General features: G+C 39.4%; 62 protein-coding genes and 2 pseudogenes (1 of these 64 running past the window's edge). 21 read left to right on the top strand and 43 right to left on the bottom strand.

From position 1 onward, the window contains the following. Positions 1-96 precede the first annotated feature (96 nt). From V7122_RS00005 to V7122_RS00060, 12 genes are all read right to left on the bottom strand, one after another. The gene (locus V7122_RS00005; RefSeq protein WP_335353693.1) at positions 97-954 is read right to left on the bottom strand and encodes an FAD binding domain-containing protein; all 858 of its coding nucleotides are present in this window, start codon (positions 952-954) and stop codon (positions 97-99) included. 1 nt (position 955) lies between these two features. Beyond that, complete coding sequence (locus V7122_RS00010) at positions 956-3,301, bottom strand: xanthine dehydrogenase family protein molybdopterin-binding subunit (protein ID WP_335353694.1); 2,346 nt, start codon at positions 3,299-3,301, stop codon at positions 956-958. After that, entirely contained in the window at positions 3,301-3,813 is a 513-nt protein-coding gene (locus V7122_RS00015) for a (2Fe-2S)-binding protein (protein ID WP_335345917.1), read from the bottom strand. The genes V7122_RS00010 and V7122_RS00015 overlap by 1 nt, the downstream gene beginning before the upstream one ends. Before the next feature lie 70 nt (positions 3,814-3,883). Further along, positions 3,884-4,330, bottom strand: coding sequence for a CoxG family protein (locus tag V7122_RS00020; RefSeq protein ID WP_335353695.1), 447 nt, complete (start codon positions 4,328-4,330; stop codon positions 3,884-3,886). 128 nt (positions 4,331-4,458) lie between these two features. Then, positions 4,459-5,223: a LamB/YcsF family protein gene (locus V7122_RS00025; protein WP_335353696.1), complete on the bottom strand. Its 765-nt coding sequence runs from the start codon at positions 5,221-5,223 to the stop codon at positions 4,459-4,461. A gap of 4 nt (positions 5,224-5,227) precedes the next feature. After that, the gene (locus tag V7122_RS00030) at positions 5,228-6,583 is read right to left on the bottom strand and encodes an acetyl-CoA carboxylase biotin carboxylase subunit (RefSeq protein WP_335525301.1); all 1,356 of its coding nucleotides are present in this window, start codon (positions 6,581-6,583) and stop codon (positions 5,228-5,230) included. A gap of 29 nt (positions 6,584-6,612) precedes the next feature. Beyond that, entirely contained in the window at positions 6,613-6,861 is a 249-nt protein-coding gene (locus tag V7122_RS00035; RefSeq protein WP_335345921.1) for an acetyl-CoA carboxylase, read from the bottom strand. After that, positions 6,854-7,852 (bottom strand): biotin-dependent carboxyltransferase family protein, encoded by a 999-nt coding sequence (locus V7122_RS00040; protein WP_335353698.1) that lies wholly within the window; start codon positions 7,850-7,852, stop codon positions 6,854-6,856. The genes V7122_RS00035 and V7122_RS00040 overlap by 8 nt, the downstream gene beginning before the upstream one ends. Then, entirely contained in the window at positions 7,849-8,718 is an 870-nt protein-coding gene (locus V7122_RS00045) for a 5-oxoprolinase subunit B family protein (RefSeq protein WP_335525302.1), read from the bottom strand. Before V7122_RS00045 ends, V7122_RS00040 begins: the two co-directional genes overlap by 4 nt. A 564-nt stretch (positions 8,719-9,282) precedes the next feature. After that, entirely contained in the window at positions 9,283-10,704 is a 1,422-nt protein-coding gene (locus V7122_RS00050; RefSeq protein WP_335353700.1) for an aldehyde dehydrogenase family protein, read from the bottom strand. Between the two features lie 67 nt (positions 10,705-10,771). Continuing rightward, the gene (locus V7122_RS00055) at positions 10,772-12,103 is read right to left on the bottom strand and encodes an aminotransferase family protein (RefSeq protein ID WP_335353701.1); all 1,332 of its coding nucleotides are present in this window, start codon (positions 12,101-12,103) and stop codon (positions 10,772-10,774) included. A gap of 253 nt (positions 12,104-12,356) precedes the next feature. Continuing rightward, the gene (locus V7122_RS00060) at positions 12,357-12,488 is read right to left on the bottom strand and encodes a hypothetical protein (protein ID WP_335353702.1); all 132 of its coding nucleotides are present in this window, start codon (positions 12,486-12,488) and stop codon (positions 12,357-12,359) included. 334 nt (positions 12,489-12,822) lie between these two features. Here V7122_RS00060 and V7122_RS00065 point away from each other — a divergent pair, with 334 nt between their 5' ends. Then, on the top strand, positions 12,823-13,329 hold the full coding sequence (locus tag V7122_RS00065) for a DoxX family protein (RefSeq protein ID WP_335353703.1): 507 nt from the start codon (positions 12,823-12,825) through the stop codon (positions 13,327-13,329). A gap of 683 nt (positions 13,330-14,012) precedes the next feature. On the opposite strand, the gene V7122_RS00070 is transcribed toward V7122_RS00065, so the two are convergent. From V7122_RS00070 to V7122_RS00105, 8 genes and pseudogenes are all read right to left on the bottom strand, one after another. Then, a complete protein-coding gene (locus tag V7122_RS00070; RefSeq protein ID WP_335354604.1) occupies positions 14,013-14,681 on the bottom strand; it encodes a 3D domain-containing protein in 669 nt (222 codons plus the stop codon). Between the two features lie 466 nt (positions 14,682-15,147). Next, positions 15,148-15,240, bottom strand: coding sequence for a putative holin-like toxin (locus V7122_RS00075; RefSeq protein ID WP_335354603.1), 93 nt, complete (start codon positions 15,238-15,240; stop codon positions 15,148-15,150). Between the two features lie 197 nt (positions 15,241-15,437). Beyond that, positions 15,438-15,788 (bottom strand): hypothetical protein, encoded by a 351-nt coding sequence (locus tag V7122_RS00080; protein WP_335354602.1) that lies wholly within the window; start codon positions 15,786-15,788, stop codon positions 15,438-15,440. Positions 15,789-16,066: 278 nt separating this feature from the next. Continuing rightward, positions 16,067-17,018: pseudogene (gene ftsZ, locus V7122_RS00085) on the bottom strand (cell division protein FtsZ); the annotation flags it as partial. Between the two features lie 301 nt (positions 17,019-17,319). Beyond that, positions 17,320-17,465 (bottom strand): annotated as a pseudogene (locus V7122_RS00090) (IS5/IS1182 family transposase); the annotation flags it as partial. A 125-nt stretch (positions 17,466-17,590) separates the two neighbouring features. Then, a complete protein-coding gene (locus V7122_RS00095; protein WP_335353829.1) occupies positions 17,591-18,550 on the bottom strand; it encodes a DUF4097 family beta strand repeat-containing protein in 960 nt (319 codons plus the stop codon). Next, positions 18,551-19,150 (bottom strand): DUF1700 domain-containing protein, encoded by a 600-nt coding sequence (locus V7122_RS00100; protein ID WP_335353828.1) that lies wholly within the window; start codon positions 19,148-19,150, stop codon positions 18,551-18,553. Then, complete coding sequence (locus V7122_RS00105; protein WP_066290971.1) at positions 19,143-19,463, bottom strand: PadR family transcriptional regulator; 321 nt, start codon at positions 19,461-19,463, stop codon at positions 19,143-19,145. The genes V7122_RS00100 and V7122_RS00105 overlap by 8 nt, the downstream gene beginning before the upstream one ends. 406 nt (positions 19,464-19,869) lie before the next feature. Between V7122_RS00105 and V7122_RS00110 the strand changes: the two genes are divergently transcribed. The 8 genes from V7122_RS00110 (at position 19,870) to V7122_RS00145 (ending at position 25,432) form a co-directional block, all read left to right on the top strand. Then, positions 19,870-20,172, top strand: a complete 303-nt coding sequence (locus tag V7122_RS00110) for an urease subunit gamma (protein WP_315666234.1) — start codon at positions 19,870-19,872, stop codon at positions 20,170-20,172. 16 nt (positions 20,173-20,188) lie between these two features. Next, entirely contained in the window at positions 20,189-20,512 is a 324-nt protein-coding gene (gene ureB / locus V7122_RS00115; RefSeq protein ID WP_335343797.1) for an urease subunit beta, read from the top strand. Further along, a complete protein-coding gene (gene ureC, locus V7122_RS00120) occupies positions 20,509-22,221 on the top strand; it encodes an urease subunit alpha (protein WP_335343796.1) in 1,713 nt (570 codons plus the stop codon). Before ureB ends, ureC begins: the two co-directional genes overlap by 4 nt. A gap of 10 nt (positions 22,222-22,231) precedes the next feature. Continuing rightward, entirely contained in the window at positions 22,232-22,687 is a 456-nt protein-coding gene (gene ureE, locus V7122_RS00125; RefSeq protein ID WP_335343795.1) for an urease accessory protein UreE, read from the top strand. After that, positions 22,680-23,366 (top strand): urease accessory protein UreF, encoded by a 687-nt coding sequence (locus V7122_RS00130; protein ID WP_335343813.1) that lies wholly within the window; start codon positions 22,680-22,682, stop codon positions 23,364-23,366. The genes ureE and V7122_RS00130 overlap by 8 nt, the downstream gene beginning before the upstream one ends. A gap of 32 nt (positions 23,367-23,398) precedes the next feature. Next, the gene (gene ureG, locus V7122_RS00135; protein ID WP_335343794.1) at positions 23,399-24,010 is read left to right on the top strand and encodes an urease accessory protein UreG; all 612 of its coding nucleotides are present in this window, start codon (positions 23,399-23,401) and stop codon (positions 24,008-24,010) included. Position 24,011: 1 nt separating this feature from the next. Beyond that, positions 24,012-24,836 carry an urease accessory protein UreD gene (locus V7122_RS00140; protein WP_335343793.1) on the top strand — a complete coding sequence of 275 codons (825 nt, stop codon included), beginning with the start codon at positions 24,012-24,014 and terminating at the stop codon, positions 24,834-24,836. 134 nt (positions 24,837-24,970) lie between these two features. Beyond that, positions 24,971-25,432: a hypothetical protein gene (locus V7122_RS00145; protein ID WP_335343792.1), complete on the top strand. Its 462-nt coding sequence runs from the start codon at positions 24,971-24,973 to the stop codon at positions 25,430-25,432. A gap of 51 nt (positions 25,433-25,483) precedes the next feature. On the opposite strand, the gene V7122_RS00150 is transcribed toward V7122_RS00145, so the two are convergent. From V7122_RS00150 to V7122_RS00165, 4 genes are read right to left on the bottom strand one after another with little or no spacing between them, the layout of a single operon-like run. Then, positions 25,484-27,049 (bottom strand): ABC transporter substrate-binding protein, encoded by a 1,566-nt coding sequence (locus V7122_RS00150; RefSeq protein WP_335525306.1) that lies wholly within the window; start codon positions 27,047-27,049, stop codon positions 25,484-25,486. After that, complete coding sequence (locus tag V7122_RS00155; protein ID WP_335353826.1) at positions 27,042-28,640, bottom strand: ABC transporter ATP-binding protein; 1,599 nt, start codon at positions 28,638-28,640, stop codon at positions 27,042-27,044. Before V7122_RS00155 ends, V7122_RS00150 begins: the two co-directional genes overlap by 8 nt. Continuing rightward, positions 28,633-29,469, bottom strand: coding sequence for an ABC transporter permease (locus tag V7122_RS00160; protein WP_335353825.1), 837 nt, complete (start codon positions 29,467-29,469; stop codon positions 28,633-28,635). The genes V7122_RS00155 and V7122_RS00160 overlap by 8 nt, the downstream gene beginning before the upstream one ends. Beyond that, on the bottom strand, positions 29,466-30,434 hold the full coding sequence (locus V7122_RS00165) for an ABC transporter permease (RefSeq protein ID WP_335343788.1): 969 nt from the start codon (positions 30,432-30,434) through the stop codon (positions 29,466-29,468). The genes V7122_RS00160 and V7122_RS00165 overlap by 4 nt, the downstream gene beginning before the upstream one ends. 245 nt (positions 30,435-30,679) lie before the next feature. On the opposite strand from V7122_RS00165, the gene V7122_RS00170 reads away from it, so the two are divergent. Beyond that, on the top strand, positions 30,680-30,982 hold the full coding sequence (locus V7122_RS00170) for a hypothetical protein (protein WP_335343787.1): 303 nt from the start codon (positions 30,680-30,682) through the stop codon (positions 30,980-30,982). Here V7122_RS00170 and V7122_RS00175 read toward each other — a convergent pair. Then, positions 30,933-31,166 carry an HAAS signaling domain-containing protein gene (locus tag V7122_RS00175; RefSeq protein WP_335353823.1) on the bottom strand — a complete coding sequence of 78 codons (234 nt, stop codon included), beginning with the start codon at positions 31,164-31,166 and terminating at the stop codon, positions 30,933-30,935. The two genes, V7122_RS00170 and V7122_RS00175, sit on opposite strands and share 50 nt — an antisense overlap. A 233-nt stretch (positions 31,167-31,399) precedes the next feature. Here V7122_RS00175 and V7122_RS00180 point away from each other — a divergent pair, with 233 nt between their 5' ends. The 3 genes from V7122_RS00180 (at position 31,400) to V7122_RS00190 (ending at position 32,634) form a co-directional block, all read left to right on the top strand. Continuing rightward, positions 31,400-32,119, top strand: a complete 720-nt coding sequence (locus V7122_RS00180) for a DUF421 domain-containing protein (protein ID WP_335483777.1) — start codon at positions 31,400-31,402, stop codon at positions 32,117-32,119. Between the two features lie 120 nt (positions 32,120-32,239). Further along, complete coding sequence (locus V7122_RS00185; RefSeq protein WP_335353821.1) at positions 32,240-32,437, top strand: hypothetical protein; 198 nt, start codon at positions 32,240-32,242, stop codon at positions 32,435-32,437. Then, positions 32,437-32,634, top strand: coding sequence for a YwbE family protein (locus V7122_RS00190; protein ID WP_335353820.1), 198 nt, complete (start codon positions 32,437-32,439; stop codon positions 32,632-32,634). The genes V7122_RS00185 and V7122_RS00190 overlap by 1 nt, the downstream gene beginning before the upstream one ends. Positions 32,635-32,673: 39 nt before the next feature. Here V7122_RS00190 and V7122_RS00195 read toward each other — a convergent pair whose 3' ends face one another. The 3 genes from V7122_RS00195 to V7122_RS00205 are packed head-to-tail and all read right to left on the bottom strand — an operon-like array spanning position 32,674 to position 34,804. Next, a complete protein-coding gene (locus tag V7122_RS00195) occupies positions 32,674-33,039 on the bottom strand; it encodes a VOC family protein (protein WP_335353819.1) in 366 nt (121 codons plus the stop codon). After that, the gene (locus tag V7122_RS00200) at positions 33,039-34,073 is read right to left on the bottom strand and encodes an S-adenosylmethionine:tRNA ribosyltransferase-isomerase (protein ID WP_335353818.1); all 1,035 of its coding nucleotides are present in this window, start codon (positions 34,071-34,073) and stop codon (positions 33,039-33,041) included. Before V7122_RS00200 ends, V7122_RS00195 begins: the two co-directional genes overlap by 1 nt. Beyond that, on the bottom strand, positions 34,070-34,804 hold the full coding sequence (locus V7122_RS00205) for an SDR family NAD(P)-dependent oxidoreductase (RefSeq protein WP_335525309.1): 735 nt from the start codon (positions 34,802-34,804) through the stop codon (positions 34,070-34,072). The genes V7122_RS00200 and V7122_RS00205 overlap by 4 nt, the downstream gene beginning before the upstream one ends. 201 nt (positions 34,805-35,005) lie before the next feature. Here V7122_RS00205 and V7122_RS00210 point away from each other — a divergent pair, with 201 nt between their 5' ends. Next, the gene (locus V7122_RS00210; RefSeq protein ID WP_335346930.1) at positions 35,006-36,220 is read left to right on the top strand and encodes a translocation protein TolB; all 1,215 of its coding nucleotides are present in this window, start codon (positions 35,006-35,008) and stop codon (positions 36,218-36,220) included. A 251-nt stretch (positions 36,221-36,471) separates the two neighbouring features. Then, the gene (locus V7122_RS00215) at positions 36,472-36,738 is read left to right on the top strand and encodes a Parvovirus coat protein VP1-like protein (RefSeq protein ID WP_335346931.1); all 267 of its coding nucleotides are present in this window, start codon (positions 36,472-36,474) and stop codon (positions 36,736-36,738) included. Between the two features lie 335 nt (positions 36,739-37,073). Here V7122_RS00215 and V7122_RS00220 read toward each other — a convergent pair whose 3' ends face one another. The 6 genes from V7122_RS00220 to V7122_RS00245 all read right to left on the bottom strand — a co-directional run bounded on the left by V7122_RS00220 (position 37,074) and on the right by V7122_RS00245 (position 42,403). Further along, on the bottom strand, positions 37,074-37,538 hold the full coding sequence (locus V7122_RS00220; RefSeq protein ID WP_335353816.1) for a cupin domain-containing protein: 465 nt from the start codon (positions 37,536-37,538) through the stop codon (positions 37,074-37,076). Positions 37,539-37,720: 182 nt separating this feature from the next. Next, positions 37,721-38,173, bottom strand: a complete 453-nt coding sequence (locus V7122_RS00225; protein ID WP_335344606.1) for a GNAT family N-acetyltransferase — start codon at positions 38,171-38,173, stop codon at positions 37,721-37,723. A gap of 60 nt (positions 38,174-38,233) precedes the next feature. Further along, entirely contained in the window at positions 38,234-39,166 is a 933-nt protein-coding gene (locus tag V7122_RS00230) for an SDR family NAD(P)-dependent oxidoreductase (protein WP_335344605.1), read from the bottom strand. 58 nt (positions 39,167-39,224) lie between these two features. Continuing rightward, positions 39,225-39,803: a TetR/AcrR family transcriptional regulator gene (locus V7122_RS00235; protein WP_335525310.1), complete on the bottom strand. Its 579-nt coding sequence runs from the start codon at positions 39,801-39,803 to the stop codon at positions 39,225-39,227. Between the two features lie 191 nt (positions 39,804-39,994). Further along, entirely contained in the window at positions 39,995-41,326 is a 1,332-nt protein-coding gene (locus V7122_RS00240; RefSeq protein WP_335353815.1) for an allantoinase, read from the bottom strand. Between the two features lie 279 nt (positions 41,327-41,605). Further along, positions 41,606-42,403, bottom strand: a complete 798-nt coding sequence (locus tag V7122_RS00245; RefSeq protein ID WP_335347783.1) for a hypothetical protein — start codon at positions 42,401-42,403, stop codon at positions 41,606-41,608. A gap of 208 nt (positions 42,404-42,611) precedes the next feature. Between V7122_RS00245 and V7122_RS00250 the strand changes: the two genes are divergently transcribed. Together V7122_RS00250 and V7122_RS00255 are read left to right on the top strand one after the other, a co-directional pair. Next, the gene (locus tag V7122_RS00250) at positions 42,612-43,817 is read left to right on the top strand and encodes a quaternary amine ABC transporter ATP-binding protein (protein ID WP_335353814.1); all 1,206 of its coding nucleotides are present in this window, start codon (positions 42,612-42,614) and stop codon (positions 43,815-43,817) included. A gap of 2 nt (positions 43,818-43,819) precedes the next feature. Then, complete coding sequence (locus V7122_RS00255; RefSeq protein WP_335347781.1) at positions 43,820-45,541, top strand: glycine betaine ABC transporter substrate-binding protein; 1,722 nt, start codon at positions 43,820-43,822, stop codon at positions 45,539-45,541. Between the two features lie 248 nt (positions 45,542-45,789). On the opposite strand, the gene V7122_RS00260 is transcribed toward V7122_RS00255, so the two are convergent. The 3 genes from V7122_RS00260 to V7122_RS00270 form a co-directional block, all read right to left on the bottom strand. Next, positions 45,790-47,916: a heavy metal translocating P-type ATPase gene (locus V7122_RS00260; RefSeq protein WP_335347780.1), complete on the bottom strand. Its 2,127-nt coding sequence runs from the start codon at positions 47,914-47,916 to the stop codon at positions 45,790-45,792. Then, positions 47,894-48,286, bottom strand: coding sequence for an ArsR/SmtB family transcription factor (locus tag V7122_RS00265; protein WP_335347779.1), 393 nt, complete (start codon positions 48,284-48,286; stop codon positions 47,894-47,896). The genes V7122_RS00260 and V7122_RS00265 overlap by 23 nt, the downstream gene beginning before the upstream one ends. A gap of 310 nt (positions 48,287-48,596) precedes the next feature. Beyond that, the gene (locus tag V7122_RS00270) at positions 48,597-49,598 is read right to left on the bottom strand and encodes a cation diffusion facilitator family transporter (RefSeq protein WP_335347778.1); all 1,002 of its coding nucleotides are present in this window, start codon (positions 49,596-49,598) and stop codon (positions 48,597-48,599) included. Positions 49,599-49,779: 181 nt separating this feature from the next. Between V7122_RS00270 and V7122_RS00275 the strand changes: the two genes are divergently transcribed. Together V7122_RS00275 and V7122_RS00280 are read left to right on the top strand one after the other, a co-directional pair. Then, on the top strand, positions 49,780-50,115 hold the full coding sequence (locus V7122_RS00275; RefSeq protein WP_335347777.1) for a L,D-transpeptidase: 336 nt from the start codon (positions 49,780-49,782) through the stop codon (positions 50,113-50,115). A gap of 52 nt (positions 50,116-50,167) precedes the next feature. Further along, a complete protein-coding gene (locus V7122_RS00280; RefSeq protein WP_335525313.1) occupies positions 50,168-50,698 on the top strand; it encodes a GNAT family N-acetyltransferase in 531 nt (176 codons plus the stop codon). A 134-nt stretch (positions 50,699-50,832) separates the two neighbouring features. On the opposite strand, the gene V7122_RS00285 is transcribed toward V7122_RS00280, so the two are convergent. From V7122_RS00285 to V7122_RS00300, 4 genes are all read right to left on the bottom strand, one after another. Beyond that, on the bottom strand, positions 50,833-51,372 hold the full coding sequence (locus V7122_RS00285; RefSeq protein ID WP_335346449.1) for a DUF1572 family protein: 540 nt from the start codon (positions 51,370-51,372) through the stop codon (positions 50,833-50,835). 304 nt (positions 51,373-51,676) lie between these two features. Continuing rightward, complete coding sequence (locus tag V7122_RS00290; RefSeq protein ID WP_335525315.1) at positions 51,677-52,126, bottom strand: hypothetical protein; 450 nt, start codon at positions 52,124-52,126, stop codon at positions 51,677-51,679. A gap of 65 nt (positions 52,127-52,191) precedes the next feature. Continuing rightward, a complete protein-coding gene (locus V7122_RS00295; protein WP_335353813.1) occupies positions 52,192-52,863 on the bottom strand; it encodes an oxidoreductase in 672 nt (223 codons plus the stop codon). 489 nt (positions 52,864-53,352) lie between these two features. Continuing rightward, entirely contained in the window at positions 53,353-54,033 is a 681-nt protein-coding gene (locus V7122_RS00300; protein ID WP_335346446.1) for a DUF2306 domain-containing protein, read from the bottom strand. Between the two features lie 271 nt (positions 54,034-54,304). On the opposite strand from V7122_RS00300, the gene V7122_RS00305 reads away from it, so the two are divergent. Then, on the top strand, positions 54,305-55,273 hold the full coding sequence (locus V7122_RS00305; protein ID WP_335346445.1) for an NAD(P)-dependent alcohol dehydrogenase: 969 nt from the start codon (positions 54,305-54,307) through the stop codon (positions 55,271-55,273). A gap of 117 nt (positions 55,274-55,390) precedes the next feature. Here the strand turns inward: V7122_RS00305 and V7122_RS00310 are convergent, their stop codons facing one another. Then, positions 55,391-55,948: a histidine phosphatase family protein gene (locus V7122_RS00310; RefSeq protein ID WP_335346444.1), complete on the bottom strand. Its 558-nt coding sequence runs from the start codon at positions 55,946-55,948 to the stop codon at positions 55,391-55,393. Between the two features lie 342 nt (positions 55,949-56,290). On the opposite strand from V7122_RS00310, the gene V7122_RS00315 reads away from it, so the two are divergent. Next, positions 56,291-57,133, top strand: coding sequence for a carbonic anhydrase (locus V7122_RS00315; protein ID WP_335346443.1), 843 nt, complete (start codon positions 56,291-56,293; stop codon positions 57,131-57,133). Between the two features lie 140 nt (positions 57,134-57,273). Here the strand turns inward: V7122_RS00315 and V7122_RS00320 are convergent, their stop codons facing one another. Continuing rightward, positions 57,274-57,671: the 3' portion of an SRPBCC family protein gene (locus tag V7122_RS00320; protein WP_335346442.1), read on the bottom strand. It continues 61 nt past the right edge of the window; the window shows 398 of its 459 coding nt (coding positions 62-459); the start codon falls outside the window, past its right edge; the stop codon is at positions 57,274-57,276.

Raw genomic sequence — 57,671 nt, forward strand, 5'->3', positions numbered from 1 at the left:
GGCGATTTTCTTCATTGCGTGCGCCATTAGCCCACTGCGAATTTCTATCAATTTTTATTTGCTTCAAAACAACATTTTTTCTATAAAAATATCCTTTTAATAAAAGACAGAATGCAAAGCTCTTTCCGTATAAACCTTGCACAGGTTTCTTCTATATTCCTCAGAAGTGTATAGATCGCTCGCCATTTCCCCTTCATCGGCTGCCAATTGTGCAGCTTCTTTAATCACAGATTCAGACAAGGTTTGGCCTAGAAGCTTATCTTCTACAGAGGTCGCACGGTATGGAACATCCCCGACACCTGTAATGGCGATTTTAATGTAATCAATAACATCATTTTCCCCAACCCCAGCAACAACGGCGACTCCGATGACAGGATAACCAGATGCCGGGTGGAAAAATTTAAGATAGGTTGATTTCGTATGCTTAGGCGGAATGGCGAATGAAACGCTCGTTAACACACTATTTTCAGGGAGCATCGTTATCAGCGGTCCTACTATAAAGCTATCAATATTCATCTTTTCAGGGCCATCTTCTCCATGAAAAGCAATTTCCGCATCAAGGACGTAAGCGGCGGCCGGTAAATCTGCAGCTGGATCTGCATGGGCGATATTTCCGCCAATCGTTCCTCGGTTGCGCACCTGCAAATCGCCAATTTGACGAACAGTTTCAGATAATACAGGAATATGTTCTTTTACAATTGGATCATTCGCAACTTGGAAATGGGTCGTGAGTGCACCAATAACGATGCGATCTCCATCCTTTTGAACCCCTTTTAGCTCGGCAATGCGGCTAATATCAATCAGAGCGCCTGGCTCCGATAATCTGAATTTCAAAAGTGGAACTAAGCTATGTCCTCCAGCAATCAGCTTTCCTTCACCGTTACATTGCTGTAACTGTTGAATAGCCTCATCAATAGAATTTACGCGCACATAATCAAATTTAGAAGGTATCAACTTACTTGCCCTCACTTTCTGAAATGGCTCTCCACACCTTTTCAGGTGTAAGCGGCATTTCAATATCTTTTATCCCGTATTGCTCTAGCGCATCCATAACTGCGTTCATGATCGCTGGGGTTGATGCGGTCGTTCCTGTTTCTCCGATTCCTTTTGCACCAAGTGGGTTAACTGGGGATAAGGTTTCTGTAAAAGCCGTTTCGATCTTAGGGAAAAAGCGAGCTTTTGGCAGTACATAATCCATGAATGTACCGGTTAATAGCTGACCATCTTCGTTATAAACTGCTCCCTCCCAAAGTGCCTGGCCAATCCCCTGAGCGATACCGCCGTGCACTTGGCCTTCTGCTGTTAATGGGTTGATTACGCGACCAACATCATCAACTGCTATATATCGTTTGATTTCAATTTGTCCAGTAGCCTTATCAATTTCAACAACCGCAATATGTGTGCCAAACGGATACACAAAGTTTTCCGGGTCGAAAAAGGCCTGAGCTTCTAAGGATGGTTCTAATCCTTCCGGCAAATTCCATGCCATATTGGCTGATTTGGCTATTTCCTGGAATGTGCGTACAAAGCCTGGTTGGCCATTCACTGAGAAGATTCCATTTTTAAATGTAATGTCTTCTACAGAAGCTTCAAGCTCATGGGCAGCAATTTTCTTTGCCTTTTCAATGACACGGTCTGTCGCAAAGGAAACTGCAGCGCCCCCTACGGCTACTGAACGGGATCCATATGTTCCCCACCCCATCGAGATTGACTTTGTGTCGCTAAACACGAGTTCAATGTCATCCATCGGAATGCCAAGCTTTTCTGATACTACTTGCCCAAAGGTTGTTGCATGGCCTTGTCCGTGTGGAGAGGTTCCTGAGTAGACCGTCACCTTTCCAGATGGATGGACTCGAACGGTTGAATTTTCCCAAACTCCCCCTTGGAATCCAATAGCGCCTGCGACCTTAGATGGGCCAAATCCGCATAATTCCACATAGGTGGAGAACCCAATGCCAACAAGTTTTCCTTGCTTGCGTAATTCCTTCTGTTCATCCCGGAACTTATTATAATCAAGAATCTCAAGAGCCTTTACCAGCGGCTTTTCATAATCCCCGCTGTCATATACTAAACCTTGTGCATTTGTAAAAGGAAACTCTTCTTTTTGGACAAAATTCTTCCTTCTAAGCTCTAAAGGATCCATCCCGATCTCTTTTGCGAATAACTCAATTGCACGCTCAATTTGATACGTCGATTCCGGCTTACCTGCCCCACGATAGGCATCAGTTGGTGTTGTATTCGTATAAACGCCGAACGTTTCACATGATGCATGAGGGATTTTATAAGCCCCGGTAATCATTAATCCAAAATCAATCGTTGAAACTCCTGGACCCATTGTCGATAAATATGCGCCGACGTTATGGGTATTTTTCACTCGAATGGCACTTAGCGTTCCATCCCTTTTCCCATATAACTCGACATCAAGGACTTCATCACGTCCATAGTTAGAGGCGGTAAAGTGCTCATTTCTTTCCTCAATCCATTTCACCGGCCGCCCTAAATCCCGTGCTGCATAGCCAACAAGCGCTTCATCAGGATAGACGCCGATTTTTCCGCCAAATCCGCCCCCCATATCTGGAGCAATTACTTGTAATTTGGCTTCTGAGATTCCAAGCACTTCGCTTAAAACCATCCGATGAATATGAGGATTTTGGGAAGTGCACCAAAGTGTCAAGTCACCGCTTCCTGGATTATACTGGCCAATAGCTGCACGTGTTTCAATCGGACTCGGCGCTACCCGCTGTACATAAAAGCTTTGCTTAATAGATACCTCGGCATTTTCACAAACCTCTTCAGGCACTGCTCCCGCTTTCCAATGGAACGCAATATTGTTTTCAATATCGTCATGAACAAGTGGAGCATTGTCTTGCATCGATTTCTTCTGCCCTACAGCAGGAGCAAGAGTTTCGTACTCTACATCAATTAAGTACATAGCATCTCTAACAGCATAGCGGCCTTCTCCAATGACCAGTGCAACACCATCCCCAACATATCGAACACGATCGATCGCTAGTGGATATTGTGGAGCTTCCTTCAGGTCGCATCCCGGGACTAGCCATGAGGAAGGGATACGGCCAATTTTGCCTTCAAGATCTTTCCCGGTATAAATCGCGACAACCCCTGGTGCCTTTAATGCTTCCACCACATTAATGCTTTTGATCATGGCATGTGCATGCGGGCTCCGCAAAATAGCGGCATGCAGCATTCCTGGGAGTACAATGTCATCTGAAAAACTACCATTACCTGTAATCAGCTTAGGATCTTCTTTCCTCTTCAGCCGAGCACCAACAACCTTTGTCATTATGAGCGCTCCTCTCCTACTAATTGAACTTCCGATTCTCTCATTAGCTGTGCTGCATGCTTGACTGCCTCAACAATAAATTGATAGCCAGTACAGCGGCAAATAACCCCTTCAAGGCCTTCGCGAATTTCCTCATCAGTTGGATTTGGATTTTGCTTCAGCAAACCAACCGCTGCAATCATAACCCCTGGTGTACAATAGCCGCATTGCAGTCCATGCTTTTCCCAAAAGCTTTGCTGGATTGGATGTAAATTACCTACTTGCCCAAGACCTTCTACCGTTGTAATTTCGGATCCATCCGCTTGAACAGCCAACATCGTACATGATTTCACTACTTCTCCATCCACCATAACCGAACATGCGCCACACTGACTCGTATCACAGCCAATATGTGTCCCAGTTAAACCAAGATCATCACGAATATAGTGAACAAGCAGCGTTCGCGGCTCTACATCCGCGCATTTTTCTTTTCCGTTGATTTTCACCTTTACATTTACATTTTCGATTGCCATCCACTGCACCTCCCAATTTGTACCTTTAATTACATTAACCTTGGCTCGCTTCAGTAATAATAAAGTTACGTTAGACGAGCTGTTTCGCCTCTTTATCTATATCTTTAAAAAATTGACCAATGACGACCTTCGCTACTCCACTCATGACTCTCTGGCCAACCGAAGCGAGAATACCTGTCAATTTCACATCTGCCTTACATTCAAGTACAGTTCCTTCTTCTGTTTCAATCAAAGCCATTTCAGCATCCGCATCAATTTCACCTGGCTTGCCCTTCCCGGTAACAAGCAGACGGTAAAATTCAGGCTCCTTTTGATCAACCTGCCGGACATCCCCTGTAAAAACTCCCTTTACAGGACCAATACTAATGCCTAGCTCAGACTCAAAAACATTGTCCTCCACCTCAACAAATGACTTACATCCTGGTAACGACCTTTTCAACACCTCCTTATCTTGTATCGTTCGCCATAGCACTTCTCTTGGGATACCCTTGAAAGTATATGTATGCTCAATTTTCAAAGCGACCTCTCCTTATAACAGTTTTGACATCTTGATGTTTATTTTTAAAATTCGAATAATTCCGTTTAAAACCTTGCCTATCACAGCCTTATCCCTTCCTATATAGGAAGGGAGCGATGACCACTTATTTAAATTATTTTCCTAATCGGAACAATCTCCACTCCGCTCGCTTTTAAGGCCTCAACAATTTTCTTGGCTAAAATAGGAGCACCCGGTGTATCTCCGTGAATGCAAATGGTTTCAGCTTTAATCGGAGTATCCTTATCATCATGAGTGATAACCCGTTCCTCTTTCACCATTCGGACAACCCGTTGCGCCATGGCCTCATAATCGGTGATTGCCGACCCTTTCCTCGTCAAAACAATCGAACCGCTTTCAGTATGCTCACGATCCGAATAAGCTTCTTTCGCAACAGGAACGCCCATTTTAATTGCTTCCTCAAACAATTCGGACTGATTAAGAGCGAAAATAATCATTTCCGGATCGATATCGTGAAGCGTCTCTAAAATGGCACGCGCTAATGCCTTATCCTCCGCCGCTTTCATAAATAAAGCTCCATGCGGTTTACAATGTTGGATATTCACTTTTGCTGCAGCACAGAATTCTCTTAAAGCCCCAACCTGGTACATGACATAATCTTTAATTTCTGATGGTGTACAAGTCATGTAGCGTCGGCCAAAGCCCAATAAATCAGGGAATCCTGGATGCGCTCCAATGCCAACATCATATTTCTTCGCCAGCTCTATCGTCTTCCTCATTACATGTGGATCTCCAGCATGAAAGCCGCATGCGATGTTGGCAGAGGTAATATACTGCATCATTTCTTCATCATTGCCTAATTCATAAAGGCCAAAGCTTTCCCCCATATCACAGTTCAAATCTACTTTATACATTGGATCACCTCTCAACTAATTGACCTAAATTTTCTGATAGGAATTGAGTCGTATAATCTCCATTCATAAATTGGCCGTTTTTCATTACCTTTTGGAGGAGAAGCAGATTTGTTTTTACTCCCTGAATATCCATTTCTTCAAGCACCTTTTGCATTTTGCTAATCGCCTCATCACGTGATGAGCCGTGAACGATGATTTTTCCAAGCATCGGATCATAAAAAGGGGTAACCGTACTTCCGTTAATGAAACCGAAATCATACCTCACATTGTCCTCTGGCAGTTCCATACTCGAAATAACCCCAGGGCTTGGGAAGAAAGTGAACGGATCCTCCGCATAAAGCCTGCATTCAATTGCATGACCTGTTTTCGCGATCTCATCCTGTGTATAAGATAATCTCTCTTTAGCAGCAATCTTCAGCTGAAGCTCAACTAAATCCAATCCTGTAATTTCCTCTGTAACCGGATGTTCGACCTGCAAACGGGTATTCATTTCAAGGAAATAGAAGTTTTTATTTTCGTCAAAAATAAACTCCATTGTGCCGACATTTGTATAATCGATTTGCTTTACACCACGTATGGCCGCTTCCAACAGCTCTTTTCTAAGGGCTTCATCTAAAAACGGTGAAGGACTTTCCTCTATTACCTTTTGGTTTCGTCGTTGGACGGAACATTCTCTTTCAAATAAATGCAGAACATTTCCAAAAGCATCTGCAACAATTTGCACCTCAATATGACGAGGCTTTGAAATCCACTTCTCTAAAAAGACGGTGCCATCATTAAAAAATGAATTTGCTTTCTGCTTTGTCGAATCAAACACCTTTTGTAACTCGTCTTCATTATGCACGAGCTGCATCCCGATACCGCCGCCGCCCGCACTCGCTTTTAACATAAGCGGATAGCCAAGATCGTCTGCAATCTGAATGGCTTCCTCTATAGAATCAATGCTCTTATCCGTGCCCGGCACAACGCTTACGCCTGCTTTTTGCATTTGAATTCGTGCTTCAAGCTTGCTCCCCATAAGGCGAATCGTTTCTGCGGAAGGACCGATAAAAACAATATTTTCCTCCTCACAGCGGCGAACAAATTCCGGATTTTCCGATAAAAATCCATAGCCTGGATGAATTGCATCCGCTTTCGTTTCTTTTGCTACCTGAATAACTTTTTCTACATTAAGATAGCTTTTTTTCGCTTGGGCTGGACCGATGCAAACAGCCTCAGTAGCCTCACTAACATGAGGCGCCTCTGCATCAGCCTCGGAATAGACTGCAACTGTATCGATGCCAAGCCTCTTACAGGTGCGAATAATTCTCCTCGCAATTTCCCCTCTGTTTGCAATCAGCACCTTTTTAAAATAAGCCATCCGCTTTTTCCCTCCTCTTCAGAAAAAATTTACTGTTCAATGATGACTGCTATTTCCTGGCCTGCATCGAGAAGGTCCTCGTCCTCAACAAAGAATTGTGCTAGAACTCCCTCATTCTCTGCTTTTATTTCATAAAAGTTTTTCATGACTTCCACAAGGCCGATCACATCGCCCACTTTTACAGGGGCTCCTTCTTTTATATACACATCCTTATCTGGAGCTGGTTTACGATAGAAAACTCCTGGGATTGGTGTTAGTACTGTTTTTTGTTCAGCCATTTTTTAACCCTCCTACTTGAGCTAATACTTGCTGCTTCATTTGATTGATTTTATCCTGATAATCTTTGCGGATCTCAAGTGCTTCGTGGATATCAACAGCCACAAACCGAACTTTTTCATTTGTTTTGATTTGGGCCATTTTATTTAAATCTGTACTAATAATGGTACAAATCGTTGCGTATCCTCCACCTGTCACGGCATCGTTTAAGAGAGCGATCGGCTCTACCCCATCAGGCACCTGAATGGATCCAATCGGATAGCCTAAATCAACAACATTCGATGGATTGCTTCCAGCTCCAAATGGCTGTTCACGTTCAACGAAATTTAAGCGCTCCCCTTTAAATCGATAGCCAACACGGTTCGCTTCCGGTGTTACTGTCCATTCTATTGAGAAAAACCTTTCTTTACTTTCCTCTGTTAATCGATAACTGCATAATCCTAAAACAACACGGACGTCATTTGTTTTAGAAAAAGCAGGGATCAGTTCATCACTAATACGGGTTCCGGTAGCGATTTCTGTTTCGTTATCGCTGCCAATCGTTAATTCATCACCTGCTTGAAGAGCCCGCCCCTCAAAGCCACCTATGCCACACAGTGTATAGGTAGAGCGTGATTCCATGATCAGAGGCACATCAATTCCTCCAGCTACAGCTAAATACACACGTGCACCTTGTTTAATAAAATCGAATGAAAGCACATCTCCAGCCTTCACTTCAAGCGTTTCCCACATCGAAACAGGCTCACCATTGATTTTCGGCGGCATCTCACCGCCCGTAATGGCAACGGTTGCATTCTGCTGAAATTCTAAGACTGGCCCCATATAAGTGATTTCAAGAACAGCGGCATTTTCCTTGTTTCCAACAAGTAAATTGCTCGCAAAGTAAGAGTATTTATCCATGGCCCCTGATGGAGGCATTCCCACTTCATAATGGCCAATTCTGCCAGAATCTTGAACAGTCGTTTGAAGCCCAGGGTTAATTACTTTAATCATGCATACAACCTCCTTAACACGGAATCTGAAAATGCTTTCGGATTTTCGAGTACCTCTTGAGGCTTAAACGTAATTTCCTTTGTTAAATAGCGGAAATCCCCACTTTCCACTTCTTTTCGAATGTCCTCGTATTCCTCCATCGTAATGCTTCGATATCTGAAAACATCCCCCTGTCTAGGGAAGGTCATAGAATCTTTAAAATCATGCAATCGCTGTTCTTTTTCATAAATTGGTGCCGCAGCCGTCCCAAATAGCTGGTATCCACCCGCTCCTTGTACAGGGTATATAACGGCAAAGGCTCCGCCAAATCCAAATGCTCTCTCTGGTGTATACGTTCTAGGGCGAACATATTTAGGTGCTTCGATTTGCTGTTCTCGAGGCACCATTTGATAGCACCATGGCAATCCCGGAACAAACCCAATCATCGAAACAAGATACGGGCTATCGGTAATCGATTTAATGAGTTCTTCTTTAGATTGAAAACCATTTGTGCGGGCTACATATTCGAGGTCAGTTGCTGTCGGATCCTGATGCCGGTCCCTGAAACGCATTAACGCCTCATGTGTCCAAGGGTCTTCGAATAAGATCGGAACATCAACTGCACGAGCTGTAATTTCAAAGTTTTCTAATGAAACATTCTGTTCTAGTTCTTTCAATTTTGAAATTAATTCATCTGGGTGAATGATATCAGGATTAAAACGAATCATATAAGATGCATTGGAAGGACAAATATCTAGAATTCCTGGCAGCTTTTCCTCTCTCAACGTCTTTGTAATCGCCATGGCCTGAAAATTTGTTTCCAAACTCATCGCTTCAGATAATTCCACAAAAATAAACTCATCACCGCCATATTCATAACGGGTCAATGGACTTCACCTCACTGAAAGTATTTATCTACTAATATTGCAAATTCCATGCCAAGATAATATTTATCTATTTTTCTGATTATTTGTTTGAAGGTCATGAAAAGCGCAGTTAAATCTTTCAAAATTGAAACATTGTTTTGCGATATTGAAAGATTGTGTTAAGCCAATTTTCGAATAGAGATTAGTGATTGGGAGCTGGCGATATATCCGAAAACTTGCGGGTATCCAATTGAAGGTCGCGGATATATTCGAAAACTGGCGGATATTCAACCGAAAGCGGCGGATATATCCGAAAACTGGCGGATATCCAACCCAAAGTCGCGGATATATTCGAAAACTGGCGGATATCCATCGAAAGTCGCGGATATATTCGAAAACTGGCGGATATCTTTCGAAAGTCGCGGATATATTCCTTAACTGGCAGACTTATTTGCGAAAGTGACCTTAATATTTGCGAAGGCTGCCGATATTTTCTCTTTCCTACCGATAAAATCTAGAAAACTCATTTATCTAAACAAAAAGGACTGCATCATCTTTTATCAAAAAGATTTGCAGTCCTTTTTCTTAATTTCTATTAAAAACGACTAGTTTCTGTTCCGTCATTTCTTCGATTGCATATTTTATACCTTCCCGGCCGACTCCGCTTTCTTTAACCCCGCCGTATGGCATATGATCCACACGGAAAGTTGGGATATCATTGATCATAACTCCTCCAACATGCAGCTGCTGTGCTGCGGTTAAGGCGGTATGGACATTGTCTGTATAGATTCCAGCTTGAAGCCCATATCGAGAATCATTTACAAGCTCAATCGCCTCATCAACAGATTTCACTTTATTTATCAGCACAATTGGCGCAAATACTTCCTGACAGGATATCTTTAGAGAAGGATCGGCATCTAATAGAACGGTCGGCAATAATATATTCCCCTCAGATGTCCCTCCTACAACCACCTTCGCTTCCTGCTGTTTCGCCTCCTCCAGCCAATCAAGTGTCCGCTGCACATCTTTTGCTGTAATTAAGGCGGAAACATCTGTCGCCGGATCAAGCGGGTCACCGATATTCAGCTGCTTCGTTGCTGCGACAAATTTTTCAACGAAAGCCTCATATAAGTCTTCATGAACATAAACCCGCTGCAATGAGATGCAAACCTGGCCTTGAAAGCCGAATGCACCTGCTACACAACGTGAAATAATTTTATCAATATCAATCCCTTTATCAATAATGACTGCCGCATTCGAACCTAATTCCAGCGTAACACGCTTTAGCCCAGCTTTATTCCGGATTCCAATCCCTACCGCAGGACTTCCTGTAAAAGAAATTTTTTGAACACGATCATCCTTCACAAGCTTTTCACCAATGATGGATCCGCTGCCTGTAACAACATTTAAGGCACCAGCCGGCAATCCAGCTTCCTGGAATAACTCAGCAATGAAAAACGCCGATAACGGTGTTTGACCAGCCGGTTTCAAAACAACTGTATTTCCTGAAGCAATAGCTGGCCCTACTTTGTGTGCGACTAAATTCATCGGAAAATTAAAAGGGGTGATCGCGCCAATCACTCCAATTGGTTCACGCACTGTGTAGGCAAGTCTTCCTTCCCCGCCCGGTGCTGCATCAAGCGGAATCGTTTCCCCATGAATTCGCTTCGCTTCTTCAGCAGCAAATTTATAGGTCTGGATGGTGCGACCTACTTCCGTCCTTGCAGCAGATATTGGCTTAGCAGCCTCAGTAGCAATGATTTCAGCGGCCTCTTCAGCCCTCTTCTCTAATAGAAATACAACTTTTTCTAAGATTTGCGCCCGTTGATGGCTTGGCATAGCCGCCATTATTTTTCTCGCATTAAAGGCTGCCTCTAATCCTGTTTCAACCTCTTCTACCGTTGCTGCTGGGATCTCGGCTATCACCTTTCCACTGTAAGGAGAGCTAAGTGGTACATATTGACTTGCCTCGACCCACTCCCCATTAATGAATAATTTCTTCTTCAATTAGATCTCTCCTTAATCATTTTTCTTATTAGTTTTATATTCTTCTTTACTCGCCCAAAAACCTCTATTACTTTAAAACCTCCGCTTCAATTGCCGCAATCGCATCATGGAGGATTTCAAGCATTCTTGCCATTTCTTCCTTATTGATGATTAACGGCGGAGAAAATACAACAGTGTCTTGGCCATCGAACACGACAGACCTGCAAATGAGTCCCCGTTTTGCCGCTTCCGTTACAACCATTGGTGCTACTGGAGCTGTAAATTTCTCATTTGTCTGTTTATCCTTAACTATTTCGATGCCGCCCATTAATCCAAGACCTTTGACCTTGCCGACAATTTGCCGCTCGCCTTGAATCCATTTAAACCCTTTTAGCATTTCACTTCCCATGATTTCTGCATTCTCAATTAGGTTTTCCTCTTCAATGATTTCAATATTTTTCAATGCGACTGCACAAGCCATTGGATGCCCGCTATACGTATAGCCATGCAACAAGGTCCCTGTCGACAGCTCAGTAAAATCTTGGTGGATTTTTTCCGATATCATTACTCCGCCTAATTGGGCGTAGCCACTCGTCACACCTTTTGCAAAGCACATCATATCTGGCACGACCCCATAATGCTCAATCCCAAAGTATTTCCCTGTCCGGCCAAATCCTGTAATCACTTCGTCTGTGATAAATAAAATGCCATATTCATCACAAATACTTCTAACTTCCTTAAAATAGTCATCTGGCGCGACATGCAGTCCGCCCGCTCCTTGCACAGGCTCTGCAATAAACGCCGCAATTGACTCTGGCCCTTCCGCTTCAATCACATCTCGCAAATCTTGAGTTGAAAAATGATCTGCATAGCAGAAATCTGGATCAAATGAGTTCGTAAAATCGCGGAACGGCTTCAAGCCAGTTGCATTTGTCGATCCCATCGCTACCCCGTGATAGGACTTCGTTCGAGAAATTATCTTTTTACGATTCGGCTGCCCTTTTAAAATCCAATAATGGCGCGCCAATTTATAAGCTGTATCATTCGCCTCCGAACCTCCGGAAGTAAAGAATGCGGCACTTAAATCCCCAGGTGCAATTTGGGCGAGCTTCGCAGCCAAACGAATAGCGGGCTCATTGCTAAAAGTGGCAAAGCATGAGGAAAACGCTAGCTTGGACATTTGCTCCATCGCCACTTTCCCTAATTCCTCTCTCCCATGCCCAACATTCACATTCCATAGAGAAGACATCCCATCAATGACCGTGTTCCCCGCCATGTCTTGAAGGTAAACCCCTTTCCCTTCAGTAAAAATAAACGATGGCCCCTGATCTTGCTGCTGCTTTATAGGAGAGGTCGGATGCAGAAAATGTTTCTTATCTAAGTCCATTAATTCCTGAATACTATTCATATCTTTTATCATGATTTAATTCCTCCTAGAAAAATATAGTTTCGTTCTTATATAAGTAGTAAATGCAAATTTTATGCCAACTTTTAATTAAATTCTTTTATCCATCCTGACTCTAAGAAATTAAGCGGACATGAAATCCGTTATTTCCATTAAATAACCCTAATTTAAGGGCTAAGCGGACACTCGTACGTTATTCACGAAATAACACAAGAAAATCATTCCTTTTTTACAAAAAAGTGGAACCAATGTCCGCAAAGAAACGGAATTACCCCATTTTCGGCCAAATAACTGCCCTGATGTCCGCTAAGATGACAATAGCAAACAAAATAGACCAAATCAGTATTGCGATTTGGTCTGCTAATTCGTATGCACTTAACAATTCTTCTTCACAAAACAAACAAATGACTCCAATTTAAACGTAACTTCCACATCGCCATCATTATTTTGGAACATAGATCTTAATGACGGTGTCAGGGATTTATTAGAATAAGTAGTCTGGAGCATCCTCAAATTAATTATTAACACTGTTAATACCTTTACAATAATTATAGTTATGACATATCTGTGAAGTCTATTGTACTTTAAATAAAAACGTTGTATATTAAGAGTGTAGAAAGTAAGTGAAAAACTTCACAAACTTTCACCCCAAGCTGACAGCTTAATACAAATATTTTTTTAATACATCTTGTGAAAAGTTTCACAAACTAAAATTAAAGGGGAGATTTCTCATGATGAACTTTTTAAAAGGGCCGAAAATGGCGATAGTATGGACCGTATTAAGAATATGGTTAGGTATTCAATGGATTGAAGCAGGATTTCATAAAATTACTGGTGGATTTGATGCAGGTATCTTCATACAAGGCGCAATTGCAAAAGCTGGTGGAGATCATCCTGCAGTTCAAGGCTGGTACGCAGCATTCCTTGAAGGAATTGCACTACCCAATATAGAATTATTCAACATTCTTATCCCATGGGGAGAGTTCCTAGTTGGCTTAGGTTTAATCATAGGAGCAGCAACTATTCCAGCATTACTTGCGGGTGCGTTCATGAATCTTAACTTCTTAATGGCAGGAACAGTAGGCGTTAACCCAGTTCTTTATACTGCAGCAATCATCCTATTATTCACTGGAGCAGCAGGTTACTTCTACGGAGTTGACAGATTCGCAGTCCCTTATGTTAAGAATTTCTTCAATAAAAAGAAAAACTTACCGAAAGAAATGAAACCTACTGTAGCATAAATATTGCACAAAAAAAGTAAGTGATTCCATGTGAATCACTTATTTTTTTACTTACTGAATCGAACCTGAAGATTAGGAAAAAACTAATCAGCTTTCGCACCATCAATATCTATAAGAATGAAGATGTGTTAAACGATCCCCCTCAATTCATGGATTATGAATAGGTACACGCTAACTTAATATGGACTAAAGATTTCAAGAGGAACATTAATGTTTCATTATTATTAAAAGTTAATAGCATTCATAACCAAATTAACCATTCTGTTAAATGGAGGGGAATAATGTTGAATTTCCCATTTTAAAGTCGTATGATCACAATGCTGAATGGTAAAGTTAATATTCTGTAATTAATAGATTAGAATCTAATCAGAGCAAATTAGTAGTTAGAAGTTGATTTATTGTACTGTTCTGGGGGTGAATACTTTGTCGACTGTGTTATTTGGAACTGTCGAATACTATGAAAGAGAAATATTATGCCTACTTGGTAACGATAGAGTAAGAGGCTCGCATAAGGAAGATGTGACCGTGAGAATCATTTCAATGTTAGAAAATGAAATTTTCAATACTTATTTACTTGACGAAAACGATAGGATACAATGTTTCCAAAATCTCATAAAGGCATTTTGTAAGATATCTTAAAAAACATTTTAAAAATGGACCACAATACCAGTGGTCCGAAGTTATTAATCTATTATGGTTACATTTACTTGCTTTCTACCCCATTGTAAGGCTGATTCTAATGTGGGAATAAACAGATCAATTTTATTCCCTTTAATTGCACTGCCAATATCTTCAGCAGTTGCATAACCGTAGCCTTCAACAAAAACCTTAGATCCTAACGGAATAACCTTGGGATCAACCGCGATCACTTTTTGATCCGGATTCGCTATTAAATTAATTCCTGTTTTAGTTATACCAGTGCAGCCTTCACAATAAGCTGTATAAGCAGTTGCAGTAACCGAAAGGGTTTTAGATTGAACGGCTGACTGAGCAGCTGAATTTGGAAAAATAATGAGCTTTAATCCTGGTCTAATAAGATCAGAATTTAAGTTATTCCATTCATTTAGATCTTCTAAGGTAACACGATATGTTTGAGCAATATTCCAGAGTGTATCGCCAGATTCAACTATGTAATATTTTTCTGGAGAAACTTCAAGTTTATCATTTGGTTGGATGAGTTCTGTAGATAGCCCATTCCATTTTTTAAGTTCTTGGACTGAAACATTATGTCTATTGGCAATTGCCCAAAGTGTATCTCCTTTCTTTACAACTACTTCCTTCGCTTGGGTGTCAGCACCGATGGAACACCAGAGGGTTATTGCTGCAATCAATGAAAACAAGTATTTTAACACTTCATAACCTCCTATCTCTGATCTAACAATCGATGTCAATCTTAACACAGAATATTCCGAGAAAAAGAACAAGCACTTTATAATTGTGTTACGACCGTTTCAATAAGCTAACAATCATGTGACTCATAAAATTCTCATATTGAAACAAAGCCTTTATCTTCCTAAGCATTAAACCTTATAGAATATAAAAAAACCTTTCGGCAGTGTCGAAAGATTCATGAAGATAAACAAAAAAGGCAATCAAGCCTTTCATTCTTTTTGGTTTTCATTGGAATGCTGTCTATTAAAACAGGTTCTAAAATATCTTTAATAAGAATAACCCGTTTCAGGAAGGAGCTTCATGGTTTGACTTGCTTGCTATAATCTTTGAGGATGTTAAAGAAAGTATTGGAAATATGAAAAGAATAAACGTTTCTTTTTATAAAGGATTAATTATTCACAAAAAAACACGCTTTTTTCAGCGTGTTCAAGAATTTTTATCCTTATCTTTAAACTGCAGAACGGCGATTACCAACATCCCAAAGCTAATCATCAACGACAACGCTTCAAACGTCTCCATCCATACATCGCCTCCTTACATTCAGCCTTCCCAGATCCCAACTTGTCCTATAAAAGCGAAAATAAGTTGGTTATTTGTACCCAATATCAATATAGATAGGCTAGGCGACTTGTTCTTTTCTGAGGACATATGCATGGACTTGTGAGATGCTTTTGATGGGTTTCGAATCCCTCTCAATGGTCAAAGTGGTAATCTTTTTACTCAAATAACTTTTGCCAAAGCCATTTACTTTTCTTTGTTTCCACGCTTTTTTGCTGCGTAGCTATGATCCATTCTAATTGTGAAGCAACTTTTTCATGTTCCATTTTCTGTTCTGTCATAATTTCCTCAATTGTTTGTCTTAATTCTTGTACTTCATGAATAAGTTGCTGATTTTGTTCTCTAACCTTATTCTGCTGGAGGCGAGATTGCTCATTTTGTTGAACCAAAAAGCTGACTAGTTTCTTCATGTTTGTAAGTTCATTGTTAACCGATACGAGCTCTGGTAGTGCATCTTTTAGTTCTTTCATCGTCAAATACTGATTCATTAACGATCCAGCACCTTTCATGATTAATCAACCATCCACTTACATAACTACGTTCTTCAAATCTATGATCAGCTATAATGTAAGTGAACATAAAAAGTCATTTCTTAATCACCGGTTTCTTCGATTACGTAAAAAGGCAGGGATATCTAGAGATTCGATTGACGGCTGCGGTTGTTTCCTATCATTTTGAGGGTTTCCTTCACGCTCAATTCTATGAGCATAGGCATGTTGTACTTCTAGACGCGCGTCCGATATCCCTTCTTTTGCAGGGGGAGCCAGTTTTGATGGTGGAATATCCTTTTCTGTAAAACCTGTCGCTATTACGGTTACTAAAATATGATCTTTTAAGTTCTCGTTAATCACAGAGCCAAAAATCATGTTTAACTCATCGTCTGAAGCAGAAGCAACGATGCTTGCGGCCTCTTGGACTTCAAATAAACTTAAATCACTGCCGCCTGTAATGTTCATTAATACACCACGGGCGCCTGTGATAGATGTTTCAAGTAAAGGACTTTCAATGGCTGCCTTTGCGGCTTCAATGGCTCTATCTTTTCCTTTGGCTAAACCGATTCCCATTAGGGCTGTTCCTTGATTGGACATAATCGTTTTCACGTCTGCAAAATCAAGGTTGATCAAACCCGGCAAAGCAATTAAATCCGAAATCCCTTGAACCCCTTGGCGAAGAACATTATCTGCTTCACGGAAAGCTTCAACCATAGGTGTTTTTTTATCGACTATCTCCAACAGGCGATCATTGGGAATAATAATTAATGTGTCTACGGCTTCCTTCATGAGCTCAATGCCGCTGGCCGCATTGGCAGAACGCTTGCGCCCTTCGAATTTGAATGGACGCGTGACCACTCCAATCGTCAAGGCACCAAGTTCACGGGCAATTTTTGCAATAGCAGGCGCTGCTCCTGTTCCTGTGCCACCACCCATTCCAGCTGTGACGAAAACCATGTCAGCGCCTTTTAATAATTCTTGGATCTGTTTTTTACTTTCTTCAACTGCCTTCCTTCCTACCTCCGGGTTTGCGCCCGCCCCTAAGCCTCTTGTCAACTTAGAGCCAATCTGCATCGTAATCTCTGCCCTCGATTGTTTAAGAGCCTGAGCATCCGTGTTAACGGCAATAAACTCAACGCCCTCTACACCGTCCTCAATCATCCGGTTCACGGCATTGTTTCCCCCGCCGCCAACTCCAATTACCTTAATTTTGGCGTTTTCGTCTATATATCCTTCGAACTCTAACATAATCATACCTCCCGATTTCTCTTCTATTATTTTCACACTAAATGTTTCGTCTTCATTATTTGTTTTTAGTATTAAAGAATACTAGATTAGCTTGCAAATTTCTATTGGTAGATAGGCGTATTTTATATGCTGCATGGTTGTATTTAAAGATTCTAGAGGACCTGGCTCTATACCTTTTGACTAAAGGCCTAGTTAAAGGTCTTGCTAACAAAAATATTTTAGATTGGTACATAATCATAATCAACGTCCATTAGACCGTAACGAATGGATAGTGAAGGAAGCCTTTTCTGGATTCCTTTAAGGAAAATAGAAAGCCACAATCCAATCGAAACATAAAATCCTTAGTCAGTTGAATAATTTGATCTTTATATGTTGGAATTCTCTCTAGAATACCAGCTGCCAGCGTATAATAATAGCGGGATAATTAAGTTCTGTTGGTGCTCCGTATTCCTGTTCTACAAGTCTAAATGTAAATAATTTATATAACAAGAATAATAAAAGACCAAATCATATGCGATTTGGTCTGCTGATTAAAATGCTATTTACAAATTTTCTACATTCAATGATTCCAATTAAAACGTAACTTCCACATCGCCATCTTTAGCAGTGATATTTAGTCTATGACTTCCATTTCCTTCATTTATAACGTGTTTTTCATAGTCAGTATTATTAACGGTTATATCCCCAAAAGAATTTAGGATGCTATAGTCTATTTCTGACTCCTTATTTAGAAGGTGCACCTGAACATCGCCAAAGTTGGAACGAATAGAGGTGGTTCCAAAGAGTAAACCATGGATAGCGATATCTCCGTCATTGCTTTGAATATTCAACCCTTTGCTGCTAAAGTTTCGGAAAGTGATATCGCCAAATTGATTATTCAAAACGGTCGATGCTGCGTTCAACTTATCAAACTCGGCATCGGCATCATTCATCACAATGACTAGTTCTTCTGTAGTCACATTTCTTCCATTTATATCTCCATACTGATTAACAATTTTTAGTTTATTTGCTTCCACGTTATTGAAAATAAGATCCCCATCATTTGAATCAATGCTTATTTTATCACTACTTACCCCTTCCAATCGAACATCGCCAAATTGGTTATTTATGAGGATTTCCGAGAATTTCACTTTTTTAGGAACATAGACCTTAATGACGTTGTCCGGGATGCTAGTAAAAGTCAGATTTACAAATAGCAGCGGAACATTTTGCTTACTTTCTTCTATAACAAGCGTATCATTGTCAACTTTGTAGTTGATTTCAATTTCTTCTTGTCTTTCAATCTTTAATCTATACTCATTTGAAGGGATAACTTCAATATCGACATCATTGAGATTGCTAGTAATCTTTGTAAAAGCAGGGAGAGGCAATTCCTCTATTATTTGATCTTCTAGTCCTAATACTTTAAATCCATCCTTCGTATTTGTAATCCCGAATTTAGCTCCAGCAGTGAGGCCAATGACCGCAAGCACGATCCCAATGACAAGCATCCCGCTAGCAATCATTGTTAATACTTTCGTCTTCTTCTTCAATTAAATCGCCTCCTTACGTCTTCTCGTCACTTTATCAAATAACCTCTTTAGCCATTTTGCTAAGGCTAAACTCATACTTTTAGTAACGGATACTAGCGGCGAGAATAATAGAATGCCAATTCCAGAGGCAATCAATCCAGTTCCTACAAAGAAAAGAGAAGTCTGCCAATGCTGCCCAATAACTGAGAAGCCAGCTACTATGCTGACTATTCCCGATAAGGTTAAAGCTGCGATCGTTACAAAGAAAGTAAAAATAAATGCTACACACACAATTACTGCGGAAAAAACTAGAGCAAAAACTGAAATGAGCAATGGCAAAGCAATTGGTGAAGCGAGAATTGCTAGAATAATAAACCAAATTGCAGAAAATCCCTTTTTAGCAGACTCAGATTCAGTATCCAATCCTTTTACTGCATAATCGGCTAAAATTTGTGAGGCTACCTGGGCAGGTGAACCTAATTTTCCAATTACATTTTGAGTATTTTCTTCTCCTGCTTCATCAAAATATTCACTGTAATAATCTAAGGCTGCATTTACTTCTTCATGTGGCAATTTCCTAAGTTTGCGCTGCAATTCCCTTAAATACGACTCTTTATTCACTTTTTAATCCCCCTAGTAAAACCGTATCAATTTTTATTTTATAATCTGTCCAATCCCTGAGCAGTTCTTCATATTTAGCTCGGCCGCTATCTGTAATCCGATAATATCTTCGGTTTCTTCCTTGGAATGGCTGATCATAGGTTGTTAAATACTCACCTTTTTGCAATCTGCGCAGTACAGGGTAAAGGGTTGATTCAGAAATATCCATCACCTCGCGAACCTCCTGGGTCAGGGAATATCCGTAAGCATCCTCCTTCGCTAAGATTGCAAGTACACAGGCATCAAGTAGCGCTGATCCAAGTTGAAAAGACATAGCTGCACCTCCTATTGATAGTATTATATTGCCGCATATATTATATGTCGTATAGTATGTGTGTTAATGATATTATATGGCGTATAATATGATATGTCAACATACATAAATTTAATCTTATTAATGGCCGCCACTAATATCACTCATTAGAAAATCTCCATAATCCTAAATTATCCAACACACTGATTTAATCCATACGTGAATTGGGTATACTTTAGTGGGAAAAGTCCCTTTATTTCCCTTAAAATTTTGTTTTTCATTTATAAAAAGGTTTACCTTCACCTTCAATTTTTTTTATGCTAGAATCCTTCTAGTAGGGGGCTGTACAGCGATTTTTAAATGGAAAACAATTGAGAATTAAGTCCCTTAAATATTAATGATTAACTAATAGAAGGAGGGGTATATGATGCATCTATTGCCACGTGAAATTGACAAGCTCATGATTGTCGTGGCTGCTGATCTTGCCAAACGCCGGAAGGATAGAGGATTAAAATTAAATCATCCAGAGGCTGTTGCTCTCATTACTTATGAAGTAATGGAAGGTGCAAGAGATGGGAAAACAGTCGCCGAACTTATGGAGTATGGAGCAACGATTTTATCAAGAGAAGATGTCATGGACGGAATACCAGAAATGATTAATGATATTCAAGTCGAAGTGACATTTCCAGATGGAACAAAATTAGTCACTGTACACAGTCCAATCAGATAAACAGGAGGTTCGTTACATGCTGCCAGGTGAGTACATCTTAAAAGAGGAAGATATTATCATTAACGAAGGAAAAGAAGTCTTTATTATTTCTGTTACGAATACGGGAGATCGCCCTGTTCAAATAGGATCGCACTTTCATTTTTACGAAGTGAACGAAGCGCTCCAATTTGACAGGGAAAAAGCTTACGGCAAGCGATTACATGTCCCTGCTGGAGCAGCTGTTCGTTTTGAACCTGGCGATGAAAAGGAAATCCAGCTTATTCCATTCGCAGGCGAACGCCGTGTATACGGTTTCAATAATAAAGTAGATGGCGCATTAGAAAGTAGGGATAATGGATGAGTTTCAAAATGTCCAGAAAACAGTATGCTGAAATGTATGGGCCAACAACTGGCGACTCTATCCGTCTAGCAGATACTGACTTATTTATTCAAATTGAGAAAGATCATACAACCTACGGAGAAGAGGTTGTTTTTGGCGGCGGGAAAGTGATTCGTGACGGTATGGGGCAGCACCCTCTAGCAACACGCGGAGAAGGTGTAGCAGATACTGTTATTACAAACATCGTTATTTTTGATTACACAGGTATTTATAAAGCAGATATAGCCATAAAAGACGGCAAGATTTCTGGTATCGGAAAAAGCGGCAATCCGCTCATCATGGACAATGTAGATATTATCATTGGTGCCGCTACTGAAATCATTGCTGGAGAAGGCTTAATCGTAACAGCTGGGGCGATCGATACGCATGTGCATTTTATTAATCCAGAACAAGTGCAAACAGCATTAACATCGGGCACAACGACATTAATCGGCGGTGGAACTGGACCAGCAGCCGGATCACGGGCTACGACCGTTACTCCAGGCGAATGGAATATTCACCGTATGCTGGAAGCTGCTGAAGGGTTGCCGATTAATGTTGGCTTTACAGGTAAAGGCCATGCTGCATCCATCGCGCCTTTAGCTGAGCAAGTGAAAGCTGGCGTTATCGGATTAAAAGTTCACGAAGACTGGGGAGCCACTGGTTCATCCCTAGACTATGCACTAAGAGTTGCGGACGAATATGATATTCAAGTTGCTCTTCACGCAGATACATTGAACGAAAGCGGATTTATGGAAACGACAATGGCTGCTGTGAAAGATCGAGTTCTGCATATGTATCATACAGAAGGAGCTGGCGGAGGACATGCCCCCGATTTAATCAAATCTGCGGGATACCATAACATCCTGCCTTCATCTACCAATCCAACCCTCCCTTATACAGTAAATACAATTGATGAGCATCTTGATATGGTTATGGTTTGCCATCATTTAAACCCATCTGTTCCGGAAGATATTGCGTTTGCAGATTCAAGAATTAGAAGGGAAACGATTGCTGCTGAAGATATTCTTCAGGATATGGGTGTGTTCAGCATGGTCAGTTCCGATGCGCAGGCAATGGGCCGTGTAGGAGAAGTCGTTTTGCGCACTTGGCAAGTAGCCGATAAAATGAAGAAGCAAAGAGGCATTATGTCTGGTGACAGTCAATATGCAGATAATAATCGTGCAAAACGCTATATTGCAAAATATACGATTAACCCAGCGATTACCCATGGAGTTTCTAACCATATCGGGTCGATCGAAATTGGGAAAATAGCAGATTTAGTTCTTTGGTCTCCTAAGTTCTTCGGGGTCAAGCCTGAAATGGTCCTGAAAAATGGACTTGCCGTAACTGGACTAATGGGGGATGCCAATGCTTCCATCCCAACTCCACAACCGTATATTTACAGACCAATGTATGCCCAATTCGGAACAGCCTTATCGAAAAGCTCGATTACCTTTATCTCTCAAGCTGCATTTGTTGAGGGGGTTCACGAAAAGCTTGGACTGAAAAAAATGATTCTTCCTGTAGGCGGCATTCGGACCCTAACAAAAAAAGATATGAAATTAAATTCAGAAACTCCGGATATAACGGTAGATCCGCAAACTTATGAAGTGAGAGTAAACGGTGAACTATTAACTTGTGATCCAGTGGATACAGTTCCATTGGGACAGCGATATTTCTTATTCTGAGGTGAAAAGATTGATAATTGAACAGGTTGTTACAAACTTAGATCAAATGGATCAAGAAGAAATTAATAAACGCCATATTGAAAAGGTATACTTGGAAAGTGCCCTTTTAGTCAAGCGAATCCAGAGGGTAAAAACAGATCACGGCAATGAACTTGGCATTCGTTTAAGAGAGCCGAAAGACCTATTAGCTGGTGATGTTCTCTACATGGACGATCACAATATGATTGTTATCGATGTGCTGACAGATGACCTACTTGTCATCAGCCCACGAAGCATAAATGAAATGGGGGTAATTGCTCATCAGCTTGGGAACCGCCATCTTCCAGCTCAATTTGAAGAAAATGACATGCTCGTTCAGTATGACTATTTAGTTGAAGAACTGCTGCAAGAGCTTGGCATTCCTTTTACACGGGAAGATCGAAAAGTAAAGCAAGCATTCCGCCATATTGGTCACAGTCATGGATAATCGAGTTCTCTCTCTGTTTCAGCTATGCGACTCCAATTTTCCTACAGGAGCTTTCAGCCACTCCTTCGGCTTAGAGAGCTACATCCAGGAAGACAAAGTGAAAGATTCAGAGACTTTTTACGAGTGGCTTCAAGTATATTTGCATGAACAGCTCATTTATACAGATGGGCTTGCCTGCCGGATAACTTATGATGCGCTTCTAACTGAAGATTTTCAAAAAATCTGGAAACTCGATCGTTTAATTACCGTCCAAAACTTACCAAGGGAAACACGCCAAGGCACGCAAATGATCGGAGCGCGAATGCTAAAGCTTATTGAATCTTTATATGAGATGGAAATCCTCTCGCAATATAAAGAAAGAATTACAAAGAAACAATCATTCGGCCACCCAGCCATTGTTTTTGCCCTAGTTGCACATGGCCTTGGAGTGACGAAGCAAGATGCCATCCTTTATAATTTGTACTCGGCCATTTCCAGCCAGGTTCAAAACGCGGTACGGGCTATCCCGTTAGGCCAAACAGCAGGACAAGTTATCACACATAAATTTCAATCCGAATTATCTCGGGCAGTTGAAAAAATCCTTCAGCTTCCCGAAGATGACTTCGGCATTGTGTCCCCAGGCCTTGAACTATCTCAAATGAACCATGAACGAGTAAATATTCGTATATTTATGTCTTAATTTTTTATAAAAGCAGTAAAGGAAGTGTTTGAATGGAAGCAATTAGAATCGGAGTTGGAGGACCTGTTGGAGCAGGAAAAACGATGCTCATCGAAAAATTAACCCGTCATCTTGCTGATGAAATAAAAATGGCGGTCGTAACGAATGATATTTACACAAAAGAGGACGCAAAGTTTTTAATTCAGAACGGTGTTTTGCCTGAAGATCGCATTATCGGGGTTGAAACAGGCGGCTGCCCTCATACAGCTATTCGCGAAGATGCTTCAATGAATTTCGCTGCCATAGATGAGTTAGTCGAGCGCCATCCAGATGTCGAGCTTATCTTTGTGGAAAGCGGCGGAGATAACCTTGCAGCCACTTTCAGCCCAGAGCTAGTAGACTTCTCTATTTATATTATTGATGTTGCACAAGGCGAGAAAATTCCGCGCAAAGGCGGACAAGGGATGATTAAATCAGATTTATTTATCATTAACAAAACAGACCTTGCTCCTCATGTCGGTGCCAGCCTTGAAGTAATGGCTCAGGATACGAGAGTTTTCCGCGGAGAAAAGCCATTCTTTTTCACAAATTTGAAAAAGGACGAAGGTCTCCCTGAAGTGATTGACTGGATCAAGAAGCATGCATTATTAAAAGGATTAGAGTAGGATGACAGACTGGACTGGCGTATTAACTTTAGATCTTGAAGACAGACACGGGAAAACCGTTGCGAAAAATGTGTATTTTCAAGGCGCATTCAAGGTCATGCGGCCGGTTTACCATGATGATTCAGGTCAGGTTTGCTATTATCTTCTAAATCCCGGCGGCGGCTATTTAGACGGCGACCGGTACCGAATGAAAGTAACAATCGATGAAGGTGCCAAAGCTACTTTAACAACGCAGTCGGCAACAAAGGTGTATAAGACGCCAAATGACTATGCCTACCAAGAGACTGAGATTTCTCTTAAGAAAGGCAGTTATTTAGAATATCTTCCTGATCCTTTAATCGCTTATCAGCATGCTCGCTATAAGCAGAAAACCGTCATTCGTATGGAAAAAGGGGCAACGTTTCTTTATACAGATATTTTAACCCCGGGCTGGTCTCCGACTGGGGAAAAGTTCACCTATCATTCTATTCAGTTAATCACTGAGATCTATTTAGATGATCAACTTGGTGTATTTGATCACATTAAGCTGGTTCCCGCTCAGCAAAAAATAACTGAATTAGGATTTATGGAAGGATATACACATCTTGGTTCAATGATCGTAATCGGCGAACAAACGGAAAACGGTCTGCTGGATGAATTATATGAGACGATCAAATCAGAAGAGGGAAACATTAAATTCGGCTTATCTAAACTAGAAGTACCAGGATTTACTGTTAGAGTTCTTGCCAACTCGACCCAAATAATAGAACGAGTTTTCGCCAATTGCCATCGTCTCATTAACGAAAAATGGTTTAATCATACACCTCAATCTTTAAGAAAATACTAAGAAAAAAGTCCCGGAATGAGCAGTAGGATTCTGGGACCTATTTTTGTAAAACGACTTAACTTTCCTTGCAATAAATGAATATATAGTTTAATCTAGGAAAAACTTTAGCTGAAACCTTTATGAGGAGGTTAAGTATGCCTGATGAAAAACCAGTAATTGAAAATTTTGAGGTTGAAAAACTTTACGAGGACCGCCCACATGAGCGACACGCTTTCACATTTAAGGTTCAAGGTGATGAATATAAAGGACATTACCATGAGGATGAGATTATATGGCTTCATCCACACCCAAAACAAATGATTGGCGAAAGTAAAATTGACACGATCGAAACGACTATACATTCATTGATGAGACAACATGGAATTTCAAGCGGGATTGAGGATTTAGAATTAATGCCCGCATTTGAAGACCGTATGCACGAACGGCAAGCATTTACATTGCAAGTTCACGGTGAAGAATTTAAAGGCTTTGTACATCAAGGAGAGATTCAGTGGTTCCACCCGCAGCCAATGCATAAGCTTGGTGATGACCATATTGAAGCGATTGAATCAGAAATCCATGAAAAAGTTGCAGAACAAACAAAGAGAGAAGAATAGCAGAAGGACGGTTCTCGTACTTCAGAAGTACAAGAACCGTCCTTTCTCTTCTTATTTTCTATCCCACTCTTCAATATTCCATAATACACCGAACCCGTGATGTCCTAACGTACGTGTACTGATGCCGGTCACATCTTTATTCACTCCATAAAGTGCTTCCAAATAAACTAGAAAATTATAAGGCGGATCGATTGCCAGCTCCTCTTGGAAACCTTTATAGAAAGCTTCTCTTTCATCAATATTTGTTGCTGTACGTGCTTTCATAAGAAGCTCATCGACTTTTCCGTTTTGATAGGCCCCAAAATTATATTGCCCATCGCCAATTTCACTGCTATGGAAAAGACGGAATGTGTGATCATCTGGATCAAACTCACTTCCCCAGCCAATAATTAATGCCTCTTCTCCATCATATTTTACTGCATTCCGGTCAACAGGTTTCGGTACCACCATTATGCCAAGCGGCTTTAACTGTTCAGAAACGACATTCGCAAGTGCGACACGAATTTTATCTTGAATCGGGGAAACGAGTTCAAATTCAAATCGTTTTCCGTCTTTTGTTAAGACCCCATCTGATCCTTTTACCCAGCCGGCTTCAGCTAGAATCTGCTTCGCTTTTTCTATATTGTACGAATACCATTCTTTTTGCGGAACTCCTGCCCAAGATTTCTGCAAAGGTCCCCATGCAGGCTCTCCCTTCCCAGCTAGTACCCCTTTGACTAATTCTTCCCGATTTACCGCAAGATTCATCGCCTGGCGGACACGCTTATCTTGAAATAACGGCAAACGCATATTATACATCACGGCACGATAATCCGCTGTCGATACTTCATGCACCGCATAAGGATCTGTTTCTTTAACGCCTGCCAGCTGATTCGGCTCCAATAAAGCTAAATCGATTTCTCCCGTTTTCAACTGTAATGCACGTGTATTGGCATCCGGAACAGCTTTGAAAACCACTTCATCTAGCTTCGGCACCTGTCCGTAATAATCATCATTCCGTTCTAGCACAATCGTATGATCGTTTTTCCACTCCTTTAGCTTGAACGGGCCATTCCCAATTGGCTGTTGATTAAAATCCGTTTTATTTAGATTCTCATCACGCAAAATATGCGCGGGCACGATACCGACTTTCAGCTTATCCAAAAGAGGTGGAAAAGGACGATGAAGAGTTATTTTTACTTCAAACTCCCCAATAGCTTCAACTGACTTAATTTCATTAAATTCACCTGAAATAGGTGTATTTGTTGACGGGTCTTTAATTTTATTAAATGTAAAGGCAACATCCTCAGCAGTTACCGGTTCTCCATCCTGCCATTTAGCGTCTTCACGGAGTTTAAAGGTATAGATTAAATTGTCCTGAGAAATCTCCCAACTCTCCGCTAAATCAGGTTTTACGTTATTATTCTCATCTGGCTTTGTTAAGCCGCGAAAAAGAAGGGCATCAATTTCCTGACTTTCATCTAAAACAGGATTCACTTTTTCAATTTCTGTTTCCGTACCATAAACGAGTTGCTTCTTTTTGGGTGATTGAGCTTGTTCTGAATTGCTTTCGCTACAGCTCGTTAAAACAATAAGACTAAAAATAGAAACGATCGCTAAAATTAGTTTTTTATACATGAATCTCTTCCCTCTCATTTCTTTTCAGCCCTCTATTAGAAGGATTGAGTATCGGCATATAAGACAAAAGCGCTTGTGTGTATTCGTTCTTGGATTGGCAAAGTTCGTCTGAAGGCAATTCTTCAACAATCCTTCCTTCATTCATGACAAAAATCCGCTGACAAAGCGCCATTGCTGCGCGGATATCATGTGATATAAAAAAAATAGCCATTTCTTCAAGTTCATTCAATGACTGGATTAATGAAATCATTCTTGCTTGTGAGCTCATATCGAGATTGGCAAATGGTTCGTCCAACACAATGAGCTCTGGTTCTACTAACAGTGCCCTAGCAAGTGCAACACGCTGCCTCATCCCCCCAGAAAGTTCATGAGGATATAATGACATCGCAAATGAAGGAAGCTCTACTTTCTGTAAAACAGCTGCTACTTCTTCTTTTTTATTTCCTTCGCCTTTTTTCCAGTAGTCAAATCCTTCGCCAACAACTTTCTCTACTGTCCAGCGCGGGTCAAAAGAGGCTATCGGATCCTGATGCACCCATTGAACACCTCTTCGCAACTCTTTTTGGCCATACCACGAAACCGTTCCCTTGCTGCATGTCTCAAGGCTTAGCATAAGGCGGGCAAGAGTGCTTTTTCCTCCTCCGCTTTCGCCAATTAATCCAACTATTTCTCCAGCATGAATTTGCAATGTCACATCTCGGACAGCTTCGAATTTATCTGATCGAAACCACTTTTTCTTGTGAAATGTTTTAGAGACATTTTCTACTCCCATTATTGGTTTTTCTTCTTTGATAGGATAAACCATGGATGGATCCGATAGTAACCAATAATTTTCCAGCAGTTCTTTGGATTGATCCGACTTAGGATTTGCAAATAATTCTTCAGCTGATGCCTGTTCAATGACTTGTCCATTGCTCATCACAATCACATCATCGGCCATTTCAGCCACCACACCTAAGTCATGTGTAATAAATAGAACCGTTCCGCCTGATTCCTCCTGCCATTGACGTATAAGTGATAGAATTTCAAACTGAATTTTCACGTCAAGGGCAGTCGTTGGTTCATCAGCTATTAACAGTGTTGGATTCAACGCAATAGCTATAGCCATTTGCACACGCTGTCTCATGCCGCCCGATAATTCGTGTGGGTATGAACGGAAAACATGCACAGGGTCCTTCATTTTCACTAGCCGCAAAAGTTTTATCGCTTCTTCTTTTGCCTCCCTTTTCTTCAGGGAAGTGTGGGCCTTGAAGAGCTCCATAAAATGGGATCCAATCGTTCTAAGCGGATCGAAGGTTTGCCATGTATCTTGAAATACAAAACCTAGACTTTTGCCACGGTATTCCCGTTTCCGTTTACCACTCATCATTTGCACAATTTCCCCTGAAAATGTCACAGAACCTGAAGTAACTGTTACTTCCTGAGGCAGTAAGTCAATAACTGCCCTTGCAGTTAAGCTTTTACCAGAGCCGCTCTCTCCAATGAGTGCGGTGATCGTTCCTTTCCGAATGCGAAAAGAAGCATTTACCACTAAATCTATGTCAGGAAGAGAGATTGTGAGATTCTCTGCTTCAAGAAGATAATCAGTCATATTTTCCTCCATTTCTGAACTGTGGACCGGTTAAGCGATCTTGCAACTCATCTCCTGCAAATGTAATGAAAAGAACGGTAAAGGTTATACAAATTCCTGGAAATAAAGCCAGCCACCAAGCACCTCCCAGTAAATAACTTTGTGCACCCATCAGCATATTTCCCCATGATGGTTCATGTGGAGGAATACCAATTCCAAGAAAGCTTAGTGTTGCTTCGGCAAGTACGGCATGGCTGATTCCGCTGACGGCAAGGACTGCGATAGTCGGCCAGCATTGCGGCAGCATATGCCGGTGCAATAATTGCAAAGGTGTAGCGCCGATCACGGTTGAAGCTTGAATAAAGATCTCATTCTTCATCGTCAGTATTTCTGTTCGGACTAGACGGGCAATAGTCATCCAGCTTGTCAGACTAATCACTAGAATGATAGACATCAATCCTTTAGGCAATAGGAGCTGTAGGATAATCATGAGCAGCAGTGAAGGGAAGCTTAGAGCAGCATCCACAATCCGCATCATGATCCGGTCCATGATACCACCAGCAAAACCGCTTATCGCCCCATAACTAACCCCTATGACGATTGAAACTGTCATAGCGGCGGCACCGACTAAGAGAGAAACACGCCCTCCATACAAAAGACGTGTTAGAACATCCCGTCCAAGTTCATCTGTTCCAAATAAATGTCTTGATCCAGGGGGCTGAAGAACCTGATCCATCCTGATAGACAGCGGGTCATAAGGTGTAAGAAAAGATGCCATCCCGACAGAAAAAATAAGAAGCAAAAAAGAGGAAGTTGCTATAATTAGCTTCCACTGACGTTTCATTCTCATTTCTTTCCCTCCTCAAGCAGCTGAGAACGCAGGCGCGGATCCATCCATGCACAAAGGAGATCAACTAACAAGTTTATCGCAATGACAAAAACCATACTTAATAAAATGACGGCTAATAATACAGGGTAATCATGTGCTAGGGCAGCCTTTAAAGATAGTCTGCCAAGTCCTGGCCACGAAAAAATAGTTTCTATGACTACAGAACCTGCAAGCGCTACAGCAAGTGACATTCCTGTATAGGATAGAAAGGGGATTGAAGCATTTGGCAGCAAATGATTCAACAAAATTCTACGTTCCTCAATCCCCCGAGCTTTTAAAGCAAATATAAATCCATTATCTTTCGTTATGTTTATATGATTTCGAAGGAGCCTGATATAATAACCGGCATGTGATAAAGCGAGGACTAATGAAGGCATAAGTAAATATCGAAGTTGTTCGCCCCATCCTCCTTCCCCCATTCCGGAAGTCGGCAGTACGCCTAAATAAACGGAGAAAAAAAGCATTAGCATAAGTGCGAACCAAAAAGGCGGTATGGACATAAATAGTAAACTAACCCATGTAATCACTTGATCAAAAAAAGATCGTCGAAACAATCCGGATACGACACCAAACACGCCAGCAAGCAGAAAAATAATCAAATGGGATGACATCATAAGAATAAATGTAGGCTGCAGCGCTTGGATCACCAATAAGGTCACATCTTCCCCCGAAATGAAGGACTGCCCCCATTCGCCTTGTAATATTTGGGAAAGCCACTTTCCATATTGGACCGGGAGCGGATCATGAAGTCCAAGGTTTTCAGTGATGCGAAGTCTGTCCGCCTCACTCATTTTTTGGAGCTGTTCCCCATAAAGTGCAGCTGCTGGATCTCCTGGCAGCAACCGAATAAATATAAAGCAAAGCATGCTTCCAATGAGTAAAACTATGAATGATTCAGCAAGCCGCTTCAAAATAAATAGACCCATTTACATCCTGCTTTCTAAAAATAAACCTATAATTGCGGAAACACATGACCAAGTTTTCCTCTTGTATCTTACCATATTTTCATTCATATATTAATATATATAGAAAGCCTAAACTACTATTCTTTCTATTAGACACTTTCCCGTTTGCCCTCAGTATCTCCGCGAATTTTAAATGTACTCAGTTTTATGTATAAAAGGTAAATTCAAACAGAAAATACATATAGATTCTAATAAGGAGAAAAGATATGGATTTTCAATTTGATTTGGCAAACACTTATAATTTTTTACTTGGTACTCTTATTTTAAAATTGGGTGGAAGAAGATTGATTTCTCAAATGACCATTCCTCAACCCATTATTAAAATCTCAATCGGAACATTGCTTATTCAGCCCGTCACTAGAAAAAGAACTTTGGGCAACCTTGGCATTGGGGTCATATTAATTCTTTGCCTCAAAGTAACGGAATACATTCAATTAAAAAATGATAGAGCCGAAACAGCTATCTCAGGAAAAGCAGTACCAGTAATTGAATATGGAACATTAAATTAGAAGAACTTGAATAAGCTCCGGCTACCTGGGCAGGCGAAACTAATTTTTCAATTACATATTGAGTATTTTCTACTCCTGCTTCATCAAAATATTCACTGTAATAATCTAAGGCTGCAATCACTTCTTCATCCGGCAATTTTCTAAGTTTGCTCTGCAGTTCCCTGAAATACGACTCTTTATTCACTTTTTAATCCCCCTAGTAAAACCGTATCAATTTTAATTTTATAATCTGTCCAATCCCTGAGCAGTTCTTGATATTTAGCTCGGCCGCTATCTGTAATTCGATAATATCTTCGGTTTCTTAGGTCCAATTGGCGCATGCCTATGATTTTTTTGGAACCAATACAGGTAATTTTCCATGTTATGATACAGTCTTTATTTGGCTAAAATTAATTAAGGAATACTTTATAATAAAGGATGAAAAAATTGGATGTCATCATACATGCTATTTTTCGAACATGTGCTTCTTTCATTATCCTATTGTTTGTATCTTTATGGATTGGAAAATATATAAATTCTCATATTAATCATTATAATTTCGCTCTATCAATCACCATCGGTTCCTTTATTGCCAACATAGGATTCGACACAAACTTAAAATTTATCCCTATGGTGTCCGCCTTTCTTTCACTTATCTCCATATACTTTCTTGTTTCTTTTATTTCATCTAGAAATAGACGTTTAAGAAAGTGGCTGTCAGGACAGCCAACTGTCATTATTGAGAATGGGAAAATTCTTGATGGCAATATGAAAAAAGCAAAATATTCTTTAGATGATTTAAATCAGCAGCTTAGGGAAAAGGCAATATTTGATCTATCTGAGGTTGAATTTGCTATTTTAGAGATAAGCGGCAAATTATCTGTTATGAAAAAAACAAAATTTCAAAATTTAATCAAAAAAGATTTGTACCCAGGCATGACGAATCAAACTGCGAACCTTCCAATAGAGCTTATTATGGATGGAAAGGTGATTGGAAAAAACTTAAACAATAATTACTCAAGTGAGTGGCTTGATCGAGAAATTAAACGGAGGAACTTACAGGTGAAAGATATCCAGTATGCTGTGATTTCCTCCAGCAGTATTCTCTTTATTGATTTATTTGAAGATCAGATCATATCACCTACAGATGCAGAATAAATTTTAAATGATAAAATTCGAACTTTAATTAAAGTGTAATTGTCTTATTTTTGCTTTCACAAACAACTAAAAATGGATTATACTTGACTAACTACATATTTAAAAAGGAGGAACCTTTCTATGTCTGAAAATCATCAATCCGAAGCACCTAAAAAGAAAATCAGCCTGCAGGAAGCAATGAAACAACAGCTTGAAAAGAAAAAAAATCAGGCTAACGCTTCCGGCAAAGGTGCAACAAATGGAGATTTATCAACGAAAAAGCTGAAGAGCCAGCAATCAAAGAAACCAAGCAATACCCGCAGAAAAATGGGTGTCTAATGGACGGAAAAAATCGGAAAGATGTATTGCCTGGAAAGACTGTCGATATCGTCCTTAAAGCTGATCAAAGAACAGGAAAGCTGACAAGAGGCATCGTAAAGGATCTACTCACAAAATCGAGCACTCACCCCCACGGTATTAAAGTTAGGCTAACGGATGGACAGGTTGGACGTGTCCAAAAGGTACACGTTGAATAAAGAGGTGGAAAAAGCATTCAAGGATGTCCCTGAATGCTTTTATTTATCCCCTTCACCAACTTGAATTAATTCTATTACTTCATCATTAAGACCCTCGTAAAAGACAATATCCCAGCCATTTTTCAGCTTGTAAGGCCCTTCAGCCAATTTAAGTCCCTTTACACTGAGCTTCCAAATCCATTCCTCTACATCCTCCACCTGCCACGATAAATGAATAGAACTTAAAGATGATGGTTTTTCCTCTGACTCTATTAGTTCGATCCTTATTTCCTCTCTTTTAAGAAAGGCTATTTTCTCACCGAGCAAAGTAAGATATTGTTCGATCTTAAATTCGAAAACACTTTCATAGAATTCAATGGCTTCTTCTAAATTCCGAACTTGAATACCTGCATGATGCCACTTCATTACTGTTTTTCCATCGGCAAAATCAAATTCATATCGCCAAACTCATGCCAAAGGTATCCGTCTGCTAGTGCTTCATTGTAAGCCTTCATCAGAAGTGGCTCTTGAATAAATGCAGTGAGAAGGTCCAAATGACTAGCTTCGGGTTCATGAAAACCGGTTATGAGGCCATCTACAGCTTTTAGCGGGAATCCTTTTTGAATATATAAATTCGTTAGCCCTGCCTGTGCTTCAACGTTTCCAGCTTTATTGACAGCTGTTTCTAGTGCCCGAACGACAGTAGTACCTATAGCTATGATGCGCCCATTATTTTTTTTCGTTGTGTTTACCAGATCAGCCGTTTCCTTTGGCACGTTATATGCTTCAAGATGTTTGCTTGGGTTTGGCCAGCGGTCCTTTCCGTAATAGCTTAAACCCGTATGAAGCTGCAAATAAGCAATGTTTACACCCTTTTGCTTCAGATTATTAAGCAGCTTCCAAGTAAAAGCTCTTCCAGCAGAAGGCATTTCCACAGAGCCCGGAACAGAAGCATAAACGGTTTGATACATTTCTAACGGCCAAGGTGTTTCAATATATTCATAGTGAAGCGGCTCTCCAAATTGATAGATTGTATCGTATAGTGCGATTCCACTCTTTGAAAATGCGAGAATAATTAACGGGGCTTCATTTCCCTGCCCAGTAATGGTCGCTGCTAGATCTCCTGGTAAATCAATCTTTTCACCTACCTTCAATATCCCTTCTGTTACAAGTGCCTCCCACTCGAATTCAGATATTTTCCGTGATAAACGAATTTCAATATGTTGCGTTCCCCTTTTCCCTTTTAACACAGCTGGAAGTGTACGGCTATTATTTAAGACAAGCAAGTCTCCTTCTTGCAAGTAAGACCCTAACTCGTAAAAGTGATTATGGAAGCTGTCTCCCGTTTTTGAATCGAGCGCCATTAAACGGACATGATCCCGCGGTATTCCTCTGTATTCAGCCGGCGTATTCGCATTTAAATCTTCATGGACTTGGAATGGACGTGCAGCTAGCATCATAGGAGCGGCCCCCTTTTTTCCTCTAAAATTGATTGTGCCTCAAATCTCTTGCCGTTCACTTCTACTGATTCATTTAATGAGAGATAAACAAATGCCTTTGCGACATCATGAGGGTTACCAAGCTCATAATCACAATCAGGAACGGCAATTGCGTGCATCTCTGTATCCATTTCTCCAGGGTCAACCATCCCCATACTCACACCTGTATCCTCTAACTCATCAGCCCAAGTTTGGGTTAATCCTTCCACCGCGAACTTTGAAATCCCATAAGCACCCCATTCAGCAAATCCTGTTTTTCCCGCTTCTGATGTGACATTCAGAATTCTTCCGTTATTTCTAATTAGCATGCCTGGCAATACACGCTTCGTTACAAGAAAAGGATTAACCACATTCATCCGTATCACTTCCGCAAAGTCATGATCCGGATAATCGGCCAGCAGCGTAGGACCCGGTCCAAATACGGATGCATTATTTATTAAAATATCTACCCGTTCGAAAGTTTCTTCTACAATTGAGACGAACCGATTTACATCCCTTACATTCGTAACATCCGCCTCCACTGCAATGATCTCAGCCCCAAGCTCTCTCGCTTCTTGCTCAACCTTGCGCAGCATCCCTTCCCCTCTCGCACAAATCGCAAGCAGTACTCCTTGTTTAGCAAATGCCAATGTCAGTGCTCTTCCAAGACCTTTCGATGCCCCTGTAATCATAACAACCATTTTATTGTTCATCTGAATCTCTCGCTTTCTTTCGTTTTCTTACTTTTATTTTAGAAAAAGAAAGCACTAGTCACATCGGAAGGTTGGAGGAAAGGGGTTTACGCAAATCGTTCGAGAAAGATCTACGACTTTTGGATGAGGAGCATTTTTCCTTTCAGTATTATGGCCATTGTTTTCCCTTGGTAGGACATCCTATGACAAGGAGGGATATTAATGGCAATGAGGATTTTTTTAATAATTCTATTCATTAGTTATCATTTTACAGTGGATGCTTTTGCCGAAGTTCAGCTTAAGGCTGCATTTATACGAGATCATCAGCTATGGGTAAAGGAGGACGATAAAGAAATTCAACTGACAACAGGTCGCTATATAGTCAATCCACAATGGTCCATGGATAGGCGGTTTATAGCCTTTTTGGATGGTGATGAGCAACAAGAAAAAACATATTTGTATATGTATGATTCAAAAAAAAAGGAAATCTACCAACCATATGAAACGATTGAAACGGGAAATTTTAAATGGTCGCCTGTATCAAATCAACTAGCTTACAATTCAAGAGGGCTCTTAAATGTGACAAAAACAAAAAATGGACGGCCACAAGGATTTGAGAATGTGTCTCTAGGTGTAAGTGATTTTGCTTGGTTTCCCAATGGAAAAGAGTTTATCGTTTCGTCACAATCTAATTTGCTTCCTACTGGATGGGAACCTATTCATCTTTTTAAAGTGTCAGCTGATGCTAATCTAAACGTAAATAAAATAAAGCCTTTTTATACCATTCAGACAAATGATCAATTATTTGCCATCGACGCTGTATACTTTAAGTGGAGTGCTGATGGGAATTGGGTTAGCTTTCTAGCCATGCCAACTGCGTCATTGTCCAATGACAGCAATACTTTATGCGTCCTTTCATCTAAAGGGGATCACTTTCAAGTGATTGGCAAGATGCTCTGGTATGAAAACTGGATCAAATGGGCCCCCTCAAACAATCAGCTAGCCTTCATTTCCGGGGAAGGAAGATTTCTCGTTGAAAACAAACATACAACCATTGCCGACATTCCTGTCATGACCAAACAAAGGGAATATACCCCGAAAGGATTCGTAGACCTTGATATCGAATGGTTCTCTCCAGATCAAGTCATCGTTGCCCGAGCAAAAGAAAATAAGGAATGGAAAGAGGGACCCGTTCCAACAATGTTTACAGCCCTATATGTCATTAATTTAAAATCAGGTGAACAAAAGCAGATTACTTTTCCAAAGAAAGATGAATTGGATCATGCACCGCAAGTCGTTGGGTCAGCAATTACATGGTATCGCAAGACTGAAAAGGGTCACCAAGGGGATGTATGGGTTAAAGATGGAATGAATGGAATAGAACATTTGTGGTTAAAAAACGTGGATTCTGCTCCGGTATTTTTCAATAAAAAATAGATACTCTTCTTAATAAATTTAGACCTCCCGGTGATGGGAGGTTTTTTGATTTATTTAATGTATTTTCCACTATACAGTTTATGCCAAGTCTTCGTGTATCTCTGGAAAATCCATATAGCACTGTCTGCTCTCTCGAAAAACTCCTCTTTTCCAGCTGCATTCACATATAACAGTTTAAAAGCCTTTCCGTTTAATGCTGAAAATACATACTCTATTGTATCTCAGTGCTTGTCAGGGAAGGAGGAGGATTAATGAGCTATAGACGGTCACCTTTTGGGTTTTGTATACCCGGATATAGGTATTGTGGGCCTGGTTGTTCCGGGCCAGGGTCACCAATTAATGAAGTAGATGCGTGTTGTAAGTTACATGACGAATGTTATTGGAGATATGGCCGAACAAGATGCTGCGACCAGCTATTTCTAAATTGTCTGCGTCCCAAAATCAACTCTCGTAATAAAATGGGCAGAGATGCTGCATTAATTTATAGTTTTATGAGGTTGCGTGATAAATTTCAATAACCCCTTTTCATTTTATATCAAAATTTATTCATTTCTATTTATGAAATGTTAGCTACCTTCTGTACAAGCCTTTAGGTGACTGTTTGGCTACTACGTCCTCACCTAGGGGCTTGCTAAAGAAGCAGTTTCCCCTATTGCCAAAAAAAAATAATTTATGAATTTTTCATTACATCCTGTTAATTCACCAATCCCTTTTTTGTGCATTCGATAATTCTTCCGGATGTTTGGTTTCTTACTTTCTTTTGGAATAATAAAAGAGCTGTTCAGAAAGTCAGCTTTTCTGAATAGCTCCCTATTTTTTTTCCTCTGTCGTTTTTTACTCTTTATGCACCAAATTAACCCATTATTCTACTAAAGATTTCATTCCATGTCATTGGGCTATCGCTTTCAATAGGCGGCGTGCCAACCGTGCTCTGGTTTATGGGCATTAGAGGCTCAACAAATGTAGAAACCACATTGGGACTCGAAAAAAAGCCGACCACTTTTAATGTTTCTGAACCAATGTTTCGAATATTATGGGGAACCATGTGAGGAATAAGAGCCATCTCACCTTTCGTTATTTCCCCTTTTTCATGTTCAACAGTGGCTTCCGCTTTTCCCTCTAAAACGAGAATGATTTCTTCCGCACTATCGGTATGAGTACCAAGACTGTCTCCAGGTTTAATTTCAAAGTAAACAACGGAAAGATTTTTTGTTCCTGTACTTTTATAAAGTGGAAATGCCGCCCTTTGTCTTGTCGTTGGATCATTTTCAAACCATCCTTCTAAAAGCTTCAATGAGTTAAGATTTGCTGTAATCATGCCCAACCTCCAGCTCCATATTTTCATTTTATTTTATGAAAAAAGACCTTACTTTCGAACTAGATGTCTCCGACAAAAAATCCGTTTTAAATTAATTGCCATTGTTTATTATTTAAAAAAATAAATAGCCACCACAAATGGCAGCTAATTCTAGTTTGGTTCTATAAGTTTTTCTATTTCATCTACAAATTCTGAGATAACCGAACCATATCCCTGCAAAGTATTCCGTTCTCAATAATTTCTTCTGGATAATTCCTAGTGAAAAAGTCTAGATCAATACCGGTCATTCTAAAACCACATTTTTGATAGAGAGCTAATTGTCCAATACTGGAATTTCCAGTACCCACTTCCATTGTTTTGTATCCAGATAATTTAGCTGTCTTTATTGCATGCATGATAAGTTGTTTCCCGATACCGCGGCCATGGCGGGTTTCGATTACTGCAATATTCACCAGCTCCACCGTTTCAGGTCTTGTCGGAAGAAGTACATACACCCCAACAATTTGATCATCCATTTCAGCCACAAAGCATTCTCCTCTTTGTGTATATTCCTCAACTAATTTCAAAGAAGGATCAGCCAATAGCAATAAATCGATCGGTGGTTTTTCATTTATATTTAGTTTACGGATATGCATATATGCTCTCTCCCAGGACTGTTTTTCCACTATTTTACCATATTAAACTAATACATCTCTTTAATTTTCCTTCATCCAAGAAATTGTTTCTTGAATTCCTTGTCTATATGAAGTACTCGGCCATAAATTTATCTCTTTTTGATACTTTTCTCCACTAAGCAAGACTGGATTTTCCGTCAAATACATCATTTCCACCATTTCCTTCATAAAGGGTGAAAAAATTCCTAAGAAACGGATCATGCTTTTCGATACAGTTCTGACTTTTTTCTCGTATCCCGTTATTTCTCGTATAATCGCAATTAACTCATCACCCGTAATAGGATGTTTAGATGGAATGTTCCAATTTTGATTATATGCTTCTTGGCGGAGTGCCAATTCAACCATGGCTATCGCACCATCTTTAGTAAAAAGGAATTCCCTAGCTGCTTTCGTACTCCCAACAAAATTGGCTTTTTTATTTAGTACTGCGTTTTTGAGGGTTTCGTGAAGAATGGTGTTTTCAGCATTGGGCCCGTATAAATCAGGCATATGGACAATTAAGGTTGGCACACCGCTTTCTTTTAACCTGTTTTCCATTTGCAGTCTGATTTTTCCTTTTTTAGTATGGGGTTCTTTTTTTGCATCTTCTGTCACCAATTGATTAAATTGCCTTCCATAAGCATATATATTGTCGACAAAAGCTATTTTTGCTCCTTTTATTTTTGCCACTTCTGACATAATATCAATACATTTGAGGTGTTTCTCAACCCATTCTTGATAAGGAAAACTTACAGCATGAAAAATGACATCTACTCCATCTGCTGCTTCCATCAAATCATCTTGATTTAATGCGTCTCCTGAAAAGATGATTACATTTGACTGGCTTTTGTAAAGTCGTTCAAGCTTTTCTTTTCCTCTGGAAAAGGCAACGACATCAATACCTCTAGATACTAATTCACAAACTAATGCATATCCCATACCACCCGATGCACCTGCCACTAATGCTTTTTTCATTCTCATCTTCCTCCTTTTATTAACCACTGGTCAACAAAGTTAAAAAATATACTCTAAATCAGTTCTGTTGATTTAGAGCTTTAAAAATAAATTTGACATGTAAATGAGCAGCTTCTTTCGCTTCCTCAAATCCACTAACATGACCCCGATAATGAGAAACAAAGCCGTGAAGAGCTATAAACGAAGAGTAAATATCACTAATTAATAATTTATTCGTAGCTAAAGATTGAACGGCCTGAGCAAATTTTTCATAGCTAAGATTCGCAGCTTCTTGAGATAAAGCATTTACCTCCGTATTTCTTATCATAAACATCATTTCATACTGACTTTGATGATTTAAGCCGAATTCAATAAAGCCGATCAGAATTTTTTGGAGTTTAATATGAGAATCTTCAGGAGCCTCAACAATTTCTTCGATAAGCCTGTTCAAATTCATAAAATATTCTTCTATAATGGCATAAAATAATTCAGCTTTATTTTTAAAATGATAATAAAGAGCTCCGTGACTGCAATCAAGTTGTTTAGCAATACTTCTCATGGATACTTGATGATAGTCTTTTTCAATAAATTGAGTTCTTGCTACATTTAGAATCATTTCTTGAGTAAGTTCTTGAGAAGATGATTTACGAGGTGACATAGATCCTCCTTTAATTGACCACTGGTTAATTGATATTATAGTTTACCCAAAATCGAATTACAAGGGGTAAACGCAATATCTATTTACTATTGTTAAATTAAACATTATGGCTTACTCCTCCCATAAAATAAATGAAGGGCTAAGATAAAATAAATAACCCCGTTCCAATAAAGGGACGGGGTTATGTTCTTTTATTTCTCCATCAGTTTCCCATTTTCAAATACTACTTTCCCACCGACAATCGTTGTTGTGACTTTTCCTTTAAAGGTCATGCCAACATATGGTGAATGCTGATGACGATAGAATAAATCTTCCTTCTTTAGTTCAAAGCTTTCGTTTAAATTCACAAGTGTCAAATCAGCATCGTAATCGGCGGCAATCGTTCCTTTATTTGAAAGTCCGAATACTTTCGCGGGATTTGTTGAAGTTAATTCAACTATTTTTTCTAAAGGAAGTTTTCTTTTAAAATGCCCTTCGGTTAACAAAATATTTAACGTAGATTGCGCTCCTGAAATACCGCCCCACCCTTCAAAAATATTGCCTGTGCTTTCTTTCATGGATGCGGGTGCTGGTGAATGGTCTGAACCGATGACATCAATTTCACCATTTGCGACAGCGGCCCATAGATTTTCTACCTCATCCTTATCTCTTAATGGCGGAGCACACTTCGTCAATACTCCTTTTTCTTCTAAATCTTTTACTGTCAGCGATAAATAATGCGGGCATGTTTCCACTGTAACATCTAAGCCGCTTTCCTTTGCTTCATTAATAAGCTTCACAACTCTGCGGCTGCTGGCATGGACAATATGCAGCTTACATCCAGTTAGCTCTGCATAAGAAAGGACTCTTCTGACTGCTTCTACTTCAGAAATAATCGGACGGGATTCCACAAAATCTCTTGCTGATACTTTCCCTTTACTTATTTTTTCTTTCGCAAGCTGATCGCACATTACCGTACTTTCCGCATGAACGGCTAAAAGCGAACCAAGAGAGGCAATCTCCTTCATTCCCTTATAAATTGATTCATCATCCACATTATTAAAATCATCAATCCCGCTTGGGGACATGAATGCCTTAAAGCCGATCACGCCATTTTCATGTAAACCTCTTAAATCCTCTATATTTTCTGGGACTAGCCCGCCCCAAAAACGCGGATTAACAATGGATTTTTCAGCAGCAATAGAACTTTTTATTTCCAAATTTTCTTTATTAATGGTTGGTGGAGTGCTATTCAATGGCATATCAAAAAAGGTGGTCACCCCGCCGGCAGCTAAGCTTCTGCTTCCTGTCTCCAGTCCTTCCCATTCCGTTCTTCCCGGTTCATTAAAATGGACATGTGTATCAATTAGCCCAGGGAGAATATGAAGTCCTTCTGCATTTATTTCTTTATCTGCTGTCCCCTCAAACGCTTTGCCCGCCGAAACCTCTATGATTTTTCCATCTTTAATGGCAATATCTCCTTTAATAATCGAATCCGCAGTCACGATTTGCCCACTTTTAATAATTAAATCGTAATTCGTCATTTGTCCATTCCTCCATTTGTTATTTTCTTTTAACCTTTCCATAGCTTTTGTAATTAGGAGAAAAATAAAACGAAATAAATCCCCCACAAAAGTGAGGGATCTTCTATTTACGCTACTATTTATGACTTTCCCAAAAGGGACATGAGGCAAAAGATTATCTGGAACCAATTCAAGGAATATTATTGATTTCATCAAAGTTAATCCAGTTATATTACAGAATGACGGTGCTAAACGCGGTAAAAAAGAAGAGTTTTTAGAGGAATGATAAATGGATGCTTATTAAATTTTAAATTTTGTTATGAAATAAAATTCACTTTCAAATTTTTCTAGAAGTTCTTGGAAAGAGGAATTTATTAATAATGGAAATAGATTTTCAAGTGCTTCATTGTAGTTTTGCCCTAATGCTTCACGCATCATAATAAATTTATGAAAGAGCAGTGCTTTTTCAAAATCAATACCAAGTTCGTACAAGCCTCTGTACAATTCTTCTTTCGGAATTTGTTTAATTTTATTATAGACTTTTTCATTTTTTTCAATAAATTTCCCCTCTAAATAATGGGTAACATAATCTGTATATACCATTTGACCAATTTCATTTGCTTCTTCTTTTGTATAATTAAATCCAATTACACGATCAACCTTATTTTCACGGATAATAAAAGTTTTATTCCCTTGTAAATGTGTAATAAAACTCTTTACGCTCTTATCAAAAATTTTATTAAATTGAATGATTTGATGCAGTTTTACTGCAAAGTTTGTATGCTCTTCACCAACAACAAATAATCGATCCACAATAGGCAATAGCTTTAAAACCCCTTCGGAAAGTTGACTAGAAGCATCGTAAATAATAATATCGTATTCCTTCTTCATCCTTTTCACTTTTCGCTTTTGCTCTGTTAATGATAATTTGGAGAATTCGTGGATAAACCCATTGGAATTCTCTTCTTTTTCTAAAGCCCCATAGGAAATAAATGCTGCAGATAAAGGCGTATTCATTTTAAGCCACTGATAAATCGATAAAGACAATTCCGTTACACCTGATTTTGCTTTTGGCGAATAGAAGCCAACTAAATACATTATTTAGCTCACCAGCCTTTTATTAAAATAATATTCGAAAAGGAAATGAATGTTTGGGACAAACTCCCACTTAAATAAATTCACTCCAAAAATTTCCCGTCTACAGAGCTTCAGTCGCCAATGCCCCTGCACAAAACCAACATATAAAGTTAATTAATCGGCAAAACTACATATGATATTTGGCAACTTAGAAAATGAGGTGTTTAGATTGAAGCCTATTGTAGAAGTTAGAAATGTCTCGAAGATTTTTGGCAAATCGCCTAAAGCTGCCATTGATTTATTAAAGCAAGGAAAAACGAAAAAGGAAATTTTGAAAGCAACTGGGCAAACAGTTGGTGTGAATAAGGTCCATTTCGAAATCTTTCCCGGTGAAATATTTGTCATCATGGGGTTATCTGGAAGTGGGAAATCAACCTTAATCCGTATGTTTAATAGGCTAATTGACCCTACAATCGGGGAAATTCTGATTGAAAATGAAGATATCGTAAAGATGAATGCCGCAAGACTGCGAGAAGTTAGACAAAAGAAGATTAGTATGGTCTTTCAAAAGTTTGCTTTATTTCCGCACAAAACCATTTTAGAAAACACAGAGTTTGGTCTCGAAATTAAAAATGTTCCTCCAGAAGAACGCAGTGAAAAAGCGCTGAAAGCCCTTGAAGTTGTTGGTTTAAAAGGCTATGAAGACCAGCTCCCATCCCAACTAAGCGGCGGAATGCAGCAAAGGGTCGGGCTTGCGCGGGCTCTCGCAAGCGATACGAAAATATTATTAATGGATGAGGCGTTCAGTGCCTTAGATCCACTCATTCGTAAAGACATGCAGGATGAATTACTCGAAATCCAGGAACTGTACAAGAAAACGATTATTTTTATCACGCATGACTTAGATGAAGCACTCCGAATTGGGGACAGAATTGCTTTAATGAAAGACGGCAGTGTCATTCAATTAGGAACCCCTGAACAAATAATGATGAATCCAGCCAATGAATTTGTTGAGAAATTCGTGGAGGATGTCGATTTATCGAAAGTATTAACGGCATCCCATGTAATGAAACGGCCAGAAAAAATTAGTCCAGACCGCGGTCCGAGGGTGGCTCTGGAAATTATGCGAAAGCAAGGATATTCCAGCATATTTGTCGTTGATCGAAAAAATAAGTTATTGGGTGTGTTAATGGCTGAACAAGCTCGCCAGGCAATCGACCAAAACCAATCCATTTCCGAAGCGATGGCAACCGACCTTCCTACCGTTACAGAAGATGCATTGCTTGCCGAATTTATGGATGATATAGCAACATCCAGTCTGCCATTAGCGGTTATTGATGAAGAAAGAAGATTGAAAGGAATCGTTATTCGTGGTGCCGTAATTGGTGCTCTTGCAGGGAATAAAGATTCTTTGAACGATTTGGAGAGTGATTGAGCATGCCAAAAATCCCATTAGGACAATGGATCGATACGCTCGTTAATTGGATAACCGTCACATTTGCTGGATTATTTTCATTCATAACAAGTGCGGTCGAGGGGCTTTTAAATATTTTAGTGGATGTATTAAGTGCAGGTCCTCCTATCGTATTAATTATCATTTTAGCCCTTTTAGTTACTTATACGAGCAGATGGCCATTAGGAATTTTTACGCTGATTAGCTTACTGTTGATTAATAATCTTGGATATTGGGATTCAAGTATTCAAACACTGGCCATCGTTGTTTTGTCAGGCTTGCTCACAATTGTCATTGGGATACCACTAGGAATTTGGTGTGCACGGAGTAAAACAGCGCAAAGCATTATTACGCCTATTTTAGACTTCATGCAAACAATGCCGGCTTTTGTTTATTTAATTCCATCTATTTTATTTTTCGGAATTGGTGTTGTGCCGGGAATTATTGCTTCCTTTATTTTTGCGATTGCTCCGACCATCCGTATGACCAATCTTGGGATACAGGAAGTGCCAGAAGATTTAATTGAAGCTTCAGATGCTTTCGGTTCTACACCTAGCCAAAAATTGTTCAAAGTCCAATTACCCTTAGCCACTCCAACGATTATGGCGGGAGTAAACCAGAGTATCATGCTTGCCCTATCCATGGTTGTGACGGCTTCATTAGTTGGAGCGCCGGGACTTGGAGCGGACGTTTATCGGGCGGTAAGCCAAATAAATGTGGGACAAGGCTTTGAAGCCGGATTATCCATCGTGATTATTGCCATTATTCTCGACCGGATCTCGCAAAACCTTCGCAAGCCGGCGTATGAAAATATTGTTAGCAAAAAGGTGATTTTATCTATTTTAGCGATCCTACTAGTAGGAACTGCACTCGTATTATCGTTTACAAAAAGTACTGCTGAAGATGAAAATGCGAGTGGAATCGGGGCTCAAACCAATTATAAAATTATCGGGATTGAGCCTGGAGCTGGAATAATGGCAACGTCCCATCAAATGTTAGAGGAGTACGGATTAGAAAAATGGCAGCTAGTTGAAGGCTCATCAGCCGCAATGGTTGCCGTATTAAAGAAAGCCATTGATAAGAAGGAACCCATCATTGTCACGGGATGGTCACCACATTGGATGTTCTCATCATTTGATTTAAAGTATCTCGAAGATCCAAAAGGTGCCTTTGGCAAAGCTGAAAATATTAATACAATCGTTAGAAAAGGGCTTGATCAAGATGCCCCTGGTGCTTATAAAATCCTCGATCAATTCTTTTGGGAAACGAGTGATATGGAAAACGTGATGGTCGAAATTGAAAAAGGCGCGGATCCAGCTGATGCTGCTGAAAAATGGATTGCTGCCAATCCAGACAAAGTAGCCAAATGGACAAACGGTGCCCAAGCGGGGAATGGCGAAAAGGTCAAACTTGTTTATGTAGCTTGGGATACTGAAATAGCGAGCACAAATGTCATTGCGAAGGTGCTTGAGCAGAATGGCTACGATGTAACGCTGAGTCAGGTTGAAGTCGGCCCGATGTTTGCCGGGATTGCAAACGGCAGTGCCGATGCCATGGTCGCTGCCTGGCTGCCAACTACTCATCTCGAATATTACAATACGTATAAGAACGATATTGTTGACCTTGGCCCGAACCTAAAAGGGACAAAACTTGGATTAGTTGTCCCAAATTATGTTGATATTAATTCGATTGAGGATTTGAAATAAGGAATAGCGCCGGAGATAAGGATTTGACCAATAGGTTTATGACGAAAAAGTACCTTGGATAAACGAATAGTCATATTATTAACCTTACGAGTATTCTTTTGATTATTTGGGTAAATGAACAACACTTTCATTGACCGCGTAGCTTCGATTTTTATTTTTTCGGTAAAAGAATCACACTTTCATAAAAAATTGAACATGAATAGAGGCTATCCAATTGGATAGCCTCTTTCATTAATTCTATTTCACGGTTACTCCTTTACCCTCAATAACCGCAATGAATTTAACACGACAATGAGTGTCGCTCCCATGTCCGCAAAAATCGCCATCCATAACGTCAGCCAGCCTGGAACTATTAAAATTAACGCTAATAATTTGAGTCCTAGGGCGAACGAAATATTTTCCTTAATAATCCTTAAGGCTCTGCGGCTTAGCTGGATAGTGTATGGCAGCTTATTTAAATCATCGGCCATTAAAGCAATATCAGCAGTTTCGATTGCTGTATCGGTCCCTGCCCCGCCCATGGCGATCCCAATCGTGGCTGTTGCTAAGGCTGGTGCATCATTGACTCCATCTCCGACCATAGCCACTTTTCCGTATTGTTCTTTTAAAGATTTAATCGTTTCTAATTTATCTTGAGGCAATAGATCGGCTTTTACATCATTTACCCCAACTTGCCTAGCGATTGCATGACCTGTTGCTTGATTATCCCCCGTCAGCATAATCGTTTTTTGTATGCCGATATTATACAATTTTCGAATGACTTCAGCGCTGCTGTCCCTCACCTGATCGGCAACAGCTATTAGTCCAATAAGCTCTTCTTTTGTACCCACTAACATGACTGTTTTTCCATGAATTTGCAACGCTTTTACTTCATTTTCAACGGCAGCAGGAAGATGATTCATCTCGGCAAAAAGCTTAGGACTTCCAATATAATAGACAACATCCTGAACTCGAGCTTTTGCCCCTTTACCCGTAATGGATTGGAAATCTTCAGCAGTAAAGTCATTTGGGGAAATCCCATTTTTTTCAGCTTTTCGAATGATCGCGGATGCTAAAGGATGCTGTGAAAATTTCTCAATAGCCATGGCGATTCCCAATAATTCTTTTTCGCAATGTCCTTCTAATGCTTTCATATCAGTCACTTCTGGTGTCCCTTTTGTTAATGTGCCGGTTTTATCAAAGGCAATTACTTTTAAACGTCCCGCTTCTTCTAAGTGAATGCCGCCTTTAATTAATACACCTTTTTTCGCTGCGTTCCCAATGGCTGTGACAATTGCAACTGGAGTAGAAATAACTAAAGCACACGGGCAGCCGACAACTAATACAGCAAGGCCTCGGTAAATCCATTCGGACCAATCTCCAGCCATGAGTAATGGAGGAACAATCGCGATTAAAAAAGCGATAATCATAATGGCGGGAGTATAGTATTTCGCAAATTTATCAATAAATGCTTGCGAAGGAGCGCGCTCTGCCTGCGCCTCTTCCACTAAGTGGATAATTTTAGCAATCGTTGTATCTTCCACCCGTTTCGTGACTTTTACTTCTAATGAACCTTCTTCATTTAATGTGCCGGCAAATACTTCATCACCAGGAATTTTTAAAACAGGGATGGATTCGCCCGTGATGGCTGCTTGATTGATAGAAGATTGCCCTTGTACGACTTCCCCATCCATTGCCAGCTTTTCCCCGGGCTTAATGATTAAAATATCGCCTAATTCGATATCTTCAACATCTAATTCCATTTCTTGATTTCCGCGCCTCACTAAAGCGGTTTTTGGAGCAATATCCATTAAAGAGCGAATCGATTCTCGTGCTTTATCCATGGAGTAGCTTTCTAAAGCCTCGCTCAAGGCGAATAAGAAAACCACAATTGCCCCTTCACTCCACTCTCCGATAATGGCCGCACCAATGATCGCGATTGTCATCAGAGTTTTAATATCAAATTGCAGCTTTGTAAGGTTTTTTAACCCGACCTTAAAAAGATCAAACCCGCCAAGTATAATCGATAAAGCAAAAGTGAAGATTGTAGCTATGTGGCTCTCTCCCAATGTATACATTGACGCATATCCTAATATTAGGAAGGAAAGTGAAGCCATCGTATTTTTATTTTCGACCTTCTTCCAAAATGACACCTTTTCTTCTTTTCCTCTTTGGTTCTCAGGAAGTACCTTAATTCCATCGAATGCGCCGGCTTCCTCTAGCTGTTCAATCGTTGCTTCCCCGATGATTGTTAATTTTGATGCACCGAAATTTAATTGAACATCATTCACCGTATCAATTTCACGAATGTTTTTTTCAAATTTTGCTGCACAATTGGCGCAAGAAAGTCCTTGTAACCTGTATATTTCTTTATTATTCTCCAGCGCTTCCCCCATTGCTTACACCCTCTTTAGAATGAATTAATGCGATCGATACTAATTGATGTACATGATCATCCGCTAAGGAATAAAAAACAAGCTTTCCTTCCTTTCGATGCTTCGCTAACCCCAAATCACGCAATAATCGTAAATGATGGCTAGCTGTAGCCGTTGAAGATCCAATAATATTTGCTACGTCACAAACACATAATTCTTTCTCTATTGTTAGCGCATAGGCAATTTTAATTCGGGTGGCATCAGACAAGGCTTTAAATAATAATTCTACTCCATTCACTTCGTCCACTCTCTGTTGGATCCGATTGACCTTTTCTTCATCAAAGCAAAATGTTTCACAGGAGTCATCTGCAGTTATATTTTTTTGACTCATTCATCCACCTCATTCAAATGAGCATTTGATTATTTACATATTAGTTTATGCTGTTCATCAATAAACTGTCAAAAGATATATTCAAATATTCTTTTGAATAAGGAGAAAAGTTGCAACCAATGGAACTCCATATGACACTGAGCTTAGAAGATCACAAGAAATCTTAGCCCGCTTTATTTTTGAGGAGACCTGCTGGAGAAAACAGCTGGATTTTTTTTGACCAAACAAATAGGGCTGTCGGAAATAATTCGACAGCCTTTTTATTATTGAAACTTTAAGCACCTGCAGTGTTTATAATGAATATACTTGGTCATGTCAGTCCCTTCAAATTATCAGTGGACCAACTTTTAATATCGTCATCCTCAATAATTCCGAGGGTCACATCGGTTATATCTGGATCATCCATGATCTTATCCTGTACCCTGAACTTTATATCATCAGCAATTGAGAGGGAGAGGCCTTTTCTTAATTCGATGAGTCCCTCGACATGATAGTACCTTCCCTCTTGTAAAATTCGAAGTTTTCTTATATCAGCAACTTCCTTATCACTAAAGATAGCATTTTGAACTCTTTCCACTATTTCCTGTGGAGCGGCTACTCCTATGAGACCGACCATATTATCAAATCCCACCCTAAAAGCAACTCCGACCATCAGTACACCGATCAGAATAGTGGCTATTCCATCTAATGCATTAAAGTTTGTTAAAGAGGTAACAACGATAGCAATTAGCGCTAATAATGCACCTAAACACGCCACAATGTCCTCGTAAAAAACTAAGCGGGTAGGTGGGGCTGCTCTGCCGACATTTTTCAATGCTCCTGATACAATCCCAAATCCATTTATATTTTCAACTCTCGCTTCTTTTAATATCTCTTTCATCGCTTTAACTAGAATAGCACCGTCTATCGCAAGGTTAATGATTAAAACAATGACGCTCAGCCAAAATCCACCTGTTTTGCTTACGGGGTGTTGAAGTAAATGCCAGCCTTCTTTTATTGTTTCATAAGCCATTATAGTCACAACAATAACGGCGATCATACAGAAAATATTGATCACCCTGCCAAAACCAGCAGGAAACCTGCGTGTCGGTTTTTTTTCTGAAAGTACACTGCCGACAAAAACAAACCCTTGATTTACTGCATCAGCGAGGGAATGCATTGTAGAAGCAAACATAGCCCCATTTCCACTTAAGACATAGGCAATTCCTTTGGCCACTGCTATTACAGTATTACCTATAGCTGCTACTGCAGAGGATTTATTTCCCTTCTTTATAAGCGATAATAAATTATCTTGTTTTGCTTCATTTGCCACATTATCTCCTCCAAGAGCCTTTTCTTAATATTTTTCTTAAAAAAGTGGACATTATTCCATCACCATTTTCATGCTTAATGGCTTTAGTGTTTGTAAACTATTTCCTTTTTACTCCTGCAAACCGTCATTAACAAAAGCCTAAGCTTGCTCATACAATAGTCAAAAAACGGAGTTGATCTACATGGTACGATGGATCGATGTTTCTACATCAAAGCATCAATTAAAATTGTTTGATGGAAACAGATTAATAAAGACCTACCCTATTGCTGTTGGAAAAATATTGACACCTACACCTTCTGGGACTTACAAGATTATTAATAAACAACCTAATCCCGGCGGACCATTTGGAGTGCTTTGGATGGGATTGTCAGCACCTCATTATGGGATACACGGTACAAATAACCCCGCTTCGATTGGAAAAAATGTCTCACACGGATGTATTCGCATGTTCAATTATGATGTTCTAGACCTATCATCCAGAGTTCGGGTTGGGACTAGCGTTTATATTCATAAATGAGTTACTTTTGTTTATAATGGGATGATAAACCTTAAGTTGATGGTGATTGCCGATGAAAATATTAATTGTAAAATTATCCGAAGCAGATTTTGAAAGATTATTTACATTTGAAGTGGAGAACAGAGCTTTTTTCGAAACGATGGTTCCAAGCCGCGGAGATGATTACTATGAATATAATACCTTTAAATTGAAGAATGAAGCCTTGCTAGAAGAACAAGATCTGAGGGTATCTCATTTTTATTTAATTAAAGGTGAAAACGGCTCTATTCTAGGAAGAATCAATTTAGTCGATATTGACCCAGTTGAAAGTGTTGGATCTGTTGGTTATAGAATTGGAGAGGCACACACAGGGAAAGGCATTGCTAATCATGCGCTCAAAATGCTGCTAGAGGCAGCTCCCGAACTAGGAGTAAAGTGCATTAAAGCCATGACCGCGACATATAATGCAGCTTCCCAAAAGGTTTTGGAAAAGAACGGATTTATTCAAAGAGCGGCAAGTGAGGAAGAACTTAATATGAATGAGGAGAATGAATTTATTTATTATATTTGGAGCAAAGAAGATTCGATTGTGTTGGCCGATTAGAAATCAAGCGTGACAGCATGTATAAGAAGGGATTTTCCAAAAAGGGTAACTTCATTTCATCTTTGGGAATCAAAGGGCTAATAAATGAAATTGTACTCCCCATTTAGTTCCACCTAATTCCCAAAGTATTTTTTCTATTTATCTTGATGTTTTTCAAGCATTTGTTGTAAATATTCTTCCGATTTTCCTTTTGGAATACTAAGACTCTCCCATTCTTCACCTTTAACTTGTTTAGCAATATAAACTATTTGACCCACATGATATGCATAATGAGCCATTTGCCTTTCAATAGCTTCTAAAACCAAATGACCTTCTCCACGAATATGGATAATTTTTAATAAGTCTTGTTCACTTAAACCAGTTAATGCATCAATTAGGGTTTTCCAACCTTTTTCCCAAACCATTGTTAGCTCTGATTTTGAAGATATATCATATTTGAATTCTTCATCACGATTTCTATATTCCTTTTCCCCATCTGAAGTTAAAAAGTCAGTCCACCTTGAAACCATATTTCCACTCATGTGCTTTACAATTATGGCAACACTATTTGACTCGTTATTAAATATCCAATATATTTCTTCCTCAGATAATTGATTTATCGTTTTATCTCCAAGGCTTTTTACACTTTTAAATCGGTCCATAACAACCTTCAAATATTCGCTTCCAATATTCATAATCATCCCCCATAGAATACTTAAATTTATTCATGGTCCCTTTTTCAAGTCATCAAAGGGAGAGTCTTGTTACCATGACAGCTCTTTTCATTGGCTAAAAGGCATCTGAAGAGCGGTCCGGTTACTGTGACGGCCCTTTTCCTTGGCTGACGGGCAGCAGAAGGGCGAGCTGGTTACCGTGACAGCTATTTTCATTGGCTATCGGGCATCTGAAGGGCGAGCTGGTTACCGTGACAGCTATTTTCCTTGGTTATCGGGCAATAGAAGGGCAAACTGGCTATCGTGAAGGCCCTATTCCTTATCATTATTCACGTTCAATGTTATTGATCGAGGTCTTTTTCAACCTCAATATTATTACAGTCACAATTGCCGACAAAACAAGTAATGGCAAGACCTTAATGACAATGCCCATCCAATGAAAAGGGGCTTTATGAACATAAACAGCCTTTACCCACTTGTTTTCTTCTGTCTCCACAGCAATGGCAGATTTCGTGGATATACCATTTATTTCATAGTATTTTGTTCCTTTTGGATAATAATTTGAGGCATTCCCATAGTGACTTCCAGTCATATCATTAGGTTTTGTTTTTACTTCTCCGATAACCTTCCCTATTTCAATTTCAAGTATATTTTCCTTTGTAACTTCATATACATTTCCTTTCCAAACAACAAAGGAATAGGCCCAGCTAAGTGCCTGAACAGATGAAGTAGATGTAAAAATACATAAAAGAAGAAATAACATTGTTTTTTTCAAATGCACCAGACTCCCTTCGTTACAGCATTCATTCGGCAGCCTTAATAATAATTTTATGCCTTATTTTAGATCCCGCTTTTCTCACTTACTGTCGCAATCTGATCACTCTCATTGACATAAACACCTGATTGCTCCCTTTTTGCCGCAAGAAGCATTGCGTTTGCAACTGATTTTGCCTGTACTGGACTGTACTTCCGCAGAGGTCCTGAGAATATAGGCGAAAGTATTCCTGAAACGGATGACATGATTCTCTCACCGAGTCGAAACTCCTCCCGGTTACCAAGCAAAAGTGAAGGTCGGAAGATGTGTAGGGCTGGAAGGCAAAGCTCGCGGAGCGACTCCTCGAGTTCCCCTTTCACTCGTATGTAAAAAGTACGTGATAAAGGATTCGCTCCCATTGAGGTTACTATTAAAAACTGTTTCGCTCCCTGTGCTTTAGCCATTTTGCCTATTGTCAAAGGATAGTGGTAGTCAACTAGGCGGAAAGCCTCTTTCGTGCCAGCCTTTTTAATGGTCGTTCCTAGGGTGCAAAAAACATCCGTCCCTTTCAGATTCACATTGGTATTCTCCAATTGTTCGAAATCAATAACCTTCTCATGAAGCTTTCCATGCACGATCCCCGTTGACCTTCTCACTATGAGTGTTATATCGGTGTAATCCGGGTCATTCAGCAATAGCCGTACGAGCTCCTTCCCAACCAAACCAGTAGCCCCAGCAACAACAGCTTTTCGATTCATCTCTCCATACCTTCCTTCTGCTTACTCATTTCATAAAATATAACCTTTGAATATCAATGGTTTTTAATTTCGGATTGGTAAATAAATCTATACCTCTTCCTCACCGTTTATCATGGGATGTTAGGTCTGATTCTATGACTCTTTTTACATCCCCCAAATTTACCTTCCTTTAACCTTTTGTCTAATATTCTTATTCACTTCAAACCTATGAAATCCTTCAATCTTTACTTCTTTGACTACCATGTTTTTTAGATTCATTTTACCGCATTTTCTATTAGGGCTTAAGGTGGCAAATAAAAAAAGGCTGCATCAGCAACCTCACCTTATATTTTTTAAAGCATTCATATGATAAGCACTTATAAGAATTTTTCACTATGTCTAATTTCCAAAGTGTTAAATTTTCCCCTGGATGGATAAATATATAAAACTAATAATATAAAGAAGATGGCAAAAATTTTATGATTCCATCCTATTTTTCAATAGCTTCCATTAGTCTAACAAAGTATGATTCGTTTTAATGGTTTCTAACTTTCTATTCTGATATAACTTTCTTCTCAGCCAGTATTCCATTATAACCAAATTCCCAACCAAGCTGACCCAAATCGCTGCTGTATAGCCAAGTTCAAAATTATCTAAGGAATAACCAATGACAGCTGACCAGATTCGAAAGGTGACCGCAACAAAGGTCACTGCATAACTTCTATACATCCATCGTTCATGTTCTTGAATTCTCTTCATTCGAATGTTTTTATATGCCAAATAAGCGGTTATAAGCCAAGCGGTCGATAAAGAGAAAAATCCTAGTTTAGAGATAACTCCCCCGAACGCAAAATACGACAAATAAATCCCCGTAATCCCACTGATTAAAATTGAAACTACATAAATTTTCCCCATGTTTCGATGCAGCGACTTTCGTTTGTTCCTAAGCTTTTTGAAAAATTGAAATGGGCCGATCAAAATGGCAAGTGAAGCAGTCATAATATGAGCAAATAAAACGATGTTCCATGGTTGATAATGAAAGTCATACATATTCATTCCCTGCTCAACCAAAGTTGTATTAGACGTGGCAGGATCCATTACAAAATATCTTACGATTGCAGAAATGGTCAATACAATTGCGAACATGATAACTATGCCACTGCCAAATTTTTTAATAGTTGATGCTTTCATAAACGCTTCCGCCTCCTTTCTTTTCTTTAATAAAATGAACTGTGCGTCATTTTATTTTAAATGACACACAGTTCATTTTCAAGAATAAATTTCCATTTTAAACTAATTTTTTAATTACCTTCTAAAAAGGATTGAGTTTGCTTCACATTCAAAATATATTTTTTAAAATTCAAATAAATTCGAATCTATCCCTTCCCTAATACGTATTACAGTAGGATTCATAATCAACTTTAATTGGTTGTTATTCTTATTTATAATTGGAGGGGTATTTTTGAGAGCTATCGTTAGCAACAAATATGGTTCACCTGATGTACTTGAACTGCAGGAAGTTGAGAAACCGAGACCTTTAGAAAATGAAGTCTTGGTAAAGATTCATGCTGCATCCTTGAACTTTGGTAACTTAGTTCTTTTGAAAGGAAAACCGTTCCTAGCTCGTTTAGCTTTCGGCCTACAAAAACCAAAACACCCTATACCAGGGGGTGATATTTCTGGTCAAGTTGAAGCAGTTGGCAAAGATGTTAAGCAGTTTCAACCAGGTGATGAAGTGTTCGGTGACCTCTCTAAGTATGGCTGGGGTGCTTTTGCTGAATATGTAGCTGTCCCTGAAGAGGCCTTAGCCTTAAAACCAGCCAATATCTCTTTCGAGGAGGCTGCTGCCGCACCAATGGCAGGAGTTACAGCCTTACAGGGATTACGGGATAAGGGAAAAATTAAGTCGGGACACAAAGTATTAATTAATGGGGCATCGGGTGGTGTCGGTACTTTCGCGGTACAAATTGCCAAATCATTCGGAGCTGAAGTTACTGGTATATGTAGTACGAGGAATTTAGAAACATTGCAATCCATTGGTGCAGACCATGTTATCGACTATACAAAAGATGATTTCACCCAACGCGAGGAGCTTTATGATTTAATTCTTGGGGTTAATGGCTCTTACCCCCTTTCCGCTTATAAACGCGCACTTAAACCAAATGGAAATTTCATTCACGTTGGGGGCTCCGAATCTCAATTATACCAGACCTTAATATTTGGACCTTTTCATTCAATGACAGGAAGTAAGAAAATGAGCAGTCTATTACAAAGAGCAAACCAAAAGGATCTAAAATATATGAAAGAACTGCTTGAGGCTGGTAAAGTAAAACCAGTAATTGATAGACAGTATAAGTTAAGTGAAGTACGTGAAGCATTCAGATACTTTGAAGAAGGTCATGCACAAGGAAAAGTTGTCATTACAGTATAGTTTAATAGATTTAGAATTTGTAACATTAATGCCTCTGATCGTGCTAATTATTATATCGGACGCACATTTTAAAAATAATAAGATGTGCGTTCAAATTAACTATTTTTCAAAAAGAAATTAAACACACTCCCATAACCTTTTTACATCTCTTAATTCTCTCCCATCAAAAGTTAATTTATAGATATCGGGCATATCGAGATTTTTCCAGAATGCAAAATCATATTGATTATCAAAGTAATTCATAATTAGAACCATAATGTTACCGTGTGTACCTATAACGATATTTTTACCTTCATACTTATCTAATATCTGAATAGTGGCATCCACGCCCCTTTTTTGAGCGACTGCATTGGATTCTCCGCCTTCCCATGAGAAATGGTCATCTTCCCAAACCTTTGTTATCGCAAAAGTAAAATCTTCTACAGGTTCTGCGGTTAACCTTCGTTCTTTAAAATCTTCTATCACTTCTATCTCTTTATTAAAATAATGAGCAATCCCTTCAACAGTTTGAATTGCACGCTTATATGGGCTTGAAATAACAATATCAATTTGCTCTTCTTTTAATAATTCAGTAATCTCATGTGAGTCAACTACTCCTTTTTTTGATAAAGGTCTTCTTAACTCGTCAGGTGTATATGTCGAATGAGCATGTCGGACAAAATATAAATGGGTCATTCAAAATCAGCTCCATATTAATATGTAAAGTAAAGGTAATCCCTGCTTTTTATTACTTATCTTATTCAGTTCAAGCCCTGTTCGAAAAAAGGCATTCTTTTCTCGGATTTCATTGTATCAATATTTTTAGGGACATAGAGTACGCTATTTTCATAGATAACAGGATTTGGAGGAATTATCGGACACTGGGTACTTATTTAATATTAATCACGTAAAAATGAAACATTTCCGCAAAATAACGGAACGTATGTCCGCTGAATTTTATATAAACAACGACTAAAATCCAATAATCGAGGTAAAAATACATTTATTACATGAATCAATATAAACGAGGTTAAAATTATGCCAGCAAAAAAAATATTTTATTCATTGTTAATGTCTTTTCTAGTTTTGTCCTTAGTAGCGTATTCTTCTATTTCACCCGATGCGGCTAAATATGATGTTGTAAATAAAAAGAAAAAGTCAATTGATGTACATACAGCCCATTGGTCTTACGAAGGGGAAACAGGACCAGAACATTGGGGTGACATAAATCCCGATTACGCAGTATGTACAAACGGGAAAGAGCAGTCCCCTATCAACATCCAAACATCACAAGTTATAGAAGATGATAAAATAGCAAATCTTGATATTAACTATAAGCCTACTAGATTCTCCTTAAGTAACAACGGATATACGATTCAGGGCAACCCTTCCACCCTGGATAACTCTTTTGTCGTTGACAATAAGGAATATAAGTTAGCACAATTCCATTTCCATACACCAAGTGAACATCAATTTAATGGGCAGAATTTTGATATGGAATTACATTTTGTACATAAGGATGCTAATAACCAATTAGCCGTTCTTGGCTTAATGATTAAAGAGGGAGCGTCAAATATTTATCTAGAAAAGGCCTGGAACGTCATTCCCACAGAAGAAACAACAAAAGATGTTAAATTGACAAAGCCCATCGACTTAATGAGCTTATTACCGAAAAATAAAGATTCGTTTCGATATAATGGTTCTTTAACAACTCCTCCATGCTCAGAAGCTGTAATATGGGCTGTATTGGAGGAGCCGATTGAAATGTCTAAAGAACAAATCGATAAATTCCGCAACATTTTCCCTGATAACCATCGACCTGTTCAATCCTTAAATGAACGTGAAGTAAAAAAAGTAAGAATTAACTATTTCAGTAAATAAAGTTTGATTAAAATGGATTTTTATCCGGCAGAATTTAAGATTGTGTTTTATAAAAAAGATGAATCATTTCTGCCTATGTTGTTTAAAAATCGAGCCGATTGTTGATCAACATTTCGTTTTGATTTTGTTTAAGTACATTTTTATACGTGAGCGTCAGGAAACCTATCCGAAACAAGATTCATGATGATGTTATGTTCAAGAAGTGCCTTTAAACCACATAGAACAATTGTAAAACCTCCAGTTGAATCTATCACTTGATGAACTATTTCATTTGGACTACCTTTGAATCCTTCGTTAATAATTGTTACAAAGGTTCCTTCTGACCGAGGTGTAAAAATCCACTCCACGGTCGTGTCATCGTCAAATTTGATGAGAATTCTATTATTTTGTTCCAACTGTTTTACATCAAGTTCAGCAGAAACTCCGTACATCTCCCAATCCCAACGAATACGTTTTCCCGCTTCTAATCTTCCGCTGCTTTTAGTAAACCAGAATTTTGTAGTAATGGAAGGGTCGATAAAAGCCTCAAATACCTCTT

It is taken from the genome of Bacillus sp. JJ1532, from assembly GCF_036965085.1.
In the GTDB taxonomy this organism is placed as follows: Bacteria; Bacillota; Bacilli; order Bacillales; family Cytobacillaceae; genus Cytobacillus.

Excerpts from the sequence above, each read along its gene's own strand:
- V7122_RS00010 (WP_335353694.1), bottom strand. The coding sequence starts at position 3,301 with ATGACAAAGGTTGTTGGTGCTCGGCTGAAGAGGAAAGAAGATCCTAAG.
- V7122_RS00015 (WP_335345917.1), bottom strand. The coding sequence starts at position 3,813 with ATGGCAATCGAAAATGTAAATGTAAAGGTGAAAATCAACGGAAAAGAA.
- V7122_RS00025 (WP_335353696.1), bottom strand. The coding sequence starts at position 5,223 with ATGTATAAAGTAGATTTGAACTGTGATATGGGGGAAAGCTTTGGCCTT.
- V7122_RS00030 (WP_335525301.1), bottom strand. The coding sequence starts at position 6,583 with ATGGCTTATTTTAAAAAGGTGCTGATTGCAAACAGAGGGGAAATTGCG.
- V7122_RS00035 (WP_335345921.1), bottom strand. The coding sequence starts at position 6,861 with ATGGCTGAACAAAAAACAGTACTAACACCAATCCCAGGAGTTTTCTAT.
- V7122_RS00040 (WP_335353698.1), bottom strand. The coding sequence starts at position 7,852 with ATGATTAAAGTAATTAACCCTGGGCTTCAAACGACTGTTCAAGATTCT.
- V7122_RS00055 (WP_335353701.1), bottom strand. The coding sequence starts at position 12,103 with ATGATAAAAGATATGAATAGTATTCAGGAATTAATGGACTTAGATAAG.
- V7122_RS00065 (WP_335353703.1), top strand. The coding sequence starts at position 12,823 with ATGAACTTTTTAAAAGGGCCGAAAATGGCGATAGTATGGACCGTATTA.
- V7122_RS00075 (WP_335354603.1), bottom strand. The coding sequence starts at position 15,240 with ATGGAGACGTTTGAAGCGTTGTCGTTGATGATTAGCTTTGGGATGTTG.
- V7122_RS00080 (WP_335354602.1), bottom strand. The coding sequence starts at position 15,788 with ATGAAAGGTGCTGGATCGTTAATGAATCAGTATTTGACGATGAAAGAA.
- V7122_RS00105 (WP_066290971.1), bottom strand. The coding sequence starts at position 19,463 with ATGTCTTTTCAACTTGGATCAGCGCTACTTGATGCCTGTGTACTTGCA.
- V7122_RS00110 (WP_315666234.1), top strand. The coding sequence starts at position 19,870 with ATGCATCTATTGCCACGTGAAATTGACAAGCTCATGATTGTCGTGGCT.
- ureB (WP_335343797.1), top strand. The coding sequence starts at position 20,189 with ATGCTGCCAGGTGAGTACATCTTAAAAGAGGAAGATATTATCATTAAC.
- ureC (WP_335343796.1), top strand. The coding sequence starts at position 20,509 with ATGAGTTTCAAAATGTCCAGAAAACAGTATGCTGAAATGTATGGGCCA.
- V7122_RS00130 (WP_335343813.1), top strand. The coding sequence starts at position 22,680 with ATGGATAATCGAGTTCTCTCTCTGTTTCAGCTATGCGACTCCAATTTT.
- ureG (WP_335343794.1), top strand. The coding sequence starts at position 23,399 with ATGGAAGCAATTAGAATCGGAGTTGGAGGACCTGTTGGAGCAGGAAAA.
- V7122_RS00140 (WP_335343793.1), top strand. The coding sequence starts at position 24,012 with ATGACAGACTGGACTGGCGTATTAACTTTAGATCTTGAAGACAGACAC.
- V7122_RS00145 (WP_335343792.1), top strand. The coding sequence starts at position 24,971 with ATGCCTGATGAAAAACCAGTAATTGAAAATTTTGAGGTTGAAAAACTT.
- V7122_RS00150 (WP_335525306.1), bottom strand. The coding sequence starts at position 27,049 with ATGTATAAAAAACTAATTTTAGCGATCGTTTCTATTTTTAGTCTTATT.
- V7122_RS00155 (WP_335353826.1), bottom strand. The coding sequence starts at position 28,640 with ATGACTGATTATCTTCTTGAAGCAGAGAATCTCACAATCTCTCTTCCT.
- V7122_RS00160 (WP_335353825.1), bottom strand. The coding sequence starts at position 29,469 with ATGAGAATGAAACGTCAGTGGAAGCTAATTATAGCAACTTCCTCTTTT.
- V7122_RS00165 (WP_335343788.1), bottom strand. The coding sequence starts at position 30,434 with ATGGGTCTATTTATTTTGAAGCGGCTTGCTGAATCATTCATAGTTTTA.
- V7122_RS00170 (WP_335343787.1), top strand. The coding sequence starts at position 30,680 with ATGGATTTTCAATTTGATTTGGCAAACACTTATAATTTTTTACTTGGT.
- V7122_RS00180 (WP_335483777.1), top strand. The coding sequence starts at position 31,400 with ATGAAAAAATTGGATGTCATCATACATGCTATTTTTCGAACATGTGCT.
- V7122_RS00185 (WP_335353821.1), top strand. The coding sequence starts at position 32,240 with ATGTCTGAAAATCATCAATCCGAAGCACCTAAAAAGAAAATCAGCCTG.
- V7122_RS00190 (WP_335353820.1), top strand. The coding sequence starts at position 32,437 with ATGGACGGAAAAAATCGGAAAGATGTATTGCCTGGAAAGACTGTCGAT.
- V7122_RS00195 (WP_335353819.1), bottom strand. The coding sequence starts at position 33,039 with ATGAAGTGGCATCATGCAGGTATTCAAGTTCGGAATTTAGAAGAAGCC.
- V7122_RS00200 (WP_335353818.1), bottom strand. The coding sequence starts at position 34,073 with ATGATGCTAGCTGCACGTCCATTCCAAGTCCATGAAGATTTAAATGCG.
- V7122_RS00205 (WP_335525309.1), bottom strand. The coding sequence starts at position 34,804 with ATGAACAATAAAATGGTTGTTATGATTACAGGGGCATCGAAAGGTCTT.
- V7122_RS00210 (WP_335346930.1), top strand. The coding sequence starts at position 35,006 with ATGGCAATGAGGATTTTTTTAATAATTCTATTCATTAGTTATCATTTT.
- V7122_RS00215 (WP_335346931.1), top strand. The coding sequence starts at position 36,472 with ATGAGCTATAGACGGTCACCTTTTGGGTTTTGTATACCCGGATATAGG.
- V7122_RS00220 (WP_335353816.1), bottom strand. The coding sequence starts at position 37,538 with ATGATTACAGCAAATCTTAACTCATTGAAGCTTTTAGAAGGATGGTTT.
- V7122_RS00225 (WP_335344606.1), bottom strand. The coding sequence starts at position 38,173 with ATGCATATCCGTAAACTAAATATAAATGAAAAACCACCGATCGATTTA.
- V7122_RS00230 (WP_335344605.1), bottom strand. The coding sequence starts at position 39,166 with ATGAAAAAAGCATTAGTGGCAGGTGCATCGGGTGGTATGGGATATGCA.
- V7122_RS00235 (WP_335525310.1), bottom strand. The coding sequence starts at position 39,803 with ATGTCACCTCGTAAATCATCTTCTCAAGAACTTACTCAAGAAATGATT.
- V7122_RS00240 (WP_335353815.1), bottom strand. The coding sequence starts at position 41,326 with ATGACGAATTACGATTTAATTATTAAAAGTGGGCAAATCGTGACTGCG.
- V7122_RS00245 (WP_335347783.1), bottom strand. The coding sequence starts at position 42,403 with ATGTATTTAGTTGGCTTCTATTCGCCAAAAGCAAAATCAGGTGTAACG.
- V7122_RS00255 (WP_335347781.1), top strand. The coding sequence starts at position 43,820 with ATGCCAAAAATCCCATTAGGACAATGGATCGATACGCTCGTTAATTGG.
- V7122_RS00260 (WP_335347780.1), bottom strand. The coding sequence starts at position 47,916 with ATGGGGGAAGCGCTGGAGAATAATAAAGAAATATACAGGTTACAAGGA.
- V7122_RS00265 (WP_335347779.1), bottom strand. The coding sequence starts at position 48,286 with ATGAGTCAAAAAAATATAACTGCAGATGACTCCTGTGAAACATTTTGC.
- V7122_RS00275 (WP_335347777.1), top strand. The coding sequence starts at position 49,780 with ATGGTACGATGGATCGATGTTTCTACATCAAAGCATCAATTAAAATTG.
- V7122_RS00280 (WP_335525313.1), top strand. The coding sequence starts at position 50,168 with ATGAAAATATTAATTGTAAAATTATCCGAAGCAGATTTTGAAAGATTA.
- V7122_RS00285 (WP_335346449.1), bottom strand. The coding sequence starts at position 51,372 with ATGAATATTGGAAGCGAATATTTGAAGGTTGTTATGGACCGATTTAAA.
- V7122_RS00295 (WP_335353813.1), bottom strand. The coding sequence starts at position 52,863 with ATGAATCGAAAAGCTGTTGTTGCTGGGGCTACTGGTTTGGTTGGGAAG.
- V7122_RS00300 (WP_335346446.1), bottom strand. The coding sequence starts at position 54,033 with ATGAAAGCATCAACTATTAAAAAATTTGGCAGTGGCATAGTTATCATG.
- V7122_RS00310 (WP_335346444.1), bottom strand. The coding sequence starts at position 55,948 with ATGACCCATTTATATTTTGTCCGACATGCTCATTCGACATATACACCT.
- V7122_RS00315 (WP_335346443.1), top strand. The coding sequence starts at position 56,291 with ATGCCAGCAAAAAAAATATTTTATTCATTGTTAATGTCTTTTCTAGTT.